Annotated in this window: 46 protein-coding genes and 2 pseudogenes (1 of these 48 cut by a window edge); 26 read left to right on the forward strand and 22 right to left on the reverse strand. The window is 67.6% G+C overall.

Translation table 11 applies throughout. The features are described 5' to 3' along the window. The 4 genes and pseudogenes from ACZYW1_RS17485 to ACZYW1_RS17500 all read left to right on the forward strand — a co-directional run. A partial coding sequence (locus ACZYW1_RS17485) for an acyl-CoA dehydrogenase family protein (RefSeq protein WP_463787444.1) occupies positions 1-1,834 on the forward strand: 1,834 nt, incomplete at its 5' end. A 154-nt stretch (positions 1,835-1,988) separates the two neighbouring features. Further along, positions 1,989-3,908: pseudogene (locus tag ACZYW1_RS17490) on the forward strand (APC family permease); the annotation flags it as partial. 139 nt (positions 3,909-4,047) lie between these two features. Next, positions 4,048-5,988 (forward strand): annotated as a pseudogene (locus ACZYW1_RS17495) (APC family permease); the annotation flags it as partial. 44 nt (positions 5,989-6,032) lie between these two features. Then, positions 6,033-8,363: an APC family permease gene (locus ACZYW1_RS17500; protein ID WP_463787445.1), complete on the forward strand. Its 2,331-nt coding sequence runs from the start codon at positions 6,033-6,035 to the stop codon at positions 8,361-8,363. A 4-nt stretch (positions 8,364-8,367) separates the two neighbouring features. On the opposite strand, the gene ACZYW1_RS17505 is transcribed toward ACZYW1_RS17500, so the two are convergent. Both ACZYW1_RS17505 and ACZYW1_RS17510 read right to left on the reverse strand, forming a co-directional pair. Further along, the gene (locus tag ACZYW1_RS17505) at positions 8,368-9,822 is read right to left on the reverse strand and encodes a flavin-containing monooxygenase (RefSeq protein WP_463787446.1); all 1,455 of its coding nucleotides are present in this window, start codon (positions 9,820-9,822) and stop codon (positions 8,368-8,370) included. Positions 9,823-9,861: 39 nt separating this feature from the next. Further along, the gene (locus ACZYW1_RS17510) at positions 9,862-11,220 is read right to left on the reverse strand and encodes an HNH endonuclease signature motif containing protein (protein ID WP_463787447.1); all 1,359 of its coding nucleotides are present in this window, start codon (positions 11,218-11,220) and stop codon (positions 9,862-9,864) included. Between the two features lie 112 nt (positions 11,221-11,332). Here ACZYW1_RS17510 and ACZYW1_RS17515 point away from each other — a divergent pair, with 112 nt between their 5' ends. After that, the gene (locus ACZYW1_RS17515; protein ID WP_463787874.1) at positions 11,333-12,571 is read left to right on the forward strand and encodes an alpha/beta hydrolase fold domain-containing protein; all 1,239 of its coding nucleotides are present in this window, start codon (positions 11,333-11,335) and stop codon (positions 12,569-12,571) included. On the opposite strand, the gene cysC is transcribed toward ACZYW1_RS17515, so the two are convergent. The 4 genes from cysC to ACZYW1_RS17535 all read right to left on the reverse strand — a co-directional run bounded on the left by cysC (position 12,568) and on the right by ACZYW1_RS17535 (position 17,918). After that, positions 12,568-14,493: an adenylyl-sulfate kinase gene (gene cysC / locus ACZYW1_RS17520; protein WP_463787448.1), complete on the reverse strand. Its 1,926-nt coding sequence runs from the start codon at positions 14,491-14,493 to the stop codon at positions 12,568-12,570. The genes ACZYW1_RS17515 and cysC overlap by 4 nt on opposite strands. Positions 14,494-14,530: 37 nt before the next feature. After that, a complete protein-coding gene (cysD, locus tag ACZYW1_RS17525) occupies positions 14,531-15,448 on the reverse strand; it encodes a sulfate adenylyltransferase subunit CysD (RefSeq protein ID WP_463787449.1) in 918 nt (305 codons plus the stop codon). Beyond that, a complete protein-coding gene (gene stf0, locus ACZYW1_RS17530) occupies positions 15,445-16,248 on the reverse strand; it encodes a trehalose 2-sulfotransferase (RefSeq protein ID WP_463787450.1) in 804 nt (267 codons plus the stop codon). The genes cysD and stf0 overlap by 4 nt, the downstream gene beginning before the upstream one ends. Positions 16,249-16,334: 86 nt before the next feature. Further along, complete coding sequence (locus ACZYW1_RS17535) at positions 16,335-17,918, reverse strand: PucR family transcriptional regulator (RefSeq protein WP_463787451.1); 1,584 nt, start codon at positions 17,916-17,918, stop codon at positions 16,335-16,337. An 82-nt stretch (positions 17,919-18,000) separates the two neighbouring features. Between ACZYW1_RS17535 and pruA the strand changes: the two genes are divergently transcribed. The 4 genes from pruA to ACZYW1_RS17555 all read left to right on the forward strand — a co-directional run bounded on the left by pruA (position 18,001) and on the right by ACZYW1_RS17555 (position 23,529). Beyond that, complete coding sequence (pruA, locus tag ACZYW1_RS17540) at positions 18,001-19,632, forward strand: L-glutamate gamma-semialdehyde dehydrogenase (protein ID WP_463787452.1); 1,632 nt, start codon at positions 18,001-18,003, stop codon at positions 19,630-19,632. Further along, complete coding sequence (locus tag ACZYW1_RS17545) at positions 19,629-20,597, forward strand: proline dehydrogenase family protein (protein WP_463787454.1); 969 nt, start codon at positions 19,629-19,631, stop codon at positions 20,595-20,597. The genes pruA and ACZYW1_RS17545 overlap by 4 nt, the downstream gene beginning before the upstream one ends. A gap of 41 nt (positions 20,598-20,638) precedes the next feature. Then, the gene (locus ACZYW1_RS17550) at positions 20,639-21,820 is read left to right on the forward strand and encodes a zinc-dependent alcohol dehydrogenase (protein ID WP_463787455.1); all 1,182 of its coding nucleotides are present in this window, start codon (positions 20,639-20,641) and stop codon (positions 21,818-21,820) included. 89 nt (positions 21,821-21,909) lie between these two features. Next, complete coding sequence (locus ACZYW1_RS17555) at positions 21,910-23,529, forward strand: PPE domain-containing protein (protein WP_463787456.1); 1,620 nt, start codon at positions 21,910-21,912, stop codon at positions 23,527-23,529. On the opposite strand, the gene ACZYW1_RS17560 is transcribed toward ACZYW1_RS17555, so the two are convergent. Genes ACZYW1_RS17560 through ACZYW1_RS17595 form a run of 8 tightly spaced genes read right to left on the reverse strand, consistent with a single transcriptional unit; the run spans position 23,526 to position 30,193 of the window. Then, complete coding sequence (locus tag ACZYW1_RS17560) at positions 23,526-24,128, reverse strand: TetR/AcrR family transcriptional regulator (protein ID WP_463787457.1); 603 nt, start codon at positions 24,126-24,128, stop codon at positions 23,526-23,528. The genes ACZYW1_RS17555 and ACZYW1_RS17560 overlap by 4 nt on opposite strands. 8 nt (positions 24,129-24,136) lie before the next feature. Continuing rightward, complete coding sequence (locus tag ACZYW1_RS17565; RefSeq protein WP_463787458.1) at positions 24,137-25,309, reverse strand: lipid-transfer protein; 1,173 nt, start codon at positions 25,307-25,309, stop codon at positions 24,137-24,139. Then, entirely contained in the window at positions 25,306-25,755 is a 450-nt protein-coding gene (locus tag ACZYW1_RS17570) for a MaoC family dehydratase (protein WP_463787459.1), read from the reverse strand. Before ACZYW1_RS17570 ends, ACZYW1_RS17565 begins: the two co-directional genes overlap by 4 nt. Then, a complete protein-coding gene (locus ACZYW1_RS17575) occupies positions 25,752-26,873 on the reverse strand; it encodes an acyl-CoA dehydrogenase family protein (protein ID WP_463787461.1) in 1,122 nt (373 codons plus the stop codon). Before ACZYW1_RS17575 ends, ACZYW1_RS17570 begins: the two co-directional genes overlap by 4 nt. A gap of 1 nt (position 26,874) precedes the next feature. Next, positions 26,875-27,273, reverse strand: coding sequence for a Zn-ribbon domain-containing OB-fold protein (locus ACZYW1_RS17580; protein ID WP_463787462.1), 399 nt, complete (start codon positions 27,271-27,273; stop codon positions 26,875-26,877). Continuing rightward, positions 27,273-27,824, reverse strand: a complete 552-nt coding sequence (locus ACZYW1_RS17585; RefSeq protein WP_463787875.1) for a MaoC family dehydratase — start codon at positions 27,822-27,824, stop codon at positions 27,273-27,275. Before ACZYW1_RS17585 ends, ACZYW1_RS17580 begins: the two co-directional genes overlap by 1 nt. Continuing rightward, on the reverse strand, positions 27,812-29,032 hold the full coding sequence (locus ACZYW1_RS17590; protein WP_463787463.1) for an acyl-CoA dehydrogenase family protein: 1,221 nt from the start codon (positions 29,030-29,032) through the stop codon (positions 27,812-27,814). The genes ACZYW1_RS17585 and ACZYW1_RS17590 overlap by 13 nt, the downstream gene beginning before the upstream one ends. Before the next feature lie 3 nt (positions 29,033-29,035). Then, positions 29,036-30,193 (reverse strand): cytochrome P450, encoded by a 1,158-nt coding sequence (locus ACZYW1_RS17595; RefSeq protein ID WP_463787876.1) that lies wholly within the window; start codon positions 30,191-30,193, stop codon positions 29,036-29,038. Between the two features lie 219 nt (positions 30,194-30,412). Here ACZYW1_RS17595 and ACZYW1_RS17600 point away from each other — a divergent pair, with 219 nt between their 5' ends. The 4 genes from ACZYW1_RS17600 to ACZYW1_RS17615 all read left to right on the forward strand — a co-directional run bounded on the left by ACZYW1_RS17600 (position 30,413) and on the right by ACZYW1_RS17615 (position 37,000). Further along, positions 30,413-31,876: an aldehyde dehydrogenase family protein gene (locus ACZYW1_RS17600; RefSeq protein ID WP_463787464.1), complete on the forward strand. Its 1,464-nt coding sequence runs from the start codon at positions 30,413-30,415 to the stop codon at positions 31,874-31,876. Between the two features lie 29 nt (positions 31,877-31,905). Next, complete coding sequence (locus ACZYW1_RS17605; RefSeq protein WP_463787877.1) at positions 31,906-34,200, forward strand: CaiB/BaiF CoA-transferase family protein; 2,295 nt, start codon at positions 31,906-31,908, stop codon at positions 34,198-34,200. A 9-nt stretch (positions 34,201-34,209) separates the two neighbouring features. Continuing rightward, complete coding sequence (locus tag ACZYW1_RS17610) at positions 34,210-35,616, forward strand: acyl-CoA synthetase (protein WP_463787466.1); 1,407 nt, start codon at positions 34,210-34,212, stop codon at positions 35,614-35,616. A 118-nt stretch (positions 35,617-35,734) separates the two neighbouring features. After that, positions 35,735-37,000 carry an MFS transporter gene (locus ACZYW1_RS17615; RefSeq protein WP_463787878.1) on the forward strand — a complete coding sequence of 422 codons (1,266 nt, stop codon included), beginning with the start codon at positions 35,735-35,737 and terminating at the stop codon, positions 36,998-37,000. Positions 37,001-37,098: 98 nt separating this feature from the next. Here the strand turns inward: ACZYW1_RS17615 and dapD are convergent, their stop codons facing one another. Next, a complete protein-coding gene (gene dapD / locus ACZYW1_RS17620) occupies positions 37,099-38,052 on the reverse strand; it encodes a 2,3,4,5-tetrahydropyridine-2,6-dicarboxylate N-succinyltransferase (protein WP_463787467.1) in 954 nt (317 codons plus the stop codon). A gap of 25 nt (positions 38,053-38,077) precedes the next feature. Here dapD and dapE point away from each other — a divergent pair, with 25 nt between their 5' ends. After that, positions 38,078-39,151: a succinyl-diaminopimelate desuccinylase gene (gene dapE / locus ACZYW1_RS17625; RefSeq protein ID WP_463787468.1), complete on the forward strand. Its 1,074-nt coding sequence runs from the start codon at positions 38,078-38,080 to the stop codon at positions 39,149-39,151. Positions 39,152-39,900: 749 nt separating this feature from the next. Here the strand turns inward: dapE and ACZYW1_RS17630 are convergent. After that, a complete protein-coding gene (locus tag ACZYW1_RS17630; protein ID WP_463787469.1) occupies positions 39,901-41,988 on the reverse strand; it encodes an AAA family ATPase in 2,088 nt (695 codons plus the stop codon). An 84-nt stretch (positions 41,989-42,072) separates the two neighbouring features. On the opposite strand from ACZYW1_RS17630, the gene ACZYW1_RS17635 reads away from it, so the two are divergent. The 7 genes from ACZYW1_RS17635 (at position 42,073) to ACZYW1_RS17665 (ending at position 47,725) form a co-directional block, all read left to right on the forward strand. Then, positions 42,073-42,636, forward strand: a complete 564-nt coding sequence (locus tag ACZYW1_RS17635; RefSeq protein WP_463787470.1) for an LOG family protein — start codon at positions 42,073-42,075, stop codon at positions 42,634-42,636. Between the two features lie 88 nt (positions 42,637-42,724). Next, positions 42,725-44,473, forward strand: a complete 1,749-nt coding sequence (fadD6, locus tag ACZYW1_RS17640) for a long-chain-acyl-CoA synthetase FadD6 (RefSeq protein WP_463787879.1) — start codon at positions 42,725-42,727, stop codon at positions 44,471-44,473. A gap of 100 nt (positions 44,474-44,573) precedes the next feature. Beyond that, the gene (gene folP / locus ACZYW1_RS17645; RefSeq protein ID WP_463787880.1) at positions 44,574-45,398 is read left to right on the forward strand and encodes a dihydropteroate synthase; all 825 of its coding nucleotides are present in this window, start codon (positions 44,574-44,576) and stop codon (positions 45,396-45,398) included. Next, positions 45,395-46,414: a glucosyl-3-phosphoglycerate synthase gene (locus ACZYW1_RS17650; RefSeq protein WP_463787471.1), complete on the forward strand. Its 1,020-nt coding sequence runs from the start codon at positions 45,395-45,397 to the stop codon at positions 46,412-46,414. The genes folP and ACZYW1_RS17650 overlap by 4 nt, the downstream gene beginning before the upstream one ends. Positions 46,415-46,541: 127 nt before the next feature. Continuing rightward, the gene (locus ACZYW1_RS17655; protein ID WP_463787472.1) at positions 46,542-46,883 is read left to right on the forward strand and encodes a DivIVA domain-containing protein; all 342 of its coding nucleotides are present in this window, start codon (positions 46,542-46,544) and stop codon (positions 46,881-46,883) included. Further along, positions 46,870-47,454 carry a DNA-3-methyladenine glycosylase I gene (locus tag ACZYW1_RS17660; RefSeq protein ID WP_463787473.1) on the forward strand — a complete coding sequence of 195 codons (585 nt, stop codon included), beginning with the start codon at positions 46,870-46,872 and terminating at the stop codon, positions 47,452-47,454. The genes ACZYW1_RS17655 and ACZYW1_RS17660 overlap by 14 nt, the downstream gene beginning before the upstream one ends. Positions 47,455-47,557: 103 nt before the next feature. After that, positions 47,558-47,725, forward strand: coding sequence for a DUF3117 domain-containing protein (locus tag ACZYW1_RS17665; protein WP_003406247.1), 168 nt, complete (start codon positions 47,558-47,560; stop codon positions 47,723-47,725). A 34-nt stretch (positions 47,726-47,759) separates the two neighbouring features. Here ACZYW1_RS17665 and glgA read toward each other — a convergent pair whose 3' ends face one another. Continuing rightward, on the reverse strand, positions 47,760-48,923 hold the full coding sequence (gene glgA / locus ACZYW1_RS17670; protein ID WP_463787474.1) for a glycogen synthase: 1,164 nt from the start codon (positions 48,921-48,923) through the stop codon (positions 47,760-47,762). Between the two features lie 167 nt (positions 48,924-49,090). Between glgA and glgC the strand changes: the two genes are divergently transcribed. Then, a complete protein-coding gene (gene glgC / locus ACZYW1_RS17675) occupies positions 49,091-50,305 on the forward strand; it encodes a glucose-1-phosphate adenylyltransferase (RefSeq protein WP_463787475.1) in 1,215 nt (404 codons plus the stop codon). Between the two features lie 12 nt (positions 50,306-50,317). Here the strand turns inward: glgC and ACZYW1_RS17680 are convergent, their stop codons facing one another. Genes ACZYW1_RS17680 through ACZYW1_RS17695 form a run of 4 tightly spaced genes read right to left on the reverse strand, consistent with a single transcriptional unit; the run spans position 50,318 to position 54,170 of the window. Next, entirely contained in the window at positions 50,318-50,992 is a 675-nt protein-coding gene (locus ACZYW1_RS17680; RefSeq protein ID WP_463787476.1) for a methyltransferase family protein, read from the reverse strand. Positions 50,993-51,002: 10 nt separating this feature from the next. Further along, positions 51,003-52,640 carry an ABC transporter permease gene (locus tag ACZYW1_RS17685; RefSeq protein WP_463787477.1) on the reverse strand — a complete coding sequence of 546 codons (1,638 nt, stop codon included), beginning with the start codon at positions 52,638-52,640 and terminating at the stop codon, positions 51,003-51,005. Then, the gene (locus ACZYW1_RS17690; protein ID WP_463787479.1) at positions 52,637-53,542 is read right to left on the reverse strand and encodes an ABC transporter ATP-binding protein; all 906 of its coding nucleotides are present in this window, start codon (positions 53,540-53,542) and stop codon (positions 52,637-52,639) included. Before ACZYW1_RS17690 ends, ACZYW1_RS17685 begins: the two co-directional genes overlap by 4 nt. Then, positions 53,529-54,170: a TetR/AcrR family transcriptional regulator gene (locus ACZYW1_RS17695; protein WP_463787480.1), complete on the reverse strand. Its 642-nt coding sequence runs from the start codon at positions 54,168-54,170 to the stop codon at positions 53,529-53,531. Before ACZYW1_RS17695 ends, ACZYW1_RS17690 begins: the two co-directional genes overlap by 14 nt. A gap of 108 nt (positions 54,171-54,278) precedes the next feature. Between ACZYW1_RS17695 and ACZYW1_RS17700 the strand changes: the two genes are divergently transcribed. Further along, positions 54,279-54,968 (forward strand): type 1 glutamine amidotransferase domain-containing protein, encoded by a 690-nt coding sequence (locus ACZYW1_RS17700; protein ID WP_463787481.1) that lies wholly within the window; start codon positions 54,279-54,281, stop codon positions 54,966-54,968. Between the two features lie 3 nt (positions 54,969-54,971). On the opposite strand, the gene ACZYW1_RS17705 is transcribed toward ACZYW1_RS17700, so the two are convergent. Next, a complete protein-coding gene (locus tag ACZYW1_RS17705; RefSeq protein ID WP_463787482.1) occupies positions 54,972-55,628 on the reverse strand; it encodes an O-methyltransferase in 657 nt (218 codons plus the stop codon). A 199-nt stretch (positions 55,629-55,827) separates the two neighbouring features. Here ACZYW1_RS17705 and sigE point away from each other — a divergent pair, with 199 nt between their 5' ends. The 3 genes from sigE to htrA form a co-directional block, all read left to right on the forward strand. Next, positions 55,828-56,589: an RNA polymerase sigma factor SigE gene (sigE, locus tag ACZYW1_RS17710; RefSeq protein WP_463787483.1), complete on the forward strand. Its 762-nt coding sequence runs from the start codon at positions 55,828-55,830 to the stop codon at positions 56,587-56,589. Positions 56,590-56,695: 106 nt separating this feature from the next. After that, a complete protein-coding gene (gene rseA / locus ACZYW1_RS17715; RefSeq protein ID WP_463787881.1) occupies positions 56,696-57,169 on the forward strand; it encodes an anti-sigma E factor RseA in 474 nt (157 codons plus the stop codon). Between the two features lie 83 nt (positions 57,170-57,252). Then, on the forward strand, positions 57,253-57,671 hold the 5' portion of the coding sequence (gene htrA / locus ACZYW1_RS17720) for a serine protease HtrA (RefSeq protein ID WP_463787485.1). Its footprint extends 1,084 nt past the window's final position; the window shows 419 of its 1,503 coding nt (coding positions 1-419); it begins with the start codon at positions 57,253-57,255; the stop codon falls past the right edge of the window.

Below are 57,671 nucleotides of genomic sequence, written 5' to 3' on the forward strand. Positions count from 1 at the left end.
GCCGGACTATGCACCTGAGGCTGTCGACCGGCTGCCGTTCAGCACGCCGGAGAAGTCGGAGCGCTACCGGACCGAGAACTACCGCGGCGCCGTCGGCCTCAACTGGTACGACACTGACCCCACGTTGCAGCGGACGATGGCCTTCTACCTGCACCCGGACGAATTGGCGGTTGCCGAGCCGCATCTGAGCGAGATCGGCGCGCTGATGGGCGGACCGGTGGCCCGGTGGGCCGAGCAGACCGACCGCAACCCGGCTCGGCTGGAGCGCTACGACCGCTGGGGCCACGATGTCAGCGAGGTGATCCAGCCGCCGTCCTTCGTCGAGTCCAAGCGCGCGGTGCTGGCCGCGCAGAAGGCGCTCAAGGACGACGCGCGTCAGGCCGGGTTCAAGTCGTCGATGCCGCTGTTCGCCGCCAACTATCTGCTCGACCAGGCCGACATCGGCATGGGGTGTGCGTTGGGTACCGGCGGTGGCATGGTCAAGGCGCTGGTCGCGGCGTATGCCCCGGCCGACATCCGGGAGCACGTGCTGGCCAAGTTCGCCAGCGGCGAGTGGGAGGGCGAGACCGCGCAGCTGCTGACCGAGCGGGCCGGTGGCTCCGACCTCGGCGCGCTGGAGACCACGGCTCGACGCGACAGCGGCGAGAACGACGGGGCCTGGCTGTTGAACGGCTTCAAGTGGTTCGCGTCCAACTGCGACGGCCAGGTGTTCGTCGTGCTGGCCAAACCGGAGGGTGCCCCCGACTCCAGCCGCGGCGCGGCGAGCTTCCTGGTGTTGCGTAACCGTCGCGACGGCTCCCGCAACGGCATCCGCGTCCGGCGGCTCAAGGACAAGCTCGGCACCCGCTCGGTGGCCTCCGGTGAGATCGAGCTCGTCGACGCCGAGGCCTTCCTGCTGTCCGGCGAGCCCGAAACGGCACAGCCCAGCGCGAATTCGCCGCAGTCCGACGGCAAGGGCCTGGGCCGGATGATGGAACTGACCAACGCCGCCCGACTCGGCATCGCCCTGTTTGCCCTGGGGAATTCGCGCCGCGCCCTGGTCGAGTCGTTGTGCTACGCGCGCCAGCGCGAGGCGTTCGGCGGGCGGCTGATCGACAAGCCGCTGATGCGCCGCAAGCTCGCCGAGATGATCGTCGACGTCGAGGCCGCCCAGGCGCTGGTCTTCGACGGCGTCGGACGCCCCAACCACGTCCAGGCCCAGCCGATCCGCCAGCGGATCGCCATCCCGGTGACCAAGCTCAAGGTGTGTCGACTGGGCATCACCCTGGCCTCGGACGCCATCGAGATCCACGGCGGCAATGGCTACATCGAAACCTGGCCGGTGGCAAGGCTTTTGCGCGATGCTCAGGTCAACACGATCTGGGAAGGCGCCGACAACATCCTGTGCCTGGACGTCCGCCGCGGCATCGAGCGGATCGGCGCCCACCGGCAACTGCTGGACCGGCTGCGCGCCGCGGTCTCGGCGTCGGATGACTCCGACGCCACCACCCAACTGGTGCGCCGCCGCGTCGACGACCTCGAAGCGGCGATCACCGCGTGGACCAAATTGCCCGCCGACGTGGCCGAGGCCCGGCTGTTCCCCCTGTCGGTGTTCATGGGCGACGTCTACGCCGGTGCCCTGCTGACCGAGCAAGCCGCCTGGGAACGGGCGAGCTACGGCAGCGATCGCAAGGCGCTGGTCGCCCGGCTGTATGCCCGGCGCTACCTTGCCGATCAAGGGCCGCTGCGCGGCATCGACGACGATCTCGACGAGGGACTCGAGCGCTTCGACGAGCTTGCTGACGGGGCGCTGACTGCCGGCTATCCCCAGCCCTCGACACTCACGACTGGCTGACGCGCGCCACCAGCCATCAAGATTCCGTAAAGAACGTTTGCGGGAGCACGCGATTCGCGGTTTCTGGCAGGCGAATTCCAGCCGACGACCGTAGGCTCCGTCGAGTCCAAAGCCGTTTTGGTGGAAATCCCGGAATTTGCGTGAGGTATTTGCTATGTCACAACTGGCCGGCGAGCTACGGATATCGCCGTCGTTTTCCGACCGGTGTAAAAAGGTCTTCCTCGGAAGGCCGATGATCAACGACCAGCTCCAGCACGAGCGGCTGTCCAACCCCATCGCGCTCGGTGTGCTGTCGCCCGACGCGATCTCGTCTACCGCCTACGGTTCCGAGCAGGTGATGATCGAGCTGCTCCCGGCGGCCGGCATGGCAGCCTTCGCGCTGCTACTCCCGATCACCGGCGTCATCCTGCTGATTCTCGTGCTGGTCGCGGCGTCGTACCGCCAAGTCGTCAGCGTCTACACCCGGGCCGGTGGATCCTATGTGGTCGCCCGCGAGAACTTCGGACCCAAGATCGCGCAGATCGCCGCGGCGTCGCTGCTGATCGATTACGTCGTCACGGTGGCCGTGCAGTGCGCCGCCGGGACGGTGGCGGTGGCCTCGGCGATTCCCGTCCTCGGGCCCTACAGCCTGGAAATCACGGTCGGCGTTGTTCTTTTGATGTGCTTTGCCAACCTGCGTGGGTTGCGGGAAGCCGGGCTGCCGTTCGCGTTTCCGACGTATCTATTCGTCGGCATGGTCGGGCTGACAATCGTGGTCGGAATCATTCGCGAATTCCTGGGCGGATTAACGGTTTACGACCCAGCCCACACCGACGGGGCGGTGCCGGTGCAACACGGCAGCGGGCTGATCATGGGCGCCACCCTGCTGATCGTGCTCCGGGCGTTCGCCAACGGCGGCTCGTCGTTGACCGGCGTCGAGGCAATCTCCAACACGGTCAACGCATTTCGGCCGCCGGAGAGCAACAATGCGCGCAAGGTGCTGGTGATCATGGCGTGCATCCTCGCGTTCCTGCTGGCGGGTGTCGCCTGGCTGGCCCACCTGACGCACGCCTTCCCTTACGCTTCGGGCTACCCGTCGATGCTGTCCGAAATCGCCAGGGCGGTTTTCGGGGACGGGACGATCGGGAAGGTCTTCTACTTCCTGGTGCAGGCGGCCACCGCGCTGGTCCTCTATACCGGTGGCAACACCAGCTTCAACGGATTCCCGGCGCTGACCAGCTTCGTCGCCGAGGACAGCTTCCTACCGCGTCCGCTGATGAAGCGGGGTCACCGGCTGGTGTTCTCCAACGGCATCATCACCTTGACCGTGCTTGCGGTGGCGCTGCTGGTCGGCACCGGCGGCTCGCTGAACGCGTTGGTGCCGTTCTATGCGATCGGCGTGTTCACCGGTTTCTCGATGGCCGGTTACGGCATGACCAAGCACTGGATCAGCCACCGCGGTCCCGGTTGGCGGCACAAGCTGGTGATCAACCTGTCGGCGGGCATCCTGTCCACGGTCGTGGTGCTGATCTTCGCGATCGCCAAGTTCACCGAGGGGGCCTGGCTGGTCGTGGTGGTCTTCCCGGTCCTGGTGTTCGCGTTGATGCGGGTGAACCGGCAGTATCGCGCCGAGTCATCGGTGCTGGAGACGTCGATCACGCAACCGCCAGAGGCGGAGAAGCACGTCCGGCACCAGGTGCTGGTCTTCGTGGATTCGGTCGACCTGGCCGAGGTCGAGGCGCTGCGCTACGCCAACGGCCTCCAGTCCGACGATCTGACCGCTGTGCACTTCGTGCTGGACTCCGCGCACGCGGAACGCCTGGAGCGGCAGTGGCTGGAATTCGGACAGGTCACCGCGCTGCGGACGGTCGACTGCTTCGACCGCAACCTGGCCCGGGGTGCCCACGATCTGGTGCTGGAGCTGATGGCCGAGCAGGCGGGCACCAAGGTCACCGTGTTGCTCCCGCGCCGGGAGTACTCACAGCTGCTGGGCCGGCTGTTGCACGACCGTACGGCGGACAAGATTGCCAAGGTGATCAGCAGGATTCCCGGAGCAAGCGCACAGATTGTGGCCTACGACATCGCTACCAGGATCTCGATGGTGGACTCGGCCGATGCCGAATCCGCGAGGTCAGCGGACCTGCTGGTTGATCCGTTAGAGTTGCCCCGGACCGCAGCGGACCTTCGTGGATGACGTGTTGCCACAGGTCACCGACTCCGGAGGAAAGTGACACGTGGTTACAACAGCTCAGCAGAACTCGGGCATCCCGCCGTCGTTCAGCGACGGATGGAAGCGCATCTTTCTCGGCAAGCCGCTGACGAGCGAACAACTCGATTCCGAGCGGTTGTCGAATCCGGTTGCGCTGGGAGCGATTGCGCCCGACGCGATCTCCTCGACCGCCTTCGGTCCCGAGCAGGTCATGATCGAACTGCTGCCCCGGGCCGGCATGGCCGCCTTCACGCTGCTGCTGCCGATCATGGGTGTCATCCTGGTGATTCTGTTGCTGGTGTCCGCGTCCTACCGCGGCGTCGTGATGGTCTATACCCGGACCGGTGGGGCGTACATGGTGGCCCGGGACAATTTCGGGCCCCGGATCGCGCAGATTGCGGCCGCCGCGCTGTTGATCGACTACGTCGTCACCGCCGCCGTGCAGCCCGCGGCGGGCACGGTCGCGGTGGTGTCCGCGATCCCGGTGTTGCGTCCGTACCACCTGGAACTCACCATCGCCGTGCTGGTGCTGATCTGCATCGCGAACCTGCGCGGGCTGCGGCAGTCCGGCCGGATCTTCGCGGTCACCACCTACTGGTTCGTCGGCATGATCCTGCTGACGATCGTCACCGGGCTGATCCGCGAGGTCATGTGGGGCCTGCCGAAGTACAACCCGGCCGCGATCGAGGGCGCGGTGCCGGTGCACCAGGGCAACGGTCTAGTGATGGGCGCGACAGTGCTGGTGCTGCTGCGCGCGTTCGCCAACGGCGGCACATCGCTGACCGGTGTCGAGGCGATCTCCAACACCGTCAACGTCTTTCGTGAGCCGCAGGGCGTCAACGCCCGCCGGGTGCTGACCCTGATGGCCTGTATCTTGGCGATCCTGCTGGCCGGGGTGGCCTGGCTGGCCCACGTCACGCACGCCACCCCGTACCTCGACGAGTATCCGTCGATGCTCTCGGAGATCGCCCGGACGGTCTTCGGGCACGGTGTGCTCGGCAATGTCCTGTACTTTTCCGTGCAGGCCTCGAGTGCCGCAATCCTCTTCGCGGGCGCCAACACCGGCTTCAACGGGTTCCCCGCGCTGGCAAGTTTCGTCGCCGAGGATCGCTTCCTGCCGCGTCCGCTGACCAAGCGCGGTCACCGGCTGGTGTTCTCCAACGGCATCATCACGCTGACCGCGCTCGCGGTGGCGCTGCTGCTGGTGACCCGCGCGAAGCTCAGCGCGCTGGTGCCGTTTTTCGCGATCGGGGTGTTCACCGCGTTCGCGATGGCCGGCTTCGGCATGGCCAAGCACCACTACACCCGCCGCGGGCCGGGCTGGCGCCGCAAGGTGGCGGTCAACTTCTCCGCGGGCCTGATGTCGACGGTCGTGGTCGGCATCTTCGTGGTGGCCAAGTTCACCGAGGGTGCCTGGCTGGTGGTGATCGTCTTCCCGATCCTGGTGTACGCGCTGATCCGGCTCAACAAGCAGTACCGGGCCGAGGCCTCGGTGCTGGAGATGTCGCGCACCGAGCGGCCCGAGTTGGCCAAGTACGCGCGGTTGCGGGTGTTCGTCTTCGTCGACTCGGTCGACCTGGCCGAGGTCGAGGCGCTGCGATACGGCAAGGGTCTGCACGCCGACGAGCTGCTCGCGGTTCACTTCGTCGTCGACGCCGAGCACTCCGGCAAGTTGCAGGATCGCTGGCAACACTTCGAGCACGACACCCAGTTGCGCGTGATGGACTGTCCGGACCGCAATTTGAGCCGGGTCGCTCAGGAGTTCGTTCTGCAGGTGAAGCAGAACCATCCCGAGACAAAGGTGACGGTGCTGCTGCCGCGTCGTACCTACTCCGCCATGCTGGGCCGGCTGCTGCACGACCGCACCGCCGACAAGATGGCCAGGGCGGTCAGCCGCATCCCGGGCGCGACCGCGATCATCGTGCCCTACGACGTCGAGTCGCGGATCGCACGGGTGGATCCGGACGCCCTGGCGCCGGCCGGTCACGCGTAGAACCGGCCAGTCGGGTCGTGACAGCATCAGCGAACGACGAACAGCAGGTACCCCCGTCATTTTCTGACGTGTGCAAGCGCGTCTTCCTGGGCAAGCCGCTGATCACCCAGGAGCTGTCCAACGAACGACTCTCCAATCCGGTAGCGCTGGGCGCACTTTCGCCTGACGCGATCTCGTCCACCGCGTACGGCCCCGAGCAGATCCTGACCGAGTTGCTGCCGCATGCCGGGCTGGCCGCCTTCGTGCTGCTGTTGCCCATCATGGGTGTGATCCTGGTGATCCTGCTGCTGGTCACCGCGTCCTACCGGCAGGTCGTGATGGCCTACACCAAGGCTGGCGGCTCCTACATCGTGGCGCGGGAGAACTTCGGGCCCAAGGTGGCTCAGGTCGCTGCCGCGGCCCTGTTGATCGACTACATCGTGACCGTGGCGGTGCAGTCCGCCGCGGGCACCGTCGCAGTGGCCTCTGCGCTGCCGGCTCTCGGGCCCTACAGCCTCGCGATCACCGTCACCGTCGTCCTGTTGATCTGTTACGCCAATCTGCGCGGATTACGAGAAGCCGGAAAGCCTTTCGCGTTTGCCACCTACTTCTTCGTCGCCATGGTCGTGGTGATGATCGTGACCGGCGTTGTGCGTCATCTGGTCTGGGGCCTGCCGCATTACGACCCGGGCCATGCCGCCGGGGCGGTGCCGGTTCATCAGGGCAGCGGCGGTCTGGTGATGGGCGCGACAATCCTGGTGTTGCTGCGGGCGTTCGCCAACGGTGGTTCGTCGCTGACCGGTGTCGAGGCTATCTCCAACACCGTCAACGTCTTTCGCAAACCGCAGAGTGTCAATGCCCGGCGGGTGCTGACGACGATGGCCTGCATCCTCGGGCTGCTGCTGGCCGGGGTCGGCTATCTCGCCTACGCGACGCACGCCGCGCCGTACCTGTCCGAGTACCCGTCGGTACTGTCGCAGATCGCCCGCGCGGTGTTCGGCAATGGGGTCGTGGGTGACAGCATGTACATCCTGGTGCAGGTGTCCACCGCGGCGATCCTGTACACCGGCGCCAACACCAGCTTCAACGGCTTTCCCGCGTTGGCGAGTTTCGTTGCCGAGGACCGCTTTCTGCCGCGCCAGTTGATGCAGCGCGGGTACCGACTGGTGTTCTCCAACGGCATCATCACGCTCGCGACGCTGTCGGTGGCACTGCTTGTGTTCACCGGCGGGTCGGTCAACGCGCTGGTGCCGTTCTACGCGATCGGGGTGTTCACCGGGTTCTCGATGGCCGGTTACGGGATGTCGAAACACCATCTGACCGAACGTGAACGGGGTTGGCGGTACCGGCTGGCGATCAACTTCACCGCGGCGGTGCTCTCGACGATCGTGGTCGGGATCTTTGCGGTGGCCAAGTTCACCGAGGGCGCCTGGCTGGTCGTGGTGGTCTTCCCGATCCTGGTGTTCGGGCTGATCCGGCTCAACCGCGAATACCGGGCCGAGTCGGCGATTCTCGAGGGCTTCCGCAACGAGCGCCCGAAGCTGACCAAGTACGCGCGGCACAGCGTGTTCGTCTGTGTGAACTCACTGGACCTCGCGGTACTCGAGGCCCTGCGCTACGGCAAGGGGCTGCGCGCCGACGAACTGGTCGCGGTGCATTTCATGATCGACTCCGATCGTGCTGCCGCGCTGCGGGATCGGTGGGATGACTTCGATCTCGACACCCGCCTGCGGGTGATCGATTGCCCCGACCGCCAGATCGTCCGGGCCGTCCAGATGCTGGTGGTCAAGTGCCGCAACGAACGTCGCGATACCCACGTGACGGTGCTGCTGCCACGCCGGACCTACTCGCCGTTGCTGGGGCGACTGCTGCACGACCAGACCGCGGACAAGATCTCCCGCGCGGTCAGCCGGGTTCCGGACGCGGCAGCCACCATCGTTCCCTATGACGTCCAGTCCCGGATCCGGCAGGCATTCCCCGATATCTTGGAGCAACGCATCGCCACCAAGATCGAGGAGATCGAGATGCGGATCTGGCGGGGTGAAGAGGAGCCCGCCGATGACTACGAGCATCCGGAGAAGTCGGCGACGGTGATCGACGTGGGCAGCTTGGTCCCGGGGCGCCGCGCCACCGTGGAGGGCCGCGTCAGTCAGGTCGAAGACATCACCAAGCGGGGCAAGACATTTCGTTGGATCGTCGTCGGCGATGACAGCGGCGAGGTCCGCGTCACGTTCCAGCCCGGCAGCGGCGACGACATCCAGCCGGGCCAGGTCTTGCGGGTGACCGGAAAAGCGAATCAGAGCGGCAAAAAGCAGGTGTCGATGGATGATCCGCGGTATGCGGTGATCGAGACTCCCGAGGACTCCTAGCCGGTCACGGCGTGAGGATGTAGTCGTCGTCGTTCGGCGTAGCAAGCATGCGGGTCAACCGCTTTCGGTCGAACGGCCACAGGTCGATGGTGGTGTCGTCGGAGAAGTACCAGGAGTTGCAGCCGGTGTTCCACACCGTCGGGACCATCGCGTCGGCGATGTCGTCGGCGAAGCGGTCGGTGGCCTCGTCGGTGACTTCGACGGCGGTGATCTCACCATCGCGAAAGCGGTTCAGCCACCTGATGATGTAGCGCGCGGTCAGCTCGGCGGTGTGCTGCAAGGAGATGGAGCCGGTCGGTGAGTTGGGGCCGAGCACCATGAACAGGTTGGGGAAGCCGGGGATCGCCGTCATGCCCCAGGCCCGGGGGCCCTTGGCCCAGGCGTCGTCGATCGACAGGCCGTCCCGCCCGCGCAGCGTCATCGGCCGCATGTAGTTGTGCGCCGCGAATCCGGTGGCAAGCACGATCGCGTCCAGGTCGTGGTGGACGCCGTCGGCGGTGCGCAGCCCCGTCTCGGTGACCTCGGCGATCGGTTCGGTGACGAAGCTGGCGTTCGGCTTGGTGATCCGTCGGTAGTAATCGCCGGACAGCACCTGGCGCTTGCAGAACGGCTGGTAGTCGGGCGTCAGCCGGGCGCGAAGTTTCTTGTCCCGCACCAGGGTCCGCAGGCAGATCCGTCCGTAGCGTTGGGCGGCCCGGCGTCGCCAGGTCGGCCGGATGACCAGGTCGACCAGGTAATCGGAGCCGACGAACTGGGACAACCTGACCGTCTTGTCCTGCTTGGGCAGGCGGCGCAGGATCCGGCCGACGAAGCGCGGTTGCGGCATGCGCATCGGCATCCACATCACCCATTGTGGTGTGCGGACGAAATGGGTGATGTGCGCCGCGTTGGGTTGCAGAGCAGAAAAGACCTGCACTCCAGTCGATCCCGAGCCGATGACAGCGATGCGCTTGCCATCGGTGTCGAAGTCGGTCCAGCGCGCGGTGTGCACCATCGGCCCGCCGAACGACGCGAGGCCAGGAATGTCCGGGATCGACGGATGATGCAGCACCCCGGTCGCTGCGATCACGAAGTCCGCTTCGATCTCGTCGCCGGCGGCCGTGCGCACCTGCCACCGGTTGTCGGCGTACACCGCCCCGGTGACCTCGCAGTCGAGCCGGAGGTGGGCCTTGAGTTGCAGCTCGTCGATCAGGTCGCGGTGATAGCGCTGGATCTCGTCGCCGGTCGCCCAGACGTGGCTCCAGTCCGGCTTGGGCGCGAACGCGAACTGGTATCCGTAGGACGGCACGTCGCATCGCAACCCGGGGTAGCGGTTCCAGTGCCAGACGCCGCCGACGTCCGAGCCCTTCTCCAGGATGGTGAAGTTGTGGAACCCGGCCTTCCGCAGCATGTGAGCGGCGGCGATCCCAGACATCCCGGCGCCGACGATGACGATCCGTGGATCCCGCCGCTGGGTCATACCGGCACGCTAATCCCGCCGCGAGCGCACCGGCAAGAGTTACGGCGCTTCACCGTCATCGTCCTGGAGCAGCTTTTCGGGGTGGTGGTAGTTGTTGGTGCGGGGTTGGCCGTGGTCGTGGTGTGGTGGTGGGATCCATTCGGTGTGGCCGTGGGCGGTGGTGCGGGTGGTCCAGCCTTTTTCGGTGAGGTCGTGGTGGGGGCCGCAGGTCAGGGTGATGGCGTTGATGTCGGTGACGGGGTTGGTGCGGTAGGGGTCGTTGTGGTGGACCTCGCAGAGGTAGGCCGGGATGGTGCAGCCGGGGTGGGTGCAGCCACGATCGCGGGCGTGCAACATGATTCGTTGGGCGGGTGAGGCGAGGCGGCGGGTGTGATAGAGCGCCAGGGCTTTGCCGTGGTCGAAGATGGCCAGGTAGTGATGGGCGTGGGAGCCCAGCCGGATCACATCAGACATCGGCAGCAGCGTCCCACCGCCAGTCAGCGCCTTACCGACGCCCTGCTCGAGGTCCTGCAGGGTGGTGGTGACGACGATCGAAGTCGGCAGCCCGTGGTGCTGCCCCAACTCACCCGAAACCAGTAGCGCGCGGCAGGCCGCGAGCAGGGCGTCGTGGTGGCGCTGGCCCGCGGTGCGGGTGTCGCCCTGGATGGCGTCCTGTGATGGGGTGCCACTGATGCAGGGTTCGATGTCGTCGGGATTGCACATGCCCGGTGCTGCCAGCTTCGCCATCACAGCGTCGAGGGTGGCGCGGGCTTGGGGGGTGAGCCACCCGCTGATCGGTGACATGCCGTCGATATCTTGCTTCCCGATCGACAGGCCGCGGCGCCGCGCGCGGTCGACGTCGGTGAAGTCACCGTCAGGGTTCAGACAATCCATCAACGTGTCCGCCAGCTTCGCGAGCTCGTCGGGGCGGTGCTCGAGGCTCAGCCGGGCCAGCTGCGCCTCAGCCTTCGCCCGGGTGTCGATGTCGACGACGTCGGGCAGCCGGTGGAAGAAGCTGCGGATCACCGCCACATGGCCCGGACCCAGCTCGCCGTTGCGTTGGGCGGCCGCGGTCGCCGCCAGCACCGGCGCCAACGGTTCACCGTTGAACGCCCGCCGCTCACCCAGATCGGCCGCCTCATGGATCCGCCGCGACGCCTCGGCCCGGCTGATCCGCAAACGGTTGGCCAGCACCGCCGCCGGCTTGCCGCCCAACACAGCCGGGTCCTCACCGGCCAGCTCCGTGATCAACGCATGCTCGATCGCCGGCTGTAGGCGGCGGAACCCTTCGAAGCGCTCCAGCACCCGGAGCCGCTCGGGGGTGGTCAGCGTGTCGAAGCTCAGGTCCAGGGCGCGTTTGTAGGCGGCGTCGAGCGCGTCGAGAACCTCGACGATCTCCTCACGGCCATTAGAACGCATGTTCGAATGATAATCAACCCGTCCGACAACTGTCGAAACTTATCCACAGGGCGAAACTGAAGTGACACAAGTGGTTTCAGTTAAAGAAATAGGCTGTGGTTAAGTGGTGGCCGTGAAGAAATTCCTTGCCGTGCTGGCTTCGCTGGCCGGCCTCGCGGCGACCGCCAACGGCTACCGTCCGGTGAGCAGACGCGGTTACCTCTCGATCTACGCGTTCTCCTTCGGGGTGTTCGCCTCCGAGTTGCCCCTGCAGGTCATCGCCGCCCAGGCCGCGTTGCTGACCGCGGTGACCCGCAAGCTCCCGGTGGAGGCGCGGCGATTCAGCTGGCTGGTTTCGGCGCTGTCCTGGCTGGGCCTGCTCGGTCTGAATCGCATAGGTCACCAGTCCGCCCAGCCGTTGACCGCCGCACTCGACGCCGGGCTGGGGCCTGATCGCCGCACCGAGTCGGCCGATCTGTGGAAGCGGCCGGACGGAGCGGGCACGGCCAAAGCTCCCGGAGTGGTCCGCATGGCGCGCATCTACGGCAGCTATGCACACGATACCGACATCAGCTACGGCGAACACGGTGCACGGAACCATCTCGACATCTGGCGACGGCCCGACCTGGACCGTGGTGGGAAAGCGCCTGTGCTGCTACAGGTTCCGGGTGGCGCCTGGATGCTAGGCAGTAAGCGGCAGCAGGCCTATCCGCTGATGAGCCACCTCGCCGAGCTCGGCTGGGTGTGCGTCGCGATCAACTACCGGCTCAGCCCGCGGTCGACCTGGCCGGACCAGATCATCGACGTCAAGCACGCACTGGCCTGGGTCAAGGAACACATCGCCGAGTACGGTGGCGACCCGGACTGGGTGGCGATCACCGGCGGCTCGGCAGGCGGGCATTTGAGCGCGTTGGCGGCCCTCACCGCGAACCAGCCGCAATTCCAGCCCGGCTTCGAGGACGCCGACACCAGTGTGCGGGCCGCTGTCCCGTTCTACGGACTCTACGACTTCACCCGCAGCGAGGCCATTCACACGCTGATGGCACCCATCCTCGGTAAATACGTCTTCAAGCTGCGCCGGCCGCAACTGATCGACGCCTTCCGGGCGGCGTCACCCATCACCTATGTATCACCGGACGCGCCACCATTTTTCGTGCTGCACGGGACCAACGACTCGTTGATACCGGTCGAACAGGGCCGCGCGTTCAGCAAACGGTTGCGTGAAGTCAGCCGCCAACCGGTCGCCTATGCCGAATTGCCTTACGCGCAGCACGCTTTCGACATCTTCGGGTCGGTACGAGCGCGACACGCTGCGTTCGCCGTCGAGCAGTTTCTCGCCGAGATCTACTCGAAGCGCCAGGTTTCGGTCTAGCTCGAGGGGCGCGGGCTGCGCTCATCCAGCAGGGCGATGACCTGCGCCGCGAGGTCATCGGTGTCGGCGCCGGCGGTGTCCAGCACCAGGTCGGCGTCCTCGGGCGGCTCGTAGGGTGCGTCGACCCCTGTCAGGCCTTTCAGCTCGCCGCTGCGCGCACGCTTGTAAAGGCCCTTGGGATCCCGCTTTTCGCACTCTGCGAGCGACGTGGCGATGTGCACCTCGATGAAGGGCAACTTGGCCGCATCGCTCAGCGCACGCGCGGTCTCACGGTCGGACTTCAGCGGAGACACCAGCGAGGCCAGCGCCACCACGCCCGCGTCGGCGAGCAACCGCGTCAGATGGCCGACCCGCCTGATGTTCTCGGTGCGATCGCCGGGGGAGAAGCCCAGATCGTCGGACAAGCCGTGGCGCAGGTTGTCGCCGTCGAGCAGGTAGGCGACCCGGCCCGATTCGACCAGCGCTCGCTCGACTGCCACCGCGATGGTCGACTTGCCGGAGGCGGGTAGACCGGTGAACCAGATGGTCGCGCCCGCCTGCCCGGTGGCCTGTGTGCGATGGTTGCGGTCCAATGCCGATGGGTGCCAACGAATATCGCTGCGCGGGTGGGTGCCCTGCTTCACCTCGCGCGGCTCGATGATGGTGCCGGCGCCGATGGTGTCGTTGGTGACTTCGTCGATGAGGATGAAAGCGCCGCTGTCGCGGTTGTCGAAGTAGCTGTCGGCGATGACGACCGAGCTGGTCCGCAGGGTCACGGTGCCGATGTCGTTGAGCTCCAACTCGACTGGATTGTCGACTTCATCGAGCGTCTCGGGATCCAGTCGCGAGTGCAGCTCCTGCACCGTTGCCCGGACGGTGGTGGTGGTCTGCTTGAGCGCCAGTCGATCGCCGGCCCGCAGCGGTGAGTCGACGAACCAGCACACGTTCGCGTGCAGCTCGCGAGCCAATACCGGATGCGATGCGTTCTCGGCCCCGCTGACCAGCACGTCACCGCGGCCGATGTCGATGTCGTCGGCCAATTCCACTGAAACGGAAAGTGGGGCAACGCCTGTCGTGCGCTCGTCATCAAGGGTATCCAGGGCCGTGACCGTCGACTCGGTTCCGGCCGGCAGCGAGATGATCGGGTCGCCCACGCTGAGTGTGCCGGCGGCGAGCCGTCCGGTGTAGCGGCGGCGCTGGTTGTCGGTGGGCCGCGAAACCCACTGGATCGGCAGCCGCAATCGGTCCGGTTCGGCTTGCGGCGCAGCCAGTTCGATGCCCTCGAGGTAGTCCAGCAGCGCCGGGCCGTCGTACCACGGGGTGCGGTCGGAACGGTGCACCACGTTGTCGCCGTGCTTGGCGGCGATCGGAATCACCGTGATGTCGAGCCCGCCGAGGCGCTTGCCCAGCTTCCGCAGTTCGGCCTCTACCTCGGAGAACCGAGACTCGTCGAAGTCGACCAGGTCGATCTTGTTGACTGTCGCGACAAAGTGCTTGATACCCAACAGTTTCGCAATTCGGGCATGCCGCCGGGTCTGCCGAAGCACTCCCGCCCGCGCATCGACCAGCAGGATAGCCACGTGCGCGTTGGACGCGCCGGTGAACATGTTGCGGGTGTACCGCTCATGGCCGGGCGTGTCAGCCAGGATGTAGCTGCGGGTCGCGGTGGAGAAGAACCGGTAGGCGACGTCGATGGTGATGCCTTGTTCGCGCTCGGCGCGCAGACCGTCGGACAACGCGGCCAGGTCGGCGATGCCCTCTTCGTCGGTGACGGCTTCCAAGTGGTCCAGGGGCAAGCTGTCAGTGTCGTGCAGCAGGCGCCCGATCAGCGTGCTCTTGCCGTCGTCGACCGATCCCGCGGTGGTGATCCGCAGCAGCTGGCGGGTGATTCCACCATCCGGCTGGAAGCTTGCGTCCTGCGCGGTGTCTTCGCTCACGCTCATCAGCTCAGGACCCTTCGTTCTTCTTCGCTACGGCTCATCAGAAGTAGCCCTCTCGCTTACGGTCTTCCATTGCGGCGGCCGAGGTGCGGTCGTCGGCACGGGTCTCGCCGCGCTCGGACACCGTCGCCGCGGAAATCTCTTCGATGACTCCGCTGATCTCGGTGGCCCTGGAGCGGACCGCGCCGGTGATGGTCAGGTCGCCGACGGTCCGGTAGCGCACCCACTCCGTCTCGGCGCTTTCGTCATTGTGCGGTTCGGCGTATTCCGACACCGCCAGCAGGATGCCGTCGCGCTCGAACACCTCGCGCTCGTGGGCGTAGTAAATCGACGGTATTTCAAGGTTTTCCAGCTGGATGTAACGCCACACGTCGAGCTCGGTCCAGTTGCTCAACGGGAACACCCGAACCTGCTCACCCTTCTTGATCCGGCCGTTGTACAACGACCACGGTTCGGGCCGCTGCGCCCGCGGGTCCCACTGACCGAACTCGTCGCGAAAGCTCAGGATGCGCTCCTTGGCGCGGGCCCGCTCCTCGTCGCGCCGGGCACCACCGAACGCCGCGTCGAACCCGCCCGCCTCCAGCGCGTCGAGCAGTGTGCGGGTCTGCGCCCGGTTGCGCGACGCGTGGCGACCGGGGTCGGGGACACGGCCCTTGTCGATGGACTCCTGCACCGACGCGACGATCAGCTTGTGGCCTTCACCGGTGACCCGGCGGTCGCGGAACTCGATCACCTCTGGAAAGTTGTGGCCGGTGTCGACGTGCATCACCGGGAAGGGCAGCGGTATTGGCCGAAACGCCTTCTCCGCCAAGCGAAGTAGGACGATGGAATCTTTGCCGGCGGAGAACAGCAGCACCGGTCGCTCCAGCTCGGCGGCAACCTCGCGGATGATGTGGACGGCTTCGGCCTCCAGCAGCCGCAGCTCGTCGACCCGCTTGGTTTCTGTCGGTGCGCTCACAGCGGTAAGCCCTCTCGTTCGGCGTCTTCGCGGTAGCGGTCTACCCACTCGTCGGAGCGTTTATCCGCTTGGCGCTCCAGCACCGGCTCCGGTGCGAGTCCGCGGTCGAGTCCCAGCGACTCCAGGATGTCGCCGACGACCTGAGTCAGGTTGCGCCACAACACCGGATAGGAAATCTCCAACGGTGTGACGTTCTCTTCGGCGAACCACTTCCGCCAGCCCTCTTCCTGGCCGCGCAGCATCGTGATGACGTGTGCGATGGCGCCGGCGTGATAGGTCGCACGCGCGTCGCGAACCGGGTCGGGCCGACCGCGCCACACCCGGGTCTGCACCGCGCGCCAGAACGACACCGCCTGCGACACCACGTCCGGGCGGTAGACGTAGACGAGCACCGGGTCCTGACCGACCACGTCGCGGATCGCGGACAGCAGCCCGTCGCCGGACCGGTCGGGCAGGCCGGCGGCGCGGTCCAGCAGCAGCGAGGTCTGGTTCCACATCAGCTTGCCGCCCCACACGCCGTTCGGTGTCCGGCCGACCGTGCGGATGTAATCGCGCCAGATCTCCGGCGGCGCCAGATCGGGCTTGCCCTCGTCGAGCGGATCGAGCAGGCTCAGGATCGACTCGTCGTCGACGCCGGCGAACCATTCGCGCGGCTGCGGCGATTGACTGGTGGTCGGGAGGTACTGGAAGAACTCCTGGGGTTCACCGGCCACACCGGTCGCGCGCAACGACTCGACGAGGAGGGTGCTGCCGCTTCGCTGGGAGGCGAGCACCAGATATGCCGACGGGCGATCTGTCACCTGAGCAGGATAGCTGACGGAAAATTGTTGCCACTCTTCCAATTACCGTCAGGGTGAACATAACTGTTGCGCCGATTCACGCCCCGTCACGAGATCCGTTCGGTGGCCCGCAGTCCCAGCGAAAGTAGCAGCCGGACATCGGGATCGGCCAGCGATGTTGTGAGGATCGTCTCTATTCGACGAACCCGGTAGCGCACGGTGTTGGGGTGCACGTGCAACTGCTCCGCGGCGGCCGCGACGTCACCGAACGCGTCCAGATAGACCCGCAGCGTGTGCGCGAGCGCCGGGTCGCGGTCACGTAACTCCCGTACCCGCGGGTCGACCAATCGCTGGTCGTCGCCGACCATCGTCACGATCTCGTCGAGCAGCACCGTGGTCCGGGCTTCGGACAGCGAGGTCACCGCGGGGAACGAATCCGGATGGCGCTCAGCACTATCCAGCACGCGATCGACATCTGCCCGCACCGCGGACAAGCCGGCCAGTCCGGGCAGCGGTGCGGCGACCACCGCCCGCAGCCGCAGGCCCAGTTCGGTGTGCAGTCCGCCGACGGTGCCACGGATCCAGGATTGCAGCGCGGACCGCTTGGTGGTGCGTGGGAACACCACGTAGACCCGCGAGCCGCGCGATGCGATCTGCGCGTCGGCCCGAAAAGCGTTGGCGCTCAACGCCAGAATATCGGCGAGCCGGTCGTGGTGCTGCTCGCCGTCACCGTCCGCTCGGCAGAACGCCACCAAGGCCGCCGGACCGTCGGCAGCGACACCCAGCTCGCGCGCGACGGCCTCCGGATCGACCGGCCCGCCGTCGGCGAGGCCGAGCAGCTGCTGCGTGCGCAACGTCTGCGTCGACGGTCGGGCCGTCAACCGGGACATGATGCGGGCGGCCAACACTGCGGCGCCGCGCAGTACCTCCTCGGCATCGTGGGCCAGCGGCCGGGAACCCTGCTGCACCCAGATGCAACCCGCGAAAGTTCGACGGGCGTCGACCCGGTGGATACCGACGGCCAACCGCGGACGCAACCGCAACTCCGGGCGTTCGGCCACCCGGACCACGTCGCCGCCGGCGCGCAACGCATCGAAGATGCCCCACTGCCCGATCCACCTCAGATGCTCGGGTGGCCCGGCCCGCCCCAGGATCGACAGTCGACGTAGCTCGTCGGCCTCGTCGTTGGACGCCGAGTAGGCCAGGACATGCGATTGGTCGTCTTCGATGCTGACCATGCCGTGCACCCGGTCGGCCAGCGACTGCGCCAGCCCGAACAGATCGGTATCGGAGTCGTGCTGGGCATCGCCATGGTGCTCCAACACATGGTCGACCAGCCGGTACAGCCGCTCCCATCGGGCCCGCGGATCCACCGCCACCACCGCGGTCCCGAGCGCGACCGCCCTGGCGACAAATGCGTCGGACGGCTCCTTGGCGAAGACGGCCACCGGGGCGGGTCCGGTGGCAGAGCTGTCCAGCCAGTGCAGGGCCTCGGTGTCGGAGACGCCCAGCAGGAAGAACACGTCAGCGGCGTCCGCCCCCCGGCCGATGCCGAGCCGCACATCGTCGGAATCGATCAGCGCCGCCAGGGCGACGGTCAGGTCGAGCCCACGGGGCGCATGGACCAGCCGGGCCATGGTCGTATCCAGGGCCAACAGTAATTGGCCGAGACTGACACCGGCAGCCGACATGTTGGCCGATTCTACTAGCCGAGAGGACAAAGCCTGGCCAATCGGCCAACAGTGGAGGCTGCCGTCGCTGAGACCCTGAGACATGGACGCTGTCACCGACGTACCGCCACCCGTCAACGAGCCCATCCACGACTACGCGCCACACTCGCCCGAACGGGCCAGGTTGCAAATCGCCCTCGCCGAACTCGCCGACCAGCCGACGGACCTGCCGCACGTCATCGGAGGCATCCACCGGATGGGCGGCGGTGAACGGATCGACGTCGCCGCGCCGCACCGGCACTCGTTGACGTTGGGCACGCTGACCAATGCGCTGCACCGTGATGCCGCGGCCGCCGTGCAGGCTGCTTCCCTGGCCCGGACCGATTGGGCGGCAATGCCATTCGACGAACGTGCGGCGATCTTCTTGCGGGCCGCCGACCTGCTCGCCGGCCCGTGGCGGGAGAAGATCGCGGCCGCAACAATGCTCGGGCAGTCCAAAACCGCCTACCAGGCCGAGATCGACGCGTCGTGTGAGACCGCGGACTTCTGGCGGTTCAACGTCGATTTCGCCCGCCACATCCTGGCGCAGCAGCCGCTGAGCGCCCGTGGTGAATGGAATCGCACCGACTACCGACCATTGGACGGATTCGTTTACGCGATCACGCCGTTCAACTTCACCTCGATCGCCGCGAACCTGCCGACCGCACCGGCGTTGATGGGCAACACGGTGGTGTGGAAGCCGTCGGTGACGCAGACACTGTCGGCCTACCTGACCATGCAGCTGTTGGAGGCGGCCGGACTTCCACCGGGGGTGGTCAACATGGTCACCGGCGACGGCTACGCGGTATCGGAAGTGGCGCTGGCCGATCCGAGGCTGGCGGGCATCCATTTCACCGGCTCGACGGCCACCTTCCAGCATCTGTGGCAACAGGTCGGAGTGAATATCGAGCGGTACCACAGCTATCCGCGACTGGTGGGGGAGACCGGCGGCAAAGACTTCGTGCTGGCGCATCGTTCGGCATCACCCGACGTTGTACGTACCGCGTTGATTCGCGGTGCCTTCGACTACCAGGGCCAGAAGTGTTCTGCGGCGTCACGGGCCTTCATCGCGCACTCGGTATGGCAGCGGATGGGTGACGACTTCTTGGCCGCCACCGCAGACCTGCCCTTCGGTGACGTGACCGACCTGACGAACTTCGGTGGCGCGCTGATCGACCGGCGAGCCTTCGACAAGAACGTCGCCGCCATCGAGCGCGCCAAGAGCGCACCCGGCGTGACGATTGCCGTCGGTGGCGAATATGACGACAGTGAAGGCTATTTCGTGCGCCCGACAGTGCTGTTGTCCGACGACCCGACCGACGAGTCGTTCGCCACCGAATACTTCGGTCCGCTGCTGTCGGTCTACGTCTACCCCGACGACGAGTTCGACCGGGTGATCGACCTGATCGACACCGGATCGCGCTACGCGCTGACCGGCGCGGTGATCGCCGATGACCGGGACGCCGTGCTGACCGCACAGAACCGTCTGCGGTTCGCGGCCGGAAACTTCTACGTCAACGACAAGCCGACCGGAGCGGTGGTAGGCCGACAGCCGTTCGGCGGATCCCGCGGCTCAGGCACCAACGACAAAGCCGGCTCGGCGCTGAACCTGTTGCGCTGGACGTCCGCTCGTTCGATCAAGGAGACATTCGTGCCGGCCACCGACCACCGCTACCCGCACATGGAGACGTCATGACCGGCCTGTTCGCCAAGACGCTGCGACCGGCGATCCTGGCGGCCGGCCGGTCGCACGGCCTGCAGCACACCGCGGAGCGGTTGAGCGTCACGCGCCGGGTGGTCGATCGCTTCGTGCCGGGTACGACCCTGCCGCAGATTCTGGACAGTGCTGCGGCGCTTCGTGATTCGGGACGCTTGATCAGCATCGACTATCTGGGTGAACAGGTCACCGATGCCGACGGCGCCGCCGCGACCGTGAATGCCTACCTCCGTCTGCTCGAGGAGCTGGGCCGGCGGCCGGATGCCACCCAGCGTGGCGTGCGGCCGTTGGAGGTGTCGCTGAAACTCTCCGCGCTGGGGCAGGCACTGGCACGCGACGGAGAGCAGATCGCGCTGTGGCACGCCCACCGGATCTGCGAGCGGGCCGAGCAGATCGGCGCCTGGGTCACCCTCGACGCCGAGGACCACACCACCACCGACTCCACGCTCGGGATCGCCGCCGAACTGCGCACCGACTTCCCCTGGCTGGGCGTGGTGCTGCAGGCCTACCTGAGGCGAACGGTCGGCGACTGCGAACAGTTCGCCAGCTCGGGTGCCCGGGTCCGGCTGTGTAAGGGCGCCTACGACGAACCGGCGTCGGTGGCCCACCGCGACGCCGCGGCGGTCGCGGCGGCCTATCTGCGCTGTCTTCGGGTATTGATGGCGGGACCCGGCTATCCGATGGTCGCGTCGCACGATCCGGTGATTGTGGAGGCGGCCGCCGTGATGGCGCGCGAAACCGGGCGGACTCCAGCCGATTTCGAGTACCAGATGCTGTATGGAGTTCGCGACCCGGAGCAGCGACTCCTGGCGTCGACGGGACATCAGGTCCGGGTCTATGTCCCGTTCGGAACCGCGTGGTACGGCTACTTCATGCGGCGACTGGCCGAGCGCCCGGCCAATCTGACGTTCTTCATGCGGGCGCTGGCCAACGTCGGCCATTGAGCGCGGCGTTTCGCCAATTGCCATGCGGGTACGACCTGATGATGAAAGCTGTCACTTGGCACGGTAAACGCGACGTGCGCGTGGAATCCGTTCCCGATCCCGTCATTCAAGAGCCCACCGACGCCATTATCGAGATCACGTCGACCAACATCTGCGGTTCGGACCTGCACCTCTACGAGGTGCTGGGTCCATTCATGAAACCCGGGGACATCCTCGGGCACGAACCGATGGGCATCGTCCGGGAAGTCGGCAGCGAGACGGGTGATTTGCGACCGGGTGACCGCGTGGTCATCCCGTTCCAGATCTCCTGCGGCAGCTGTCATATGTGCGACAGCAAGCTGTACACCCAATGCGAGACGACCCAGGTGCGTGACCAGGGCATGGGCGCGGCGTTGTTCGGTTACTCCGAGCTCTACGGCGAGATCCCCGGCGGCCAGGCCGAACTGCTGCGTGTCCCGCAAGCCCAGTTCACTCACATCAAAGTGCCTGTCGGGCCGCCGGATTCACGCTTCGTCTACCTGTCGGACGTCCTGCCCACGGCGTGGCAGTCGGTGGCGTACGCCGGCATCCCGGACGGCGGCTCGGTCACCGTGCTAGGCCTCGGCCCGATCGGCGACATGGCCGCCCGGATCGCCCACCACCTCGGCTACCGGGTGATCGCCGTCGACCTGGTGCCGGAGCGGCTGGCCCGGGTCGCCGAACGCGGTATCCACACCATCGATCTCACCAAGATCGACGCCGACGTCGGCGATCTGATCCGTGACCTCACCGACGGGCGCGGCACCGACGCTGTGATCGACGCGGTCGGCATGGAGGCCCACGGTTCCCCGGTCACCAAGGCGGCTCAGCAGCTCACCGGGATACTGCCGGACGTACTGGGGAAGCGACTGATGCAGACCGCCGGCGTCGACCGGCTCGGTGCGCTGTATTCGGCGATCGACATCGTCCGTCGCGGCGGAACCATCTCGCTGATCGGGGTGTATGGCGGGATGGCCGACCCGCTGCCGATGCTGACGCTGTTCGACAAGCAGGTCACCCTGCGGATGGGTCAGGCCAATGTCAAGCGGTGGTCGGACGACATCATGCCGCTGCTGACCGACGACGACCCGCTCGGTGTCGACAGCTTCGCCACCCACATTCTTCCGCTCGACGATGCCCCGCACGCCTACGACATCTTCCAGAAGAAGCAGGACGGCGCGGTCAAGGTCATCCTGCGTCCCTGACCCACGGGCACATTGCGCCATAGCTGCGATTTTCCTACTGCCTAAGTTTAAAGTTAGGCTGACCGAAAAATTGGCAGCGAGGGTGGTGGATGTCTGGACCCGCGTGGATGGCCTCGCCGCCCGAGGTGCATTCGGCGTTGCTCAGCAGCGGACCCGGCTCCGGACCGATGCTGGCGGCCGCCGGCGCGTGGCAGTCGCTGAGCGCGGAGTACACCGCAGCGGCCGAGGAGGCCCAGCAGCTGCTGGCCGGGATTCGGGCGGGACTGTGGGACGGCGTCGGCGCGGATTCGTACGCGGCCGCCCACGCGCCGTATGTGGCGTGGTTGCTCCAGGCCGCCGCCGACAGCACGGCGACCGCCGCCCAGCTCGACACCGCGGCCACGGCTTACGACGTGGCACTGGCGACGATGCCGTCCCTGGCCGAACTGGCCGCGAACCACACCGTGCACGGGGTGCTGGTCGCCACCAACTTCTTCGGGCTCAACACCATCCCGATCGCGCTGAATGAAGCTGACTACGCCCGGATGTGGGTCCAGGCGGCCACCACGATGGGCGCCTACCAGGCGGTGTCCACCGCGGCGCTGGCGGCGACACCACGCACGGCGCCCGCCCCGCGCATCGTGAAAGCCGCTGCGGCGCAACCGCCGCAGTTCAACAACCCACTGCAGGGTCTGCTCGATCAGCTCGAGCCGCTACTGAAGGCCCTCGGCATCGAAGACACCGCGACCGCCCACGATCCGATGATCTCCAACGAGCTGACCACCGTCATCGCGCAGATCCTGCAGAACTTCGGGGTGAACTGGAATCCCGGCGCCGGCACTCTCAACGGAGTGGTGTACGACTACTACGTCGATGCGAGCCAACCGATCTGGTACCTGGCCCGGTCCCTGGAACTCATCGAGGACTTTCTGTACATCTCGCAGAATCCCGGGCAGGCGATCCAGGCCTTCCAGTATCTGGCGGCGCTGGCGCTGTTCGACTGGCCCACCCATATCGCACAGCTGGCCAGCACGGTGAGCCAGTCGCCGGCGTTGCTGGCGCTGGCACTCGGCGCGGTGGTGGCCCCGGCCGGAGCCGCGGGCGGTTTGGCCGGTCTGGCTGGTTTAGCGGGTCTGCCGCAACTGCAGCCAATCCCGGTCCCCGCGAGTGTGCCTGTCGCACCCAATGTTTGGCCCACCTCGGCGACGGTCGTCGCCGGCGTAGCGCCCGGTACCGCGCCGAGTTCGGCGCCCGCTCACGCATCCACCGCGACCACGGCCACCGGCCCGCCGCCACCGCCGTCACCGCCGCCCGCGGGTGCGACGGGGTTCGTAGCTCCCTACGCGATCGCGCCGCCCGGCATCGGATTCGGCTCCGGGCTCGGCATCGGAGCCAGTTCCACCGAGAAGCGACGGGCGCCCGAACCGGATGCCGCGGCGGCGGCGGCGGCCGCCCAGCTGACGACTCCGAGGCAGCGACGGGCACGCCGGCGGCAGCGCGAAGTGCTGCGGGCCCACGGTGACGAGTTCATCGATGCCACCGATGCAGAGCCGGTCGCGTCGGAGCCGACGGCGGCTTCGGATCGCGGCGCCGGGCCGCTCGGCTTTGCCGGCACCACTGCCAAGCCCGTCCACGCCGCCGCCGGGTTGACTGTGCGCAGCGGCGACGGGTTCGGGTGCGATCCGGGATTGCCGATGCTGCCGACCAGCTGGGATCCGGACGACGACTAGCCGCGCCGTGGCCGCTGACGGTCGTTGGCGAACCCCTGCACCACGTAGGCCCGCACGAAGTCGGCGACCACCTCGGGATCGTCCATGTCGAGCGTCGATGACGGAGTGCTGAACAGCGAGAACAAGATTCGGGCAAACCACTCGCCGCCGGCCTGGATGTCGAGGTCTTTGCGCACCTCGCCGGTGAGCTTGGCGGCCGCCAGGTGTGGTGCCAGGAAGTCGACACATTCTCGCAGCAGCACGGCGGCGTCCTTGGTCAGCAGCAGGCTGACCGCCTCTTCGTCGAAGTACTTCTCCGAGGCGATGGCCCGCCGGGCCTGCGTGACGAAAACCGCTGCGCGGGCGAGCTTGTCCTCGAGTGAGCCGCCGGTGTCCATCGCGAGGGACATCTGCCGATAGAACTGCTCGGAGGTGTGCTCGGCGCAGGCCTCGACGATCGCGGCCTTGTCGCGGAAGTACTCGTAGATGGTGCTGCGGGCCACGTTGGCCACTCGGGCGATATCGACGATAGTGGCCTTCTGCAGTCCCTGCTTGCGGAAGCAGGAGTATGCGGACTCGATGATGAGTTCGCGGGTGTCGGCCCAGGTCGACGCGGTCATGGGCCGGCTCACCGGCCGGAAGCGAGAATCAACCCGCTGGTCGGTACGCCGGTACCCGAGGTGACGAGGACATGCTCGACGTGGTCCACCTGGTTGTGCGATGTCCCCCGAATCTGGCGCACGCCTTCGGTGATGCCGTTCATCCCATGAATGTAGGCCTCGCCGAGCAACCCGCCATTGGTGTTGATCGGCAGCTCGCCGCCCAGCGACAACCGCTCGACGGTGGCGAAGTCCTTGGCCTCGCCGCGTCCACAGAATCCGAGTTCCTCGAACTGGGTGAACACGAACGGGGTGAAATGGTCGTAGATGAAGGCGGTTTGGATGTCGCTCGGCTTCAGGCCCGAGTCGCGCCACAGCTTGGTGGCGACCACGCCCATCTCGGGCAGCCCGGTGATGTCGTCGCGGTAGTAGCTCGTCATCATCTCGCCGTTGTGGGCGGCGCCCTGCGCGGCCGCGGAGATGATCGCCGCGGGTTGCTTCAGATCCCGGGCCCGCTCGGCGCTGGTGACCACGAGCGCGACGCCACCGTCACTCTCTTGGCAGCAATCCAGCAGCCGCAGAACGGGTTCGATGATCCACCGCGAATTCTGATGGTCCTCCAACGTGATCGGCCGCTGGTAGAACCACGCGTCGGGGTTGGTGGCCGCATGGGCCCGGTCGACGACGGCGATCCGGCCGAAGTCGGCGTTGGTCACCCCGTACGTCGACATGTAACGCTGCGCGTGCAGCGCGACCCATGCCGCTGGAGTAAGCAAACCGAACGGCGCGTAATGCGCCATGAACAGCGGGGTTTCGGCGCTGGTGCGCCCGCTCCCGCCGAAGCGCATCCCGGAACGCTCGTTGAACGCGCGGTAGCAGACCACGACGTCGGCGACGCCGGCGGCCACCGCCATTGCGGCGTGCGCGACGGTGCCGGCCGCGGCACCGCCGCCATGCGGGACGCGGGAGAAGAAGGTCAGATCGCCGATCCCGACGTTGCGGGCGACCTCGATCTCGTCGCTGGAATCCATCGTGAACGTGACCATGCCGTCGACGTCGCCCGGCGACAACCCGGCGTCGTCGAGCGCGGCACTGACTGCCTCGCAGGCCAATTGCAGCTCGCTGCGGCCGGATTCCTTGGAGAACTCGGTCTGTCCGATGCCGGCGATGGCGGTGGTGCCGGCCAGCAGCGAAACGCTCACGCGCCGGCCCCGTCCAGCAGGCTGAGCACCGCGGTCCCGGAGACGTGGTTGCCGAGGCTGTTGGCGGCCTGGAACTCGACCTCGACGAAGTTCTCCCCGTCCGAACCCTCGCTCTTGCCGGCGACGCGGCCGGTGAAGCGCAGCGGGTCGTCCGGAAACGACGGCACGCCAAGGCGAATCGACAGTCTGGTGATCATCGCCTCGGGCCCGGCCCAGTCGGTGAGGAAACGCACGCAGTAACCGTTGGACGTCAGGATGTTCATGAACAGATTGGGCGAGCCCTGTTGCTTGGCGTAGGCCGCGTCGTGATGCACCGGCATGAAGTCACGTGAGGCGATGGCGCCGGCAACGATCATCGTGGTGGTCAACGGAATCTGCATCGGTGTCACCTCGTCGCCGACGCTGATGTCGGCCCACTTCAGGGTGGAGGTGCGGGAGGCTGTCATGGCCGTCCTTCCAAGTACGTGCTGCCGAGGTGAACCAGTTGCTGCGTGGCCGACCCCAGGGTGAGTTCGTTGTGTTTGGCCCACAGGAAATATCGATGCAGCGGATAGGTGGTGTCGATTCCGATACCGCCGTGCACGTGCTGGGTGGTGGCGGCGATCCGGGCGCCGGCCTCGGCCGCCCAGAACTTCGCGATGCGGGCAGCGCGGTCCGCTGGACGGCCCGCAGCGATCAGCCAGGCCGCATGCCAGGTGGTCCAACGGATCGCCTCCAGGTCGATGAAGCCGTCGGCCATCCGCTGCTGGACCGCTTGGAAGCTACCGATGGGGCGGCCGAATTGCTCACGCCCCGTAGTGTATTCGGCGGCCATGCGCAAGGCCCGATCTGCCACGCCTACCTGGACCGCGCACAACCCGATCAGGGCACGGGTGTACAGCGACTCGACCAGGCGGTCACCGTGGAGTCGGTCGGCAACGGGAACGGTTGCCCCATCGAGGAATACATCGGCGTGCGGTTCGCCGTTGGTCGTAGCCACCGGTCGCGCCTCGACCCCTTCGGCATCGGACGCAAGTAGGAACAGGCCGGTGGTTCCGTCGTGGGTTGCGGCGGGGATCAGCAGCGTGTCGGCGACTTGGCCGAATGACACCAACTCCTTGACGCCGTCCAGCCGCCAGGAGTCGCCGTCTCTGCGCGCGGTGGTCGACGGTGTGGTGGGGTCGGAGCGGCCGGGCTCATGCAAGCCTGCCGACATGAGCCGGGTTCCGTCGATGACGCCGGGCAAAAAGCGTTGGCGCTGATCGGCATTGCCGTGCCGGGCGATCGTATCGGCACCCAGGCACAACGTTGCGTACGCAGGCACCGGGGCGACCGTCCGTCCGACCTCGGCAAGCAACACACCGAGCTCGATGAAGCCCTCGCCGGTCACGCATGAGCCGCCTGACGACTCTGGCAATGCGGCACCCAGCAGGTCGACACCCGCCAGCTCCTTCCACAGCGCAGCGTCGTAGCGGGTCTCGCCGGCTTCGAGCTCGCTCAACCGTTCCGGCGTGGCGCGGCGTTCCAGGACGTCACGGGCCAGCTTGCCGATGGTCTCCTGGTCTTCGGTGAAGGTGAAGTCCATATCAGCCGGCCGGCCGGAACTGGTGCAGCACAAGCTCTCCGTCGAACTCGCGGTAGTAGACCTCGACCGACATGCCGACCTGCACGTTGTCCGGGTCGATGTCGGTCAGGTTCGACACGATGCGGACGCTTTCGTCGAGCTCGATGAGCGCGACGATGTAGGGATAGTCGAAGAACGGGAACTGCGGCTGCTGCGGCATCACGTAGCTGTAGACGGTGCCGCGGCCGGAGGACTCGATCGCTTCCCAGTCCAGCGAACGGCACTTCGGGCACATCGGTTGCGGTGGCATGCGGACCGCGCGGCATCCGTTGCAGCGCTGTATCAACAGCTTGTGATCGCGCAGCCCGTTCCAGAAGAACGCGGTGTCCGGGCTGATGGCCGGCGCCAGGCGAGTAGCCATCAGTTCGCCGGCTTGAATCGCAGGACCCGGAAGCGTTGCTTGCCGAGCACTTCACCGTGCTGATCGCTGTAGGTGAGCACCCAGGTCACGAAGAACCCGGTGCCCAGCGCCGTGGTCTTTTCGTCTGACACCTCTTCGTATACCGACGTCGCGCTGATCTCGTCGCCCAGTTTGGGGTAGCGGTTGATCTCGAATTCTGAGTTGGTCGCGACGATGCTGGTGTATCCGGCTTCGTCCAGGAACGCGGTGGGGTTGTCGGTGATCTCGACGGGGGAGCCGCCCCGCTCACCGATGCCCTCGAGCCTCGGTGCCGGCATCGTCCAGGTCTGCAGCATCACCGGTGGCGAGACGATGCCGCCGAACCGCGACTTCGCTGCGAACTCCGGGTCGAGGTACACCGGGTTCATGTCGTCGAGCGCGTACGCCCAGTGCCGGATCATCGGCTGGTTGACCGGATCCGGTGCGACAGAAGGCTTTGCGCTGCCGCCGGTGTGCTGGCCGACCAGGGCCTTCAGCTTGGTGAGCAGGTCGGTGTCGGTCACTGAGTGGATCCTCCTGATTTCTCGGCAGTGTGCCCATCCTTGGGGCGCAGATCGCGCGGGGCGCGCGGCATACCCAGTCCGGCCATTGCGATGATGTCTCGCTGAATCTCGTTGGCGCCACCGCCGAAGGTGCTGATCACCGCAAGCCGGTATGCCGATTCCAGTGCGCCGCGCAGTGGAGCGTCGGCGCCGCGGCGTAACCCGTTGTGGTCCAGCACTTCCAGAAGTTGCCGGGCTACCAGCGGCGCTAGTTCGGTGCCGAAGACTTTGGCCGCGGACGCCTCGGCCATATTCAGCACGCCCTGGGTCATCGCGGCGTTGACCCGGAGGTTGAGCAGTTTGTAGGCCGCGACTTCGGCTTCGACGCGGGCCAGTGCCTGCTGCACCCAGGGCTGGTCGATCACCCGGGCGCCGTCGAGTTCGCTCTCGCGCGCCCACTCCAGGGTCTGTTCGAGCAGCGGCTCCAGTGCGCCGAGGTTGCCCAGTGCCGCACGTTCGAAATTCAGCTGCGTGGTGATCAGCTGCCAGCCCTCGTTTTCGCCGGCCACGATCGCGCTGGCCGGCACCCGGACGTTGTCGTAGAACGTGTAGAAGGTGGAGACGCCGGGCATGGTGTGCAACGGCTGGAAGGAGAATCCGGGCGACGAAGTCGGCACGATGAAGATCGAAATGCCTTTGTGCTTTTTGGTATTCGGGTCAGTGCGGGCGGCCAGCCAGATGTAGTCGGCGTATCCTGCGCCGCTGGTGAACATCTTCTGACCGTTGATCACGTAGTCGTCGCCGTCACGGATCGCTGTGGTACGCAGCGAGGCCAGGTCGCTGCCGGCGCCCGGCTCGGAGTAACCGATTGCGAACTCGACCGTACCGTCCAGGATCGCGGGCAGGAACTGCCGCTTCTGCTCCTCGGTGCCGTAGTGCATCAGCGTCGGCCCGACGGTGTTCAGGGTCACCAGCGGAATCGGGGCGCTCACCCGCCGCGCCTCTTCAGCGAAGATGAACTGCTCGATCGCCGAGAAGCCGCGGCCACCAAATTCTTTCGGCCAGCCCACGCCCAGCAGGTCGGCGGCTGCCAGGGCTTTGACGCAGTCACGGACGGCGGGGCCGCCCTCCATCCGGTCGCTGACGGCAGCTTGGCGCTCGGGCGTCATGATGGTCTGCATCGTCGCGCGAATCTCGTCGCGCAGACGTTCTTGCTCGGGGGTGTATTCGAGTCGCATCTTTCAGACGCCCAGCCTGACCGGCATGCGCTTGACCCCGGGCACCATGGTGGCGCGCATCCGGTCGACCCGGCCGACCAGCTCGAGCCGAGGGAAACGGTGTAACAGCTCCTCGAACATCACTGTTGCCTCCAGGCGCGCCAATTGTGCCCCGATACACGAGTGTTCGCCGCACCCGAACGCGATGTGCGGGTTGGGATGCCGGGTGACCTTGAACTCCTCGGAGTCGGGACCGAACACGTCCTCGTCGCGGTTGGCCGCGCCGTAGAGCATCACCACCACGTCGCCCTCGGCGATCTGCTGCCCACGAATCTCGACGTCGACCGTCGCCGCGCGGGCCATGTGCACCACCGGACTGTTCCAGCGCAGCATCTCCTCGATGGCCGCCGGGATCAGCGACGGGTCATCCACCAGCAGGCGCTGCTGTTCCGGATGGGTCATCAGCGCCAGCGTGCCCAGCGCGATCAGATTGCGTGTCGTCTCGTTCCCCGCCACCAGCAACAGAAACGCGAAGTTCAGCAGGTCTTCGTCGGTCAGTCGGACGCCGTCGATTTCGGCGCCGGCCAGCACCGACAACAGGTCGTCGCGGGGCTCGACGCGCCGTTGGCCGATCAGCTTCTGGAAGTACTCGTACAGCTGGCCGGCCGCCACCAGCGGGTCGAGTTCAATTTCCGGGTCGGCGGTGCCGGTGGCCGCATCCGACCAGGCCCGGAACTGCTCCCAGTCGTCGGGTGGTGCGCCGATCAATTCGGCGATCAGCCTGGTGGGCAGGGGAGCGGCGATCGTCTCGGCGAACTCGTGCACTGAATCCGGTTGCAGCCCGTCGAGGATGCCGCGCACCAGCTCACGAATCTTGGGCTCGAGCACGGACACGCGGCGCCGGGTGAAGCCGGAGTTGATCAGCTTGCGCATCTGCCGGTGTCGTGGCGGATCGGTGAAAATCAGGCTGCCGGCCTGCACAGGGCTCGGCAGGGCCGGGTCGGGGATGGTGATGCCCCGCGTCGAGGTGAACGTCGCTGGATTGCTCGAGACGTGACGGACGTCCTCGTACTTGGTCAGGGCCCAGAAATTGGTCACGTCGTTCCAGCACACCGGCGCTGTCGCGCGCAGCTCGCGGTAGGCGGGATAGGGATCGCCGGCGTAGAAATCGGGGGAGTGCAGCGGGACGGCCGAGACAGACTTCACGCGCACCCGGGCCTCCTCGCCATTCGGACAGATCGTAGTGAAGTGTCCGGTGGAATCTGTCTACCCCGGTAGCACCGACGCTGTCAATATGCTTGTGGGTGAACCGAAATAGCGAAAGACCGCTTCGAGCATTGACGACAGCAGGCCGACGGGTGTAGACCAAATGTTGACTGCCGGACCCCCGAAGGAGTGGATATGGCTGACCCACGCTCGTTGATCGACACCTACGCGGTCTACATCGACGGCCAGTGGGTCGAGCCGGAGGGCGGTCGCTACGACGACGTCAACCCGGCCACCGAGGACGTGATCGCTTCGGCGCCCGACCCCAGCCAAGCCCAGGTCGGCAGCGCGGTCGCCGCCGCCAGGGCGGCGTTCGACTCCGGCCCGTGGGCTGACACCGGGCCCGAGCAGCGGGCGGGCTACCTCAACCAGTTAGGCGAGGCGTTGCTCTCGCACGCCGAGGACTTCTACGCGTTGGCGCAACAGGAATGGGGTTGCACCTCGAACGAGCGGGTGATCCACGTCGAGGGTCCGGCGTTCGCCGCGCTCAATGCGGCCGAATTGGCCACCCATCCCGTCGAGGAGCCGATCGATGCCTACGGCGCCGCGGGAAAAGCGTTGTTGCGCTACGAGCCGCTGGGTGTGGTGTCGATTCTGACGCCGTGGAACTTCCCGCACACCCTCAACGTGATGAAGGTCTGCGCCGCATTGGCCGCGGGTAACACGGTCGTACTCAAGCCGTCGCCGTTGGCACCGCTGGCCGGTCTGGCGCTGGCCCGAATCATCGACGAACACACCGATATTCCGCCCGGGGTGGTGAACGTCGTGACACCGACCGACGTCGAGTCCAGCAGACTGCTGACGACCGACCCTCGGATCGACATGGTCAGCTTCACCGGCAGTTCGGTAGTCGGCCGCGAGGTGATGTCCGCTGCCGGCGCGACGATGAAGCGTTTGCTCCTCGAGCTCGGCGGCAAATCCGCCAGCATCGTGCTTGACGATGCAGCGCTGGAAGACGAGACGCTGCAGCGAATGTTGTTCGAGTCGTGTTCATTTCATGCCGGGCAGGCCTGCATTCTGCACAGCAGGCTGCTGCTGCCCGACGCAATCCACGACGAGATCGTCGACCGGCTGGTCGGGTTGGCCAACGCCGTGAAGGTCGGCGACCCCACCGACCCGGACGTCACCATGGGTCCGCTGATCAGCGATGCGCAGTGCAAACGCGTTCAGGCACATGTGGATCGGGCGCTCGACGAAGGTGCGAAGGTGGTCGCCGGAGGTGGGCGGCCAACCGGACTGGATCGCGGCTACTACTTCGAGCCGACGATTCTGTCCGGGGTGTCACCGGATTCGACGATCGCGCAGGAAGAGGTGTTCGGCCCGGTGTTGTCGGTCCTGCGCTACAGCGGTGACGACGAGGCGGTGCGAATCGCGAACAACTCGCAGTACGGGCTGTCGGGCGCGGTGTGGGGTGCCGATGTCGACCGTGCGCTGAGCGTGGCGCGGCGGGTGCGCACCGGACAGATCGCGGTCAACGGATTCGGGCCGGGCGGTGCGCCGTTCGGTGGGTTCAACCAGAGCGGGATCGGCCGGGAAAGCGGCGGAATTCTGGGAATTCGGCAGTACATGGAGATGAAGGCCATGGGACTGCCGGCGTGACACGCCACGGCGACGAGCGGGGCAGTGCGATCGAAAATGGGCAGGAGGAGTGGGGCCGCCATAAGACCGCTCTCGACGGGCTTCGGGTCATCGAGGTCGCTGACGAGATCTCGGGCCCCTACTGCGGCAAGCTGCTCGCCGACCTCGGTGCCGAGGTCACGAAAATTGAGTCGGCAGAGGGTGATCCACTGCGGCGCTGGGGGCCGTTCCCCGACGGCCGATTCGACCCAGAGCGCTCCGGGTTGTTCGAATATCTCAACGCCGGCAAGGCTCGGGCGAGACCGGACGAGGCCCGGGCGCTGATCGCCCACGCCGACCTGGTGATCGACGGCGACGGCTCGATCAATTGGTGTGAAACCGATGTCCCGCAACCGGATTCGCGTCTGGTCATCGTGCGGATCTCGAACTTCGGGCAGCACGGCCCGCTGCGCGACCGGGTCGCGACACCGCTGACCATGCAAGCAATCGCAGGATGGATCAGTGCCCGCGACCCCGACCGGCCGCCGGTGCAGGCCGGCGCGCGGATCGCCGAATACGTCGCCGGTGGATATGCGGCCCTCGGCGCACTGACCGCGCTGCGGACCGCACCGGCCGGGCGAGTGACCGAGGTCGACGTCTCGGTGCTGGAGGCGCTGTTGTCGACTCTGCCATACCCGATGATGATGTTCGAGCGGATGCGAGCCTTGGGACTGCCGACCAACATTCGCCAGGCGCCGATGCTCGGCGTGGTCCGCGCCGCCGACGGCTGGGTGGGGATCAACTGCCTGACCGGACAGCACTGGCTCGACGTGTGCGACATGCTCGACTTGCCCGAGTACGGCGGCCAGCAGTTCGCGATCATGATGGGCGGTCCCGAGCGGGCCCGGTTCAATGCGGCGGCCCAGCCCTGGCTGGACGAGCGGGCCGTCGACGACATCGTCGAACTCTGTCAGGCACTGCGGATTCCGGCCGCCCCGGTCGCCGGCGGCGCCGACGCGCTGCAGAATCCGCAGTACGCCAAGCGTGGGTTCTTCGTCGAGGCCGGCGCGAAGGACTGGTCGTTCCGACAGCCGGGTCCACCGTACCGCCTGTCGAAAACGCCTGCGATGCAGGCGCATAGCCAACGACGGCGACGGCCCACAGCGCCGTCTGCCGACCCGGATCAGCCGTTCGCCGGGCTCAAAGTGCTTGATCTGAGTACGTTTTGGGCCGGCGGCTACCTCACCTGTTACCTCGGCGCATTCGGGGCCGACGTCGTCAAGCTCGAGTCGATCCAGCGGCCCGATGGCTTCCGGTACTCCGGAGCGCAACCGTTCGAGGGCGACGACTGGTACGAGCGCAGCCCACTGTGGCAGGCCACCAACCTCAACAAGCGTGACATCACGCTGGACCTCGGCTCGCCGCGCGGCCGCGAAATAGCCCGCCGAATCGCGTCGCAAGCGGACGTCGTCGTGGAGAACTACTCGCCGCGCGTGGTGGAGCAGTTCGGGCTGGACTACGACTCGCTGGTCGCGCTGCGGCCCGACATCATCGCGGTCCGCATGCCGGGATTCGGGCTCGACGGCCCGTGGCGCGACTGGGTTGGCTGGGCGCTGAACATCGAGCAGGTCTCCGGCATGACGGCGGCCACCGGCTACCCGGACGGTCCGCCCTGCAACGTGCAGGGCCCGGCCGACCCGATCGTCGGCGTGCACGCCGGGGTGGCACTGCTCGCCGCGCTCGAGCATCGCCGCCGCACCGGTGAGGGCCAGCTCATCGAGGTCGCGCAGATCGAAGTCGGCGCCGCTGTCACCGCCGAACCGGTGATCGACTACTCGATGAACGGAGTCGTCCGGCCCCGGGAAGGGAACCGGCAACGCGGCGTCCGTCAGGGCGTCTACCCGACCGATGTCGAGGACGACTGGGTCGCGCTGACCGTGCGTGGCGACACCGACGCGTCGCGGCTGGCCGACGCGATCGGCAGCCGCGATCTGCCGGCCGATCACGATGCGTTCGACGAAGCGCTAGCGGCGTGGACCCGAACTCGGGAAGCCGTCAAAATCGTTGCGGCCCTGCGGGAACACGGCATTCCCGCCGAACGGGTGTCGCGGCCCGAGCAGATGTACGACCTGCCCGGCCTCGACGTCCGAGGGTTCTACGAGGAGTTCGCCCACGCGATCACCGGCCGGCACCGCTACCCCGGCTGGCCGCTGCGCATCACCCCGGGCCCATCGCGCCATCACCGGTTCGGCGCACCGACCCTCGGTCAGCACAACGACGAGGTCCTCGGCGGCCTCGGTATCTCCGAAGAAGAGTTGACCGCGCTGCGCCGCGACCGGGTGATCGGCGAACGGCCGATGGGCTAGCCTGCTGACGTGCTGCTGACCTCCCTGGACCCTTCTGTCGTCGCAGGTGGCCGCGATCTCGAGGACGCCGTCCGAATCGGCGACGTCACCCTCAGCCGCAGCGATGTGGTCGGGGCTGCCAACTCGGTTGCCGAACGGATCCGCGGCGCGGGCGTGATCGCCGTGCTGGCCACTCCGACCGCGCCGACGGCGCTGGCTATCGCCGGCTGCCTGATCGCCGGGGTGCCGGTGGTTCCGGTGCCCGCCGATGTCGGGCAGGCCGAGCGCCGCCATATCCTCACCGACTCCGGCGCGCAGGCGTGGCTGGGCCCGGTCCCGAACGAACCCGAGGGGCTGCCGCACATTCCGGTGCGGATGGGTGCGCGGTCCTGGCACCAGCAGCCCGAGCCGTCGGCACGGGACACCGCGCTGATCATCTACACCTCGGGAACCACCGGTCCGCCGAAAGGAGTGCAGCTGAGCGGTCAGGCCATCGCCGCGGACCTCGACGCGCTCGCCGAGGCCTGGCAGTGGAGCGCCGACGACACGCTGGTGCACGGCCTGCCGCTGTTCCACGTGCATGGTCTGGTGCTGGGTCTGCTCGGGTCGCTGCGCATCGGTAACCGCTTCGTGCACACCGGGAAACCCACGCCCGAGGCGTACGCGGCGGCCCGGGGGTCGCTGTACTTCGGCGTGCCGACGGTGTGGTCGCGGGTGGCGGCGGACGTCGCGGCCGCCGAGGCGCTGCGCTCGGCGCGACTGCTGGTGTCCGGCAGTGCGGGCCTGCCAGTGCCGGTGTTCGACCGGTTGGTCGAGCTGACCGGGCATGCACCCCTGGAACGGTATGGCGCCACCGAATCGCTGATCACCTTGTCGACGCGGGCCGACGGTGATCGCCGACCCGGCTGGGTCGGCCTGCCCGTCGCCGGTGTCGAGAGCCGACTGGTCGACGACAACGACAACACGGTCCCGCACGACGCGGAAACCATTGGGCGACTGCAAGTTCGGGGGCCGACACTGTTCAACGGCTACCTGAACCGCCCGGACGCCACCGCTGAGGCTTTCGACGCCGACGGCTGGTATCGCACCGGCGACGCCGCGGTCATCGACGGCGACGGCATGCACCGGATCGTCGGCCGCGAGTCGGTCGACCTGATCAAGTCCGGGGGATACCGGGTAGGCGCCGGCGAGATCGAAACGGTCCTGCTCGGGCACCCGGGTGTGGCCGAGGCGGCGGTGGTCGGACTGCCCGACGACGACCTGGGCCAGCGGATCGTCGCGTTCATCGTCGGCGACGCGCAGCCGCAAGAGCTGATCGACTACGTCGCACAACAGCTTTCAGTGCACAAGCGACCCCGCGAGGTCCGGATCGTCGACGAGTTGCCGCGCAACGCGATGGGCAAAGTGCTCAAGAAGCAGCTGTTGAACCAGGGATGAAGAGGCCCGGCTCGAGGGCGCGGCAGGTGTGACAGCGGCGCGAGATTCTCCTACCGTCGTAGCCGTGCACCCAGCCGCCGAGACCACGATGATCGCGGACGCGCCTGCCGCGACGCCGATGAGTCGCGTTGCCGCCGCGTGTCTCGTCGGCTCGGCCATCGAGTTCTACGACTTCCTCATCTACGGCACGGCGGCGGCGCTGGTGTTTCCCACCGTCTTCTTCCCGCAGCTGAGCCCGACGGTCGCGACGATCGCCTCGATGGGCACCTTCGCCAGCGCTTTCCTGTCCCGGCCCATCGGCGGAGCCACGTTCGGCTACCTCGGCGACCGGTTAGGTCGCAAGAAGTCCCTGATCGCCACCCTGCTGATCATGGCGGTCGCGACGGTCAGCGTCGGTCTGGTTCCCAGCACTGCCAGCATCGGCGTCGCAGCGCCGGTCCTCCTGGTCGTGCTGCGGTTGGTGCAGGGATTTGCCGCCGGCGGTGAGTGGGCCGGGTCCGCGCTGCTGAGTGTCGAGTACGCACCCGAGGGCAAGCGCGGCCGGTACGGCATGTTCACCCTGCTCGGCGGTGGTGTCGCGGCGATCCTGACCAGCCTGACGTTTCTGGGTGTCAGTGTCAGCATCGGCGAGAGCAGCCTGGCGTTCATGCGTTGGGGGTGGCGGATACCGTTCCTGCTCAGTTCGGTCCTGGTCGGAATCGCGCTCTATGTGCGGCTGAGAATCGACGAGACACCGGTGTTCGCCGAAGAAGAGGCGCACCGGCAGGTGCCGAAGGCCCCGATCACAGAGTTGCTGCGACGCCAGCGGCGCGAGACGGTCCTGGCCGGCGGCAGCATCCTGAGCGGGATGAGTTCGGTCTACATGGCGCACACCTACCTGCCGCATTTCGCCCACTCCCACTTCGGCTACAGCCGCAGCTTCATCTGGACCGTCGGCGCGCTCGGCGGGCTGGCGAGCATCACGGTGGTGACGATCTCGGCCGTGTTGAGCGACCGGGTGGGCCGACGTCGAATGATGATGCTGGGTTGGGCGGGTTGCGCGCTGTGGGCGGTGGTCGTGGTTCCGTTGATCGACACCGGCACACCGCTCTGCTACGCGATCGCGGTGGTCGGGATGCTGGCGATCGCCGCGATCGGATCCGGGCCCACGGGTGCGTTCATTCCCGAGCTCTTCGCCACCCGCTACCGCTACAGCGGGTCGGCTCTGGCGATCAACCTCGCCGGCATCTTCGGTGCCGCGCTGCCGCCGCTGATCGCCGGAACAGTGCAGGCGGCCTACGGGACCTGGGCCGTCGGCGCCATGCTCGGTGGTCTCGCGCTGGCCAGCCTCGGATGCACGTTTCTACTTCCCGAGACCAGGGGAACCGCGCTCCGCTCAGCCTGAGCGCACGAGCGGCGGCCCAGTTGGTATCAGCAGGTCAGTGAGTGTGCGCGCGCTACGGCGTCAAGCCGACCGTGATGCCCCGGCAGGTGTTCGCCTGATCAGTTGGCGTGCAGGTCCTCGTTCAACGCGATACCGCGGCCGTCGCGCTCGACGACCTCCACCGCGCCGCTCAACGAGTTGCGCCGGAACAGCAGGTTGCTGCCACCGGCCAGCTCGCGCGCTTTGATCGAATTGCCATCCGGCAGAACCACTTTCGTGCCCGCGGTGACGTAGAGACCGGCTTCGACGACGCAGTCGTCGCCCAGCGGGATGCCCAGCCCGGAGTTCGCGCCGAGCAGGCAGTGCTTGCCGAGCGAAATCACCTCGGTGCCGCCGCCGGACAGCGTTCCCATGATCGACGCTCCGCCGCCGACGTCGGAACCGTCGCCGACCACGACGCCCGCCGAGATGCGGCCCTCGACCATCGAGGTGCCCAGCGTGCCCGCGTTGAAGTTGACGAAGCCCTCGTGCATCACCGTCGTGCCGGCGGCCAGGTGCGCGCCGAGGCGCACCCGGTCGGCGTCGGCGATGCGCACCCCGCTCGGCACGACGTAGTCGACCATCCGCGGGAACTTGTCCACGCCGTAGACCGCGACCGGTCCGCGGCGGCGCAACCGGGCCCTCGTCAACTCGAAACCGTCGACGGCACACGGGCCGTGGCTGGTCCACACCACGTTGGTCAGCACCCCGAACAAGCCGTCGGCGTTGAGCCCGTGCGGGGCGACCAGGCGGTGGGAGAGCAGATGCAGTCGCAGATAGCCGTCGTAGGCGTCGACGGCCTTGTCGTCCAGCGAACCGATCACGGTGCGAACCACCACGATTTCGACGTCGCGTTCCTCGTCGCGGCCGGCCAGCACGGCCAGGTCGTCGGGCACCTCGGCCACCGACAACCGGGTGGTGCCGGTTTCGCCGCCGGCGATCAGTTCCGGTGCGGGGAACCAGGTGTCGAGAACCGATCCGTTGGCGGCCAGCGTCGCCAGTCCAATACCCGAAGCTGCAGTCACGGGCTTCACGCTACCGACCCACTACGCTGGCAGCGTGCTGGACCTCCGCGGTGACCCGATCGAGCTGACGGCCGCTCTGGTCGACATTCCCAGCGAGTCGCGGCACGAAGAACGCATCGCCGACGAGGTCGAGGCGGCATTGCGGGCGCAGACGCCCCGCGCTCTGGGCTTCGAAGTGGTCCGCAACGGCAACGCGGTGCTGGCCCGCACCACCCTGGGCCTGCCGAGCCGGGTGTTGCTGGCCGGCCACCTGGACACCGTGCCCGCGGCCGGCAACCTGCCCAGCCGCCGCGACGCAGAGTCGCTGCACGGCTGCGGCACCAGCGACATGAAGGCCGGCGACGCGGTCTTCCTGCATCTGGCCGCGACCGTCACCGCGCCCACCCACGACCTGACCCTGGTCTTCTACGACTGCGAGGAAATCGAGGCCGGCGCAAACGGTTTGGGCCGCATCGAACGCGAGCTGCCGGACTGGCTGACCGCCGACGTGGCGATCCTCGGCGAGCCCACCGGCGGCTACATCGAAGCGGGTTGCCAGGGGACTCTGCGAGTTGTCATCCAGGCCAACGGGATCCGGGCACACTCCGCGCGATCCTGGTTGGGCGACAACGCGATCCACAAGCTGGGTGCGGTGCTCGATCGGCTTGCGGCCTACCAGGCCCGCAGCGTCGACATCGACGGATGTGTGTACCGCGAAGGGCTTTCGGCGGTGCGCATCGACGGCGGGGTGGCCGGCAACGTGATCCCCGACGCTGCATCGGTCACGGTGAACTTCCGGTTCGCGCCCGATCGGTCGGCCGAGGCCGCCCTGCGGCACGTCCACGAGGTGTTCGACGGCCTCGACGTGCGGATCGAGCAGACCGACGCGGCCGCCGGCGCACTGCCCGGTCTGTCCGCGCCCGCGGCCAGGGCCCTCGTCGACGCGGCCGGTGGGCAGGTGCGAGCGAAATACGGTTGGACCGACGTGTCGCGCTTCGCCGCTCGCGGAGTGGCCGCGGTCAACTACGGACCCGGCGACCCCAACCTGGCGCACACCCGCGAGGAGCTGGTTCCGGTGCACCGGATCACCGACGCGGTGACCATGTTGCGGGCCTACCTGAGCAGCTAGCGGCCGCCGGCTGTCACCAGAACGGCGGCACCGGAGGTGGCGGTCCCCACGGGCCGGGTCCCGGGCCGGGAGGCCCCCACGGACCCGGCGGACCCCACGGGCCGGGCGGTCCCCAGCCCGGTCCGGGACCAGGTCCCCATCCGGCGGGTCCGGGGCCAGGTGGGCCCCACGGTCCGGGGCCGGGACCCCAGCCACCGGGTCCGGGGCCGGGACCCCCAGGCCCTGGGCCGGGACCCCAGCCACCGGGATGGGCGGGTTGCAGTCCGGCCGGCGCGGAATGGGCCCCTCCGTTCGAGGCTGCGGGCGCGGCGTTCGCTGCCGGCGCGGCCCCTGACAGCAGTGCGCCCGCGACTGCTCCGGCACTGGTGAGGCCGACCGCAAAGCGACGGGCTGATGCCAATGACATAGACATCGTGAGTGCTCCTTCATCAATGAGACGTCGATGTCCATTACGTTATTCATTGACGCTTGGCAAAAGATTAATGGCGGCGAAATATTGACTGAGAATCACAATTAATTTACGCCCCCACGAAGGACTCAGCATAAAAGCATTCTCCCTGATCTACCGATCAGACGACCGCACATTGAGCCGTAAGTCCAGCTTGCTCGCATATACTGATGTCAGGATTTGCGCAATTACGTAAATCATTATGCACGTCACTCAGTACTGTCCAGTAAATGGATCGCCGCGCCGTGTCTTCAGTCGGCAGCAAATGGAACATGCCGGAGCAAGTCCGGAGTGCGCGCGCTCATACCCGCTTCGCCTGGGCCGTGGCGTCGGCCGCCGCCGGATGCAGTCCGCGGTCGGCCAGGTCGGCCGCGACGTCGGTCAGCCCGGCGGCGTCGCCGGTGGCCAGCGCGCGGGCGTGCGCCAGCGTCAGTCGTCCCAGCACACAGTCCACCTCGCCAGCCAGACGACCGGCCCGTTGCGCGGCCCGCACGTCGCCGAGTCGCGCGCAGTCCTGCACTGCGCGCAGGGCGATCGCGGACTGACCACCGCGCTCGGCGGTCTGCACCGCTTCCCGGGCGGCCTCGATGGCGCCGGTGGTGTCGCCGTGGGCTGACTTCGACCACGCCTTCGCCAACGCCAACTCCGGCGCGAACAAGGCCGATTTCAGCCCGTGCAGCGACTCGGCCCGACTGAACGCCTTTGCGGCATGCAGTTGTTCACCCTGCTGGCCCAGCGCCTGGGCCAGCAGCATCAGCGACAGCGGGCCCCACGAGTAGCCGGTGCGGGCCAGCGGGTCGGCCGCGCGACTGAGCAGTGTCACGGCGGTGTCGAAGTCGCCCTGCGCGATCGCGACATAGCCGACCAGCGTCTCGCCGATCGCCCGGCCGGGCTGCTGCAGTTCGGCGAAGTCGGTGTAGCGCTGGGCCAGGCTGCGGGCGTCGGTCAGCCGGCCGGCCAGCACCAGGGCGGTGATCCGGCCGAAGCCGCTGGTGAACCGCAGCAGACCGGGATGGTCGGCGTCCGTCGCGCGCCGGGCCAGCGTCTCGACGTCGGCGAACTTTCCGGTGCGGGCCGAGCTCAGGGCCGCCGCCGAAGCGGCCCACCCCACCGCCACTCCGTCGGCGTGCGGCGAGGCCAGCACCTCCTCGGCGATGCGCAGCGTCCGCAGCGGCGTGCCGGCGTTCATGGCGAAGGTGGCGGTCAGCGCGTCGAGGGTGGCCTGGCCGCCCGGCGACGGGACCCGGCTGCGGGTGGTCTGGAGAAACGCGGTGGCCTGCGCGGGTTCGCCGAGCATCCAGAACTGGTTGGCCGCCCGAGGCAGCGCCCACGCCATCAGCTCGGGCGGCGACAGCCGGTCGGGGTCCACGGCGGCCAGCGCCGCGTCGGCCTCCCGGCCGCGGCCCTGCCAGGCCAGCGCGTATCCCAGCGCCAGCCGGGCCGAGAGCTCGTCGCGACGATCCAGCGCGGCGCGGGCCAGCCGTTCGGCGAAGGTGAGCTCGCCGAATCGCAGCGCCAACTGCGCCGCGCTGGCCAGGTCGTCACCGGGCGCATCGCCGTCGACGGCGAGCGCCGCGAGCCGCAGCCGGTCGCCGACGTGCCCGTCGCGGTCGTCGGCGAGTTGCCCGAGCAGCGCCATGCGCAGCGCCCGTGCGGTGTCCGGCGCCTGCGCCGCCCCCGCCCGGAGCGCGTAGAGCGGGTGAGCCGCGTAGACCAACGCGTTGTCGTCGACGGTCACCGCGTCGGCGCTCTCGGCCTGCTCGACGGAGTCGTCGCCGGCCAGCGCCGTCAGGTCGGCGCGCCGTAGCGGCTCGGTCAGCGCCAGGTAATCCAGCGCCGTCCGGGCGGCCGGCGGCAGCCCGGCCAGGTACTCGTCGACCCGGGCCGGCAGGTCGGCGGTCGCAGTGCCGTCCGATGGCGCGGTGACTTCGACCTTGGCCAGCAGGCCGTCGTCCCACAGCGCGGAGACGGCGTCGGGCAGCTCGCCGCCGGACCGGACCGTGACGATGAGGCGCGCCGCGCCGCTCAGTGCCAGCTGGTAGATCAGGGTGGCCGACATCCGGTCCAGGAGGTGGGCGTGGTCGACGACGAACAATTCCTGGCCGGTGAGCCGATCCTGGGCGGCCCGCAACAGCTCGGCCGGCCGTGACTCATCGCCCATCTGCGCGTCGGCCAGCAGCGCGCGGAACGCGCCGAAGGGGATGACACTCTCGGTCGCGGTCCCCACCACCCAGTAGGCGTCCGGGGCGGCCGCGCCGCGGGCCAACCGCGTCTTGCCGACGCCGTCGGGCCCGACGATCGCCACGCCGCGACGCCCGGGATCGTTCAGAGCGGCTGCGACCTCGCGCAGCACGGCGTCCTGCGGCGCGGCAATCCAGGCACTCGGCACCGCCGGATTTTATGGCGCACGCACCGGACGGCATGCGGTTAGGCCCAAATGCGCTCGGCGGCAACGGGGGTCTACGTTGCGTGTGTGTCCCGCGACCCCGGTGCAGCCCAGCCATGGGCGGTCTGTGTCTACTGCGCGTCCGGCCCGACCGACCCCGAGCTGCTGGCGCTGGCCGCCGCACTCGGCGAGGCGATCGCCGACCGCGGTTGGACCCTGGTCTGGGGCGGCGGCAACGTCTCGGCGATGGGCGCGTTGGCCACCGCGGCCCGCGCCCGCGGCGGCCGGACGGTCGGGGTCATTCCCAAGATGCTGGTGAGCCGCGAGGTCGCCGACCACGACGCCGACGAGCTGATCGTCACCGACACCATGCGCGAGCGCAAACAGATCATGGAAGACCGCTCCGACGCGTTCATCACGTTGCCGGGCGGCATCGGCACGCTCGAAGAGTTCTTCGAAGCCTGGACGGGCGGTTATCTCGGCATGCACGACAAGCCGGTGGTGATGCTGGATCCCGGCGGACACTTCAACGGACTGCGCGCCTGGTTGGCCGGGCTCGTCGACACCGGATACGTCTCTCATACTGCGATGGACCGGCTGGTGATCGTCGACGAGGTAGGCGCAGCGCTGGCGGCCTGCCGCGGCGATTAGGCTGACCGCGACCTGCAGGTGCGCGAAATGAGGGTGGACCGTGTCCGACAACAAATCCGGTACTGACACATCTGGTCCTGGCACGTCGATCGGGCTGCTGGACATCGCGTCGCGAGCGCCTGCCGTGTTGGCAGATCTCCCGGTGATCGCCCGCGGCATGCTCACGCTGGTCCGGGCGCAGCCGAACTTCAAGGTCTCGATCGGCAAGGTCTTCCAGGACCGCGCCGAACGCTACGGCGACCGGATCTTCATCCGGTTCGGCGACGAACAGCTGACCTACCGCGACGCCAATGCCACCGCCAACCGGTACGCGGCCGTGCTGGCCGCCCGCGGTGTCGGCCGCGGCGACGTCGTCGGGATCATGCTGCGCAACTCACCCAACGCGGTGCTGATGATGCTGGCGGCGGTCAAGTGTGGCGCGGTCGCCGGGATGCTCAACTACCACCAGCGCGGTGACGTGCTATCGCACAGCATCGGCTTGCTGGAAGCGAAGGCTCTGGTCATCGAATCCGACTTCGTCGACGCGGTGGACGAGTGCGGCGCCGCGACCATCGCCCCGACGACCATCGAGGAGATGGAACGGCTGTCGGCCACCGCGCCGACCAGCAACCCGCCGTCGGCATCGGCGGTCCTGGCCAAGGACACCGCGTTCTACATCTTCACCTCGGGCACCACCGGCCACCCGAAGGCCAGCGTGATGACCCACAAGCGGTGGCTGTCGGCGCTGGCGATATTCGGTGGGCTGGGGCTGCGGCTGAAGAGCTCCGACACGCTCTACAGCTGCCTGCCGCTCTACCACAACAACGCGCTGACGGTCGCCGTCGGATCGGTGATCAACTCCGGGGCGACGCTGGCGCTGGGCAAGTCATTCTCCGCGTCGCGATTCTGGGACGAAGTGATCGCCAGCAAGGCAACGGCTTTCATCTACATCGGCGAGATCTGCCGGTATCTGCTGAACCAGCCCGAGAAGGCGACCGATCGGACCCACAAGGTGCGGCTGATCGCCGGCAACGGACTGCGCCCGGAGATCTGGGACGAGTTCACCAAGCGGTTCAACATCGGCCGGGTCTGCGAGTTCTACGCGGCCAGTGAGGGAAACACCGCCTTCATCAACGTGTTCAACGTGCCGCGATCAGCGGGCTGGGCGGCGCTGCCGGTCGCATATGTCGCCTACGACGCCGATACCGGCGAACCGCAGCGCGGCGACGACGGCTGGGTGCAGAAGGTGCCCGCCGGGGAACCCGGCCTGCTGCTCAGCCCGGTCAGCAAGCTGCAACCGTTCGACGGCTACACCGACAAGAAGGCCAGCGAGAAGAAGCTGGTACGCGACGCGTTTCGCAAGGGCGACTGCTACTTCAACACCGGCGACGTGATGAGCCCGCAAGGCATGGGCCACGCCGCCTTCGTCGACCGGCTCGGTGACACCTTCCGCTGGAAAGGCGAGAACGTCGCCACCACTCAGGTCGAGCGTGCGCTGAGCTCCGACAAGTCGGTCGAGGAGTGCACGGTGTTCGGCGTCGAGGTGCCGCGCACCGGCGGTCGCGCGGGAATGGCAGCGGTCAAGCTGCGCGAGGGCGGCGATTTCGACGGCAAGTCGCTCGCCCAGACCGTCTACCAGAAGTTGCCGGCGTACGCGCTGCCGCTGTTCGTCCGCCTGGTCGAATCGATGGAGCACACCACTACGTTCAAGAGCCGCAAGGTGGACCTGCGCGAGCAGGCCTACAGCACCGACATCGAAGACCCGCTGTACGTGCTGGCCGGGCGCGACGAGGGCTATGTGCCGTTCTACGACGACTATCCCGAAGAAGTGGCGAACGGTAGCCGCCCGCAGGGCTGACATCGAACCTCAAACCCGGCATGCCGCCGACACCAGGCACCATGGACTCGTGCAGTCCACTCTGTGCGGTCGCCCGGTGAGCGACGAGCGCGCCTTGATCATGGCGATCGTCAACCGCACCCCGGACTCGTTCTACGACCGCGGCGCGAATTTCGCCGACGACGCCGCACAGGCCGCCGTACACCGCCTGATCGCCGAGGGCGCCGACGTGATCGATGTGGGCGGTGTCAAAGCCGGTCCGGGGGAGCGCATCGACGCGGACGCCGAGATCGCCCGGGTGGTGCCGTTCATCGAATGGTTGCGCGCCGCCTACCCCGACCAGTTGATCAGCATTGACACCTGGCGCTCGGAGGTGGCGCGGCTGGCCTGCCGGGCCGGCGCGGACCTGATCAACGACAGCTGGGGCGGCTATGATCCCGCGATGCCCGAGGTAGCGGCCGAATTCGGCGCCGGCCTGGTGTGCTCACACACCGGCGGCGCCCGGCCGCGCACCCGCCCATTCCGGGTCAGCTACGGGACCACCGTCCGCGGCGTCGTCGACGACGTGATCGGCGAAGTCACCGCGGCCGCCGAGCGCGCCGTCGCCGCCGGTGTGGCCCGCGACCGTGTTCTGCTCGACCCGACGCACGACTTCGGCAAGAACACTTTTCACGGGTTGGCGCTGTTGCGGCACATGGAAGATCTTGTTAACACCGGGTGGCCGATTTTGATGGCGTTGAGCAACAAAGATTTCGTCGGGGAGACTCTTGGGGTGGACCTGACCGAACGGCTGGAGGGAACGCTGGCCGCCACCGCGCTGGCGGCCGCGTCGGGGGCCAGAATGTTCCGGGTGCACGAGGTCGGGCCGACCCGACGGGTGTTGGAGATGGTGGCGTCGATCCAGGGGCAACGCCCGCCGGCGCGCACGGTGAGAGGACTGGCATGACGGCATCTGAGCTGGTCGATCTCGCCGCCGAGGGGGCTCTGGCCGCCTCGCCGGGCGACGTCTGGCTGGCCGACCGGAGCTGGACCCGGCCGCGGTGGACGGTCGACGAGCTGGAAGCGGCCAAAGCCGGCCGGACCATCTCGGTGGTGTTGCCCGCGCTGAACGAGGAAGACACCGTCGAATCGGTGATCGAGAGCATCTCGCCGCTGGTCGGCGGGTTGGTCGACGAGCTGATCGTGCTCGACTCCGGATCCACCGACGACACCGAGATCCGGGCTATCGCCGCCGGTGCCCGCGTGGTCACCCGCGAGCAGGCCCTGCCCGAGATCGCGCCGCGCCCGGGCAAAGGCGAGGTGCTGTGGCGTTCACTGGCGGCCACCAGCGGCGACTTCGTGGTGTTCGTCGACTCCGATCTAATCGAGCCCCACCCGATGTTTGTTCCGCGGCTGCTCGGCCCGCTGCTCACCGAGGATGGCATTCACCTCGTCAAGAGCTTTTACCGGCGGCCGCTGAACGCGCACGACGCCAGCGGCCGCGAGGGCGCCACCGGTGGTGGGCGGGTCACCGAGTTGGTGGCCAGGCCGCTGCTGGCGGCGCTGCGACCCGAACTGGGCTGTGTCCTGCAACCGCTGGGCGGCGAATACGCGGCGTCCCGCGAGCTGCTGACCTCGGTCCCGTTCGCGCCGGGCTACGGCGTCGAGATCGGCCTGCTGGTCGACACCTACGACCGGCTGGGCCTGGATGCGATCGCCCAGGTCAACCTCGGCGTGCGGGCACACCGCAACCGGCCGCTGGCCGAGCTGGGCCCGATGAGCCGGCAGGTGGTCGCGACCTTGCTGTCGCGGTGCGGAATCCCCGACTCCGGCGTGGGACTGACGCAGTTCTTCGTCGACGGCCCGGACGGGATGGATTTCACCCCGCGGTATTCGACCGTGTCGCTGGCCGACAGGCCGCCGATGAAGACCGTGGCGACCGCCAGCGCGGCGAAGCCGGGCGCAGCGGGTCGCCACCGTTAGGCCCGTGGCGACCGCCAGCGCGGTGAAGCCGGGCGCTGCGAATCGCCACCATCAGGCCCGTGCGGTCGGGCCGCGCCACTGACAGGCTCGGGTTCTCACGTCGGACCGATAGGGCAATATCGACGCCGTGGCGTTGGTGTTGCTCTACGTGGTGGTCCTGATCCTGGTGGCGATCGTGCTGTTCGGGGTCGCGACGCTGCTCTTCGGCCGGGGTGAGCCGCTGCCACCGCTGCCTCGTGGGACGACGCCGACCGTGCTGCCGGCCTCCGGCGTGACCCGCGGCGACGTCGACGCCGTCAAGTTCACCCAGACCCTGCGCGGATACAAGACCAGCGAGGTGGACTGGGTGCTGGACCGGCTCGGCCAGGAGCTCGACCTGCTGCGCGGTCAGCTGTCGTCGGTGCACGCCGCCGCCGCCAACGAGGAATCGCTCGACCAGGCCGAGGACGAACCCGATGACGACGTCTGACGACGGGCTGGTCCGCTGCGACTGGGCGATCGGCAAGCCCGGCAGCGCCGATTTCGAGCTCTACCGCGACTACCACGACCAAGAGTGGGGCCAGCCGTTGCACGGTCAGGTCCCGCTGTTCGAGCGGATGAGCCTAGAGGCCTTCCAGAGCGGCCTGTCCTGGCTGATCATCCTGCGGAAACGGGCAAATTTCCGGAAGGCGTTCGCCGGGTTCACCCCCGCGAAGGTCGCCCGCTTCACCGATGCCGACGTCGCCCGGCTGATGGCCGACGAGGGCATCGTTCGCAACCGGGCGAAGATCGAGGCGACCATCGCCAACGCGCGGGCCGTCGCGGACCTCGACATCGACCTGTCGGAGTTGCTGTGGTCGTTCGCCCCGGCCCGCCGGGCGCGGCCCGCGACACTGGCCGACGTGCCCGCCGTAACGCCGGAATCCACCGCCATGGCACGCGAATTGAAGCGCCGCGGCTTCCGCTTCGTCGGCCCTACGACGGCCTACGCGCTGATGCAAGCGACCGGGATGGTCGACGATCACCTGCAGGCGTGCTGGGTGTCTTCCCCCGCCGGGTGAAACGCCGAGCCGGAGGTCATGTGCACCTATTCGCGCGGATAGGGAACAATGGTCTGGTGAATGTGCAGTTGACGGGCCAGCTCGAATCTGGAGGGAGCGCTCGATGGCGGCGATGAAGCCCCGGACCGGTGACGGTCCACTGGAAGCGACGAAGGAGGGGCGCGGCATCGTGATGCGGGTACCGCTGGAAGGCGGTGGCCGACTCGTTGTCGAGCTGACACCCGACGAAGCCGCCGCATTGGGCGACGAACTCAAAGGCGTCACCAGCTAGATCCCGCCGCATCACCTGCACGCGACGCCGGGCGTCACCCGCACACCTTCTGGTAGATCTCCAGCGTCTGTTGCGCGATCTGCGCCCAGGAAAACTCCGCGATGCAGCGCTGGCGTCCCGCCTGGCCATAGCGCGCCGCCCGCTCCGGATCGGCAACCACCGCGTTGACGCCCGCGGCGAGCCGGGCCTGGTACCCCGCCGCATCGTCCGGGTCGTAGTGCACCAGCGAGCCGGTCACCCCGTCGTTCACCACCTCCGGTATGCCGCCGACGTCCGATGCGACCACCGCGGTGCCGCAGGCCATCGCCTCCAGGTTCACGATGCCCAGTGGCTCGTACACCGACGGGCAGACGAAGGCCGTTGCTGCCGACAGTATTTCGCGGATCTTGCCGATCGGCAGCATTTCCCTGACCCAGAACACCCCGGTGCGAGCAGCGGCCAGCTCGGCGACCCCGGCGCTGACTTCCGCTGCGATCTCCGGGGTGTCGGGCGCCCCGGCGCACAACACCAGCTGCACGTCAGGCGCGAAATCGTGAGCCGCCGCCAGCAGGTGGGACACGCCCTTCTGCCGGGTGATCCGGCCGACGAACGCGACGATCGGCCGGTCGAGGTCCACGCCGAGCTCGGCAAGCACCGACTCGCCGGCCACCGGCGGCGTCGGGTACCAGACGTCGGTGTCGATTCCGTTGCGTACGACATGAACTCGGCCTGGGTCGACGCCTGGGTAGACCCGCAGCACGTCGTCGCGCATGCCCGAACTGACCGCGATCACCGCGTCGGCGGCGTTCACCGCGGTCTCTTCGACCCACGACGAGATCCGATAGCCGCCGCCGAGCTGCTCGGCCTTCCATGGGCGCAGCGGCTCCAGCGAATGGGCGGTCAGCACGTGCGGGACACCGTGCAACAGCGACGCCAGATGCCCGGCCATCCCGGCGTACCAGGTGTGGCTGTGCACCACGCTCGCGTCCACGGCGGCGCCGGCCATCACCAGATCCGACGACAGGGTGGACAGCGCCGGATTGGCTCCACGCAACTGGGTGTCGGGTTGGTATGCGAACGCCCCGGGCCGTGGCGCGCCCATGCAGTGCACGTCGACCTGGCAGAGGTTGCGGAGTTGCGCGACGAGCTCGGTCACGTGGACTCCGGCGCCGCCGTAGACTTCCGGCGGGTACTCCCGAGTCATCATCGCCACTCGCATACCCGGCACCGTAGTAGTCACCGACGACGAGCGCAGGGGCCGACCCCTTGTCAGAATGTGACCGGCGTCTCTTTGTGGAGGTCGAAATTTGTTGATGGACAGTCCCGCAGCGTGGGTATCCCTGGTTTGATCTGGCAGGGGTTAGCAACGGCCGTTAGGTTTGATGCATGAGGGAAGCACCGCATGTGCTGGGCATTGTCCTGGCCGGGGGTGAGGGCAAACGGCTGTACCCCTTGACCGCCGACCGCGCCAAACCCGCGGTGCCCTTCGGCGGCGCATACCGGCTGATCGACTTCGTGCTGTCGAATCTGGTGAACGCCCGCTATTTGCGGATCTGCGTTCTTACGCAGTACAAGTCGCATTCACTCGACCGCCACATCTCGCAGAATTGGCGGCTGTCGGGCTTGGCCGGCGAGTACATCACCCCGGTTCCGGCTCAGCAGCGGCTCGGCCCGCGCTGGTTCACCGGCTCGGCGGACGCGATCTACCAGTCGATGAACCTGATCTACGACGAGGATCCGGACTACATCGTGGTTTTCGGCGCCGACCACGTCTACCGGATGGACCCCGAGCAGATGTTGCGCTTTCACGTCGAGAGCGGAGCCGGGGCCACGGTGGCCGGTATCCGGGTGCCGCGCGCGGAGGCCAGCGCCTTCGGCTGCATCGACGCCGACGAGTCCGGCCGGATTCGCAACTTCGTCGAGAAGCCGGTCGACCCGCCGGGAACGCCCGACGACCCGGAAGCGACCTTCGTGTCGATGGGCAATTACATCTTCACCACCAAGGTTCTGATCGACGCGATCCGAGCCGATGCCGACGAGGACAACTCCGACCACGACATGGGTGGCGACATCATCCCGCGGCTGGTGTCCGACGGGATGGCCGCGGTCTACGACTTCAACGACAACGACGTGCCGGGCGCCACCGAGCGCGACCGCGGTTACTGGCGCGACGTCGGGACGCTGGACGCGTTCTACGACGCGCACATGGACCTGGTCTCGGTGCACCCGGTCTTCAACCTCTACAACAAGCGCTGGCCGATCCTCGGCGCGTCGGAGAACCTGCCGCCGGCCAAGTTCGTCAACGGCGGTTCGGCCCAGGAGTCGGTGGTGGGGGCGGGCAGCATCATCTCGGCTGCCTCCGTGCGCAATTCGGTGCTGTCGTCCAACGTCGTGATCGACGACGGGGCGATCGTCGAGGGCGCCGTGATCATGCCGGGCGCACGGGTCGGCCGCGGCGCAGTGGTGCGGCACGCGATCCTCGACAAGAACGTCGTCATCGGACCCGGCGAGATGGTCGGGGTGGACCTGGAGAAAGATCGCGAGCGTTTCGCGATCAGCGCCGGCGGCGTGGTCGCGGTGGGCAAGGGCATCTGGATCTAGCGTCGGCCGTCGTCACCACACGTACGGCACCAACCGGTAACGCACCTCTCGGGTGTATTCGCGGTAGCCGGTGAGCTCGCGCGTCAGCAGGTCCTCTTCGTCGCGGATGCGCAGCACCAGCACCAGCAGCCCGGGGACCAGGAGCAGGAAATCCCAGTACGTGCCGAGCGCCAGCGGGATGCCGAGCATCAGCACCACATTGCCGGTGTACATCGGATGACGGACCAGCCCGTACAGTCCGGTCGACACCAGAGTCTGCCCGGCCTCGACGGTGACATTGGCTGCGGCGTAACCGTTTTGAACGATGACCAGCATCGCCACGCCGAGCCCGACCGCGACCAGCACGTCGCCGAGCACGCACAGCGGCATCGGCATCGACGACCAGCCGTACCGGTGATCGAGACCCCCCACCACGAACGAGACCGGAAACGCAATGAAGATCACCGTGATGAGAATCCGCTGCAGGGGCCGGGTTTCGGCGGTCGGACCGACCTGCATCCGCCGCTCGAGGGCCGCGGGGTTGGTGCGGCTCAGGTAGACGGTGGGGATCCAGGTGGCCAGCGCGAAGACTGCGAGAAACGCCCAACCCTGCCAGTAGTGCGTGGTCCCGGCCGGTACGAACAGCATCAGCCCGAACGCGATCACACCCAGGACTGCTGAGAGTGCCCCTTTGCCAATGGTTTTCATGACAGCCTCCTTACGTCTGCACGTCCCGGCGGCGGAAGGCCGCTAGACCCAGCGCGATCAGCGCGGCGTCGATTGTGAGCAGAGCAAGCAGGGGCGCGGCTGTGAACGTCTCACCACCGACCAGCGGCACGTGGGCGAACGGCTCGAGGTCGAGCACCCACTGCGGAAAGCCGGACAACTCACCGATCAGGTAGAGCGCGACGAATACGACCAGCACCCCCCACGCCACCGGGCTGAACCGCGGTGCCAGCCCGAACAGCACGACGGTCACCGCGGCGGGCAGCCACACCGCCGGCACCTGAACCAGCGCGGTGCCCACCACCATCGGGAGCTTGCCGCCGACGTCGTGTGCGGCGATCCCGTAGGTCAGCCCGGCGACCCCGCCGGCGATCACGATCGCCGCGGCCGATCCGAGCAGCGCGAGCGCCAGATGACCTGTCAGCCAATGACTTCGGCTCACCGATCCGCTCAGCAGCGTCTCGGCCCGCTGGCCGGCCTCTTCCTGGTGCAACCGCAGGATGAGTGAGATGGCGAACGCGGCGGCCATCATGCCGAGCATGCTGAATGCGGCGGCGACGAACGCCTGCTCGACGACTTTGGAGCCGCCCATCCGGACGACGATGTCGCGCGCGGTGTCGCCACCGAGCTCATCGCCGATACCGTGCACGATGCTGCCGATCAGCGCGCCGTACAGACACAGGCCCACCGTCCACAGCAGCAGGGCGCCGCGGTCCAGCCGCCAAGCCAGCCCGAAAGCGCTGCGCAGCATCGCCGTAGCGGCGGAAGGGCCCGGGCGTTCGGCGATCAGCCCCGCGCCGACGTCACGGCGCGCGAGCAGCCGGTAGGCCAGCGCGGTCAGCAGCGCCGCCGTCGCCAGATGCAGCAGCAGCACCCACCACCGGTCGCCGGCGTAGGGACGGACCTGAAGCGACCAGCCCAGCGGCGAGAGCCACGACAACACCGCCGACCCGGCGTCACCGGCGGCGCGCAACGTGAACGCGGTTGCCAGCACCGCGAATGCAGCGCCGCGACCGAACCGTGCGCTCGTCGACAACTGCGCGGTTACCGCGGCGACCGCGGTGAACACCAGGCCGGAGCAGGCCAGCGCGGCACCGAAGGCCAGCGAACCCTGCGGGGGGACGCTGGTGCCCAGTAGGCCGGCCGACCCGATCAGGCCGGTGAGCAGCGATGCCCCGAACGACAGCAGCAGAGCCGCGGTCAGGCTGGCGTAGCGGCCGACGGCGGTCGAGTCGATCAACTCGGCGCGACCGGTTTCCTCGTCGGCCCGGGTGTGGCGGATGACGGTCAGGATCACCGCCACACCGATCAGCACGTGGAACATGCCCGCTTTCCAGATGCCGGTCGCACCCAGGCTGTCGTTGTAGATGTTTCCGTACAACGCCCGCTGCGCCGGGCTGGCCATGATCGTCGCGGCGAAGCCGGCGCGGGCCGCCTGGTCGGGGTAGACCTTCTCGATGCCGCCGATGTAGACCGTTGCCAACGGTGTCGACAGCAGGAGTACCCAGAGCGGCAACACAATTCGGTCGCGGCGCAGATAGAGCCGGAGCATGCCGAGGGTCCCGGTGAATGCCGACGTGTGCGAAGGCGCTTCGTGCACCCCCGGGCGGTCCATCACGGCGGTGCTCATGACCGTGCCAATTCGCGTTGACCGTCAGCGCCGTAATGCCGCATGAAGAGTTCCTCGAGCGTCGGCGGCTGACTGACCAGGCTGCGCACCCCGGTGTCGCCGAGTACCCGGATCAGTTCGCCGAGGCCTTCGCTGTCGACCTGTGCGTGCAGCGTGGTCCCCTGGTAGCTGACGTCCTCGACACCGCGGATGCGGGTGAGGTCGCCGGGGTCGCGCAGCAGGTCGGCGGTGATGGTTGTCCGGCTCAGGTGCCGCATCGACTCCAGGGTTCCGCTCTCGACGGTCTTGCCGGCGCGGATGATGGTCACCCGCTGGCACAGCCGCTCGGTTTCCGCGAGGATGTGGCTGGACAGCAGAACGGTGGTGCCGCGATCACGTGCCTCGGTGACGCACTGCTGGAAGATGTTCTCCATCAACGGGTCCAGGCCACTGCTCGGCTCATCGAGCAGGAGGAGACGCGCCCGCGACGAGAAGGCCGAGATCAGCGAGACCTTCTGCCGGTTGCCCTTGGAGTACGTTCGGGCCTTCTTGGTCGGATCGAGTTCGAAACGCTCGATCAGCTCGGCGCGCCGCGTCTCGTCGATGCCGCCGCGCATGCGGGCCAGCAGGTCGATGGTCTCGCCGCCGGTCAGGTTCGGCCACAGTGTGACATCGCCTGGCACGTAGGCGATCTGGCGGTGCAGTTCGACCGCGTCGGACCAGGGATCGCCGCCGAGCAGGCGGGCCGTCCCGCTGTCGGCCTTCACCACGCCGAGCAGAACCCGGATCGTCGTCGACTTCCCGGCTCCATTGGGGCCGAGGAAACCGTGCACCTCGCCCTCGTGCACCGTCAACTCCAGACCGTCGAGCGCTCGGGCCTTGCCGAACGTCTTTCGCAGGTCGTGAATCTCAATGGGATTCATCGTGTTCTCCTTCCGCTTGGGCCAGAAATGCGTCGTACATGTGGCTGTCGGTCATCAGTCCATCGGTGTACAGCTCGAGTGCGGGCAGCACCATGTCGTCGGCGTAGTCACGCAACACCGCCCGCAGATCCGTTGGGGTCTCGTGCATCTGGATGTACAACAGGAATCCACCGCCGCCGGTGATCCCCAGGTATTTCGCCCGGGCGGCCGGGTCGCGGCTGGGCTTCAGGATGCCGTTCTTCACACCCTCGTCCAGGTAACTCTCGGTGTTGTCGATCATGTTGCGCCACAACGTCTTCGCCAGATCGCCACCGGACTGCATGCTGCGCACCAGATACGCCATCAGCGGCGCGTACTCCTCGATCTCGGCCATCGCAGCGAACCAGGTCGCCGGGTCGCTGGAGTTCATCGCCTCCGACTTACCGGTGCGGATCTCCTCGGCGACGTAGTCGTCGCAGGCCTTGCGCAGGCCGTCCTTGGACCCGAAATGATGAATCACCAGCCCGGCGCTCACGCCGGCCGTCTCGGCGATGGAGCGCAGCCCGACGGCGAAGCCCTCGTCGCCGAACCGTTCGATCGCCGCGTCGCGGATCCGGGCCACGGCGGTGAGATCTTCGGCTGAACGCATGTTCAAGACACTAAACACTCGTTCAGTCGAGCGTCAAGAGGTGGCCGGTCACAAGTTCGTCGCCGCAGGTGGTTGGCAAATCGGGCGGTCAGGAGAAACCTTTGACGAATGACCAAGCGGATCTTGAACGTCGTCAGCAACGTCTCGCATTACGACGACCCGTCCGAGCCGACGGGACTGTGGCTCTCCGAGCTGAGCCACGCCTACGAGGTCTTCGCCAAGGCCGGCTACCAGCAGACCATCGTCAGCCCCAAGGGTGGTCGTTCACCGCTGGAGCCGCGGTCGGTGAAGTTCCCGAACTACAACCGAAGCGCCAAGAAGTGGAAGTCCAACGACCGCAAGATGATGCTGCTGCACCGCACGGCCGCGCCGGAGGCAGTCAACGCGGAGGAGTTCGACGCGATCTACTTCACCGGCGGCCATGCGGTGATGTTCGACTTCCCCGACAGCGAAGGCCTGCAACGCATTACCCGCGAAATCTACGAAGGCGGCGGTGTGGTGTCCTCGGTCTGTCACGGCTACTGCGGGCTCCTCAACACCACGCTCTCGAATGGATCGCACTTGGTCGCCGGGAAAAAGCTCACCGGGTTCGCCTGGTCGGAGGAAGTGCTGGCCAGGGTCAACAAGCTGGTGCCCTACAACGCCGAAGAGGAGATGAAGAAGCGTGGCGCGCACTACGGCAAGGGTCTGATTCCGTTTGCCCCGCACGTCGTCGTCGACGGGAGGCTGGTCACCGGCCAGAACCCCGGCTCGGCCAAAGCGACCGCCAAAAAGGTGGTCGCCGTGCTGGAGAGCTGACCGTCAGTCCCGAACGGCGGCCAGCAGGCCGTCGCCGAGCGGCACCAGGGCCGGGGTGAGCAACTCGTTCTCGGCGATCAGCCGGGCGGCCTCGCGGACCGCCGCCACCTGGGCGTCGTTCGCGGCCGGGTCACCGGCTCGTCCACCCGCCGCCGCGCCATGCACCACGATCACGCCTCCCGAGCGCAGCAACCGCACGCCCTCGACCACGTAGTCGGGCTGGTCCAGCGGGTCGGCGTCGACGAAGACCAGGTCGTAGGAGTCGTCAGCCAGCCGGGTCAGGACCTCCTGGGCCCGGCCACCGATCAGTCGGGTCCGCGACGGGCCGATGCCCGCATCCGAGAACGCCTCCTTGGCGATCCGCTGATGCTCCGGCTCGATGTCAATCGTGGTCAGCACGCCGTCGTCGCGCATCCCGGACAACAGCCACAGGCTGCTCACCCCGGCACCCGTGCCGACCTCGACGACGGCCTTTCCGCCGCTGAGCTTCGTCAGCAGGCTGAGCAGCGCTCCGACGGCCGGTGTGACCGCGCCGGCCCCGATGTCGGCGGCGCGCTCACGGGCCGCCAGCAGCACACTGTCTTCGGAGATCGAGCCCTCGGCATGCGCCGAAAGCGACTCGGCCCGACTCGTCCCGGGTGTGCGGTCGGTCGTGGCCATGGCGTGAGCGTAAGTCCAACCCTCGACCCCGGTGGTCAGGCGCGCCCGATTCCCGGCCGGCGACACGCATGAGCGATCGCCGTGATCGAAACGTGATGTGACCGATAAGACCAGCGCAACGGTGGTATCGGCGCCGTTCTCAGTGAAAGCTCAGTGCGGTCATATACCGCACATACGCCGATAGACGACGGTATCTCCCATGGAGCGTGGTGGCCGCTGGTCTGGGAATACATCCCGTTTTTTTCGCGTTGCGCGCGGGTATGAACTGTCCAACATCGATGGCAGTCTGAACCCCGAGGATGTCGACATAACCACCCTGATGAGTCCGTCCAGCATGTCGCACCGTGAGCAGTACCGCGACGCTGACTGGGTCGAGCCCGCTGACGAGCCGTACGGCACCGCGGTGTTCGACGCGACCGGCGACAAGACGGCCATGCCGTCGTGGGACGAATTGGTCCGCCAGCACGCCGACCGGGTGTACCGGCTGGCTTATCGCCTGTCCGGCAACCAGCACGACGCCGAGGATCTGACCCAGGAGACGTTCATCCGGGTGTTCCGCTCGGTGCAGAACTACCAGCCCGGCACGTTCGAGGGCTGGCTGCACCGCATCACCACCAACCTGTTCCTGGACATGGTGCGTCGCCGCGGCCGGGTCCGGATGGAATCGCTGCCCGAGGACTACGACCGGGTGCCGGCCAACGACCCGAACCCCGAAGAGATCTACCACGACGCCCACCTCGGACCTGACCTGCAGGCTGCGCTGGATTCGCTGCCGCCGGAGTTCCGGGCCGCCGTGGTCCTGTGCGACATCGAGGGGCTGTCCTACGAGGAAATCGGCGCCACGCTGGGGGTCAAGCTCGGCACCGTGCGCAGCCGCATCCATCGTGGACGGCAGGCGCTGCGGGACTATCTTGCAACGCATGCGGACCAAACCGCTGCGGTCGACGGCGGCAGAGGCTAGAAAACACGCTGCCTGATCGGCTGTTCATTGGTGTTCGGTATCCGGTCGGCGCGCTACATTCGACGTAGTGCCGCGACACCTGACGCGATACCGAGAGGAGCTGGTGATGGTCGAGCGGGGACATGTGTTCCGCCGAGCCTTCTCCTGGTTGCCCTCGCAATTTGCTTCGCAGAGCGATGCGCCGGTGGGCGCGCCGCGGCAATTCGGCTCCACCGAGCACCTCTCGATCGAGGCCATTTCGGCGTTCGTCGACGGGGAATTGCGAATGAACGCTCATCTGCGCGCCGCGCACCACATCTCGCTGTGCCCGGAGTGCGCCGCCGAGGTGGACGGCCACCGTCGGGCCCGCGCGGCGCTGCGCGACTCCCATCCGATCAGGATCCCCAGCACGCTGCTCGGTTTGTTGTCGCAGATTCCGCACTGCCCGCCGGAGGACGAGCCGGACGCCCCGCCCAGCGGTCAGTGGCGCGACACTGCGGCGCGGCGACACGGTGACCCGCCCCCGGAACGCCGCCGACCGGAGACGATGCGTGACCGATTCACCGACGGCAGCAGGCGCGATCGCCCAGAGCCTCGGTAGAGTGGTTAGCAGTTTGGCCAAGCCGGTGCGCGGCGCCGTGCTCGAATCCATAGCGCTTGCCTGGGCGCTCGGAAGAGGATGACGTGACCTCTGATCAAGACAACAACGGCGCCCCTCGGCTGGCGCCGCGTCCCGTGTCCCGGCCGCCGGTCGACGCGGCGACGGGTCAGGCCTTCGGCCGTCCCGACGGAGTGCGGGGCTCGTTCGTCGCCGAGCGGGTTCGCCCGACGAAGTTCCGCGACGCCGGCGACTTCACGCCGCAGACCGCGCCGGCCGATCCGGTTCTGACCGAGGCCTTCGGGCGACCCTTCCCCGGTGGGGACTCGCTGCAGCGGCATCCGGCCGATGCGGGCGCACTCGACGCCGGCAAGGCGAGTGACGAACTCGAAGATCCCGAGGACCCATGGCGCGACCCGGGCGCTGCCGCCGCACTCGGTGAGCCGGCGATCAACCCGTCCGGCGCATCCGGCGGTGAAGCGGTTCGCGATGTGCTCGGGGTGCG

The sequence above is a fragment of the Mycobacterium sp. IDUB_36 genome, assembly GCF_055419225.1.

Bases quoted from the DNA above. Each gene is read 5' to 3' on its own strand.
- cysC (WP_463787448.1), bottom strand. From the start codon at position 14,493: ATGAGCGTGAGCGAAGACACCGCGCAGGACGCAAGCTTCCAGCCGGAT.
- ACZYW1_RS17660 (WP_463787473.1), top strand. From the start codon at position 46,870: ATGACGACGTCTGACGACGGGCTGGTCCGCTGCGACTGGGCGATCGGC.
- ACZYW1_RS17615 (WP_463787878.1), top strand. From the start codon at position 35,735: ATGAGTCGCGTTGCCGCCGCGTGTCTCGTCGGCTCGGCCATCGAGTTC.
- ACZYW1_RS17545 (WP_463787454.1), top strand. From the start codon at position 19,629: ATGACCGGCCTGTTCGCCAAGACGCTGCGACCGGCGATCCTGGCGGCC.
- ACZYW1_RS17600 (WP_463787464.1), top strand. From the start codon at position 30,413: ATGGCTGACCCACGCTCGTTGATCGACACCTACGCGGTCTACATCGAC.
- ACZYW1_RS17700 (WP_463787481.1), top strand. From the start codon at position 54,279: ATGACCAAGCGGATCTTGAACGTCGTCAGCAACGTCTCGCATTACGAC.
- ACZYW1_RS17705 (WP_463787482.1), bottom strand. From the start codon at position 55,628: ATGGCCACGACCGACCGCACACCCGGGACGAGTCGGGCCGAGTCGCTT.
- ACZYW1_RS17650 (WP_463787471.1), top strand. From the start codon at position 45,395: ATGACGGCATCTGAGCTGGTCGATCTCGCCGCCGAGGGGGCTCTGGCC.
- ACZYW1_RS17510 (WP_463787447.1), bottom strand. From the start codon at position 11,220: ATGCGTTCTAATGGCCGTGAGGAGATCGTCGAGGTTCTCGACGCGCTC.
- glgA (WP_463787474.1), bottom strand. From the start codon at position 48,923: ATGCGAGTGGCGATGATGACTCGGGAGTACCCGCCGGAAGTCTACGGC.
- ACZYW1_RS17570 (WP_463787459.1), bottom strand. From the start codon at position 25,755: ATGACAGCCTCCCGCACCTCCACCCTGAAGTGGGCCGACATCAGCGTC.
- ACZYW1_RS17575 (WP_463787461.1), bottom strand. From the start codon at position 26,873: ATGGACTTCACCTTCACCGAAGACCAGGAGACCATCGGCAAGCTGGCC.
- ACZYW1_RS17555 (WP_463787456.1), top strand. From the start codon at position 21,910: ATGTCTGGACCCGCGTGGATGGCCTCGCCGCCCGAGGTGCATTCGGCG.
- ACZYW1_RS17580 (WP_463787462.1), bottom strand. From the start codon at position 27,273: ATGGCTACTCGCCTGGCGCCGGCCATCAGCCCGGACACCGCGTTCTTC.
- sigE (WP_463787483.1), top strand. From the start codon at position 55,828: ATGGAGCGTGGTGGCCGCTGGTCTGGGAATACATCCCGTTTTTTTCGC.
- pruA (WP_463787452.1), top strand. From the start codon at position 18,001: ATGGACGCTGTCACCGACGTACCGCCACCCGTCAACGAGCCCATCCAC.
- ACZYW1_RS17665 (WP_003406247.1), top strand. From the start codon at position 47,558: ATGGCGGCGATGAAGCCCCGGACCGGTGACGGTCCACTGGAAGCGACG.
- ACZYW1_RS17535 (WP_463787451.1), bottom strand. From the start codon at position 17,918: ATGTCGGCTGCCGGTGTCAGTCTCGGCCAATTACTGTTGGCCCTGGAT.
- ACZYW1_RS17690 (WP_463787479.1), bottom strand. From the start codon at position 53,542: ATGAATCCCATTGAGATTCACGACCTGCGAAAGACGTTCGGCAAGGCC.
- glgC (WP_463787475.1), top strand. From the start codon at position 49,091: ATGAGGGAAGCACCGCATGTGCTGGGCATTGTCCTGGCCGGGGGTGAG.
- rseA (WP_463787881.1), top strand. From the start codon at position 56,696: ATGGTCGAGCGGGGACATGTGTTCCGCCGAGCCTTCTCCTGGTTGCCC.
- folP (WP_463787880.1), top strand. From the start codon at position 44,574: ATGGCGATCGTCAACCGCACCCCGGACTCGTTCTACGACCGCGGCGCG.
- ACZYW1_RS17560 (WP_463787457.1), bottom strand. From the start codon at position 24,128: ATGACCGCGTCGACCTGGGCCGACACCCGCGAACTCATCATCGAGTCC.
- ACZYW1_RS17505 (WP_463787446.1), bottom strand. From the start codon at position 9,822: ATGACCCAGCGGCGGGATCCACGGATCGTCATCGTCGGCGCCGGGATG.
- ACZYW1_RS17550 (WP_463787455.1), top strand. From the start codon at position 20,639: ATGAAAGCTGTCACTTGGCACGGTAAACGCGACGTGCGCGTGGAATCC.
- ACZYW1_RS17695 (WP_463787480.1), bottom strand. From the start codon at position 54,170: ATGCGTTCAGCCGAAGATCTCACCGCCGTGGCCCGGATCCGCGACGCG.
- ACZYW1_RS17590 (WP_463787463.1), bottom strand. From the start codon at position 29,032: ATGCGACTCGAATACACCCCCGAGCAAGAACGTCTGCGCGACGAGATT.
- ACZYW1_RS17680 (WP_463787476.1), bottom strand. From the start codon at position 50,992: ATGAAAACCATTGGCAAAGGGGCACTCTCAGCAGTCCTGGGTGTGATC.
- ACZYW1_RS17685 (WP_463787477.1), bottom strand. From the start codon at position 52,640: ATGAGCACCGCCGTGATGGACCGCCCGGGGGTGCACGAAGCGCCTTCG.